This is a genomic window from Devosia sp. ZW T5_3 (assembly GCF_044987315.1).
Lineage (GTDB): Bacteria > Pseudomonadota > Alphaproteobacteria > Rhizobiales > Devosiaceae > Devosia.
Map to the genome: position 1 here is coordinate 1 of NZ_JBJDRE010000018.1, position 54,501 is coordinate 54,501.

Here is a 54,501-nt window from a genome sequence, read left to right on the forward strand (position 1 = left end):
CCCGCATACTCCCTCCATCTTCCGGGTTACGGGCGGCGCTGCAGCGACGAGCGTCCGGGAGCCAGCCGGGGGAGGGGAGGTCGCGCTCCGCTCCGGGTCGAGCGGACGAGGCAATCGGGCGGGAGCTACGGCGAGCGCTGGGGCCTGCGATCGCGCCGTCCGATAAAGTCCCGTCACCCCGAGGTGGCGTCCGCCTCATTTTTAAACCCATCACGAGGCGAAAGCCGTCTCGGGGTCCGTCCGTCCATCCGAGAACCGCGCCAGGCGGCGCTTCCGCACGCCCATCACGCCCCTTGATCCCGCGATCAAAACAATCGCTTGGACGCCCCTTCGCCCCTGCGCTATTTTGGTCCCATGAACAAACCAGTCGCCCTTCGCACCGCCCGTTCGGTTTGCCCGCATGATTGCCCCTCCGCCTGCGCGCTGGATGTGGACATCATCGACGACCACGCCATCGGCCGCGTCCGTGGCGCCAAGGACGATCCCTATACCGCCGGCGTCATCTGCGAAAAAGTCGCCCGTTACGCCGAGCGCATCCACCACCCCGATCGCCTGACCCATCCCCTGCGCCGCATCGGCCCCAAGGGCAGCGGCCAGTGGCAGCAGATCGGCTGGGACGAAGCGCTGGACGAAATCGCCGCCCGCTTCAGCCAGATCGAAGCCGAGCACGGCGCCGAGGCCATCTGGCCCTATTATTACGCCGGCACGATGGGCCATGTGCAGCGCGATGGCATTGATCGCCTCCGCGCCGCCAAGGGCTATTCCCGTCAATACGACACCATCTGCACCGGCACTGCCTGGCCCGGCTATATCGCCGGCACCGGCATGCTCGGCGGGGTCAATCCCGAGCAAATGGCCGAAAGCGATTGTGTCGTCATCTGGGGCACCAATGCGGTGCACACCCAGGTCAATGTCATGACCCATGCCATGCGGGCCAAAAAGGAGCGCGGCGCCAAGGTTGTCGTCATCGACATCTACGAAACCGCCACCATGGCCCAGGCCGATCTGGGCCTTGTCCTGCGCCCCGGCACCGATGGCGCCCTGGCCGTGGCCGTCATGCATATCCTGCTGCGCGACAATCTCGCCGACCGCGCCTATATGGCAAAATTCACCGATTTCGGCCCCGATTTCGAAGCCCATCTGGCCACCAAAGCCCCGGAATGGGCCGCCGAAATCACCGGCCTCAGCGTCGAGCAGATCACCCAATTTGCCCATCTCGTCGGCACCACGCCGCGTTCATACTTCCGCCTCGGCTATGGCTTCACCCGCCAGCGCAACGGCGCCACCGCCATGCATGCCGCTCTCTGCATCCCTGCGATGACCGGCGCCTGGCAGCATCGCGGCGGCGGTGCTTTCCATTCCAATTCGGGCACCTGGCAACTCGACAAATCCCGCATCACGGGCCCGCATCTGCAAAAGGGCGATCCGCGCTGGCTCGACATGTCCGAGATCGGCCCCATCCTCACCGGCAATGCCAAGGCGTTGAAAAACGGCGGCCCGGTCATGGCCATGATCGTGCAGAACACCAATCCCGCCTCGGTCGCCCCCGACCAAACTTTGGCGCGCCAGGGCCTGGCTCGCGAAGACCTGTTCCTTGTCGTCCACGAACAGTTCATGACCGAAACGGCCGAGCTGGCCGATATCGTCCTGCCCGCCACCATGTTCCTCGAGCACAACGATTATTACACCCGTGGCGGCCACACCCGGGTGCTCTATGGCCCCGCCGTTATCGAGCGTCCCGGCGAAACCCGTTCCAACCACGAAGTCATCAACGCCCTGGCGCTGCGTCTCGGCCTCGATGACGCGAGCTTCAAAACCGGCGACCGCGACCTCGTCGCCGAAACCTTCCACCGCTCCAATTATGGCGATCTCAACGAGATCGAAAAAACCGGCTTTGTCGATCGCGAACGCCCCGACGCCGTCGCCCGCTATGCCGATGGCTTCGCCTGGCCCGACAAGCGCTTCCGCTTTTCCGCCAATTGGCAGGGCGCCGCCGACAAGAAGGGCTATCTCTGGACCTGCGACCCCGCCGATATGCCGCGCTTTGCCGACCATTGGGACGTCATCGAACAGACCGACGCCGAACACCCGTTCCGCCTCGCCACCAGCCCGGCCCGGGCCTTCCTCAATTCGTCCTTCAACGAAACCCCGGGCAGCCAGAAGCGCGAAGGCGTCCCCTCGGTCTTCATCCACCCCGACGACGCCACGCGCCTGGGCATCGCGGAAGGCCAATTCGTCACCCTGGGCAATCGCCGCGGCAGCGTCCACCTCACCGCCCGCATCCGCACCGGTCTGCCCACCGGCGTCCTCATCGCCGAAGGCCTGCACCAAAACAAATCCCACCGGGGCGGCAAGGGCATCAACACCCTAACCAACGCCACCCCCGCGCCTCCCTTCGGCGGCGCCACCTTCCACGACGCGGCCGTCTGGATCAGAAAATCCGACTGACGCCGAACTATCAGTCGTCAACCCTCGCCCCTTGTGGGAGAGGGACAGATCATTCTGCGTTCAGCAGAATGATCAGGGTGAGGGGTTCTGCGTCATCCCATGCCAGAAGCCTAGAAGGGCACCTTCTCCCTCAAGGGGAGAGACTTCAGGCATAAGCCCCCCAAAAGAAATACCCGGTCATAAACACCCCATATACAATCACCGCTGCCCGGATCACTCCGGTCGGCACGCGATGCGCGTTGCGGGCCGCCAGATATCCACCCACGGTCACCCCCACCAGCGCGATGGAGCCATGATACCAATCGATCGATCCATTCAGCGCAAACCGCACCACAGCCACCAGCGCCACCAATGTGGAAATCCACAGCTTGAGCCCGTTCATGGCATGAATGTCGCTCATCCCCGCAGTGGCAAGAAACGCCAGCAGCAGGATTCCGAGACCCGCATTGAAGAACCCGCCATAGACGCAAACCCCGGCGAGGAACACCAGCAGCAGTACCGTCCCGGCCAGCTTCATCCCCCGCCGTCCGCCACTATGCGCCGCCACAAAGGCATTGAGCCGGTTGCCAAACGCAAACAGCAACACCGCGAACAGCATGAGCCAGGGCACGACCAGCGAGAATTGCTCGTCCGACACCACCAGCAGCAATTCGGCCCCAACCCAGCCGAAGATCACCGAAATGATGGAATAGAGCGCCAGCCGGTCCTTGTGCTTGGTTATGGCATGCCAGTAACCCACCGCGCCGCTGGCATAGCCGGGCAGGGCGGCATAGGTGTTGGATGCATTAGCGATCACCGGCGGCACCCCCACCGCCAGCAGCGCCGGAAACACGATGAACGAGCCGCCCCCCGCCAGCGAGTTCAACGCGCCACCCACCAGCCCCGCAATCAGCAACAATACTTCAAACACGCTATAGTCCTCCGCCTCCAGAAAGCCCTAGCCGCTGGAAAGGCCATTGCCCAACACATTTGTCTGATCCGCCCATCAGCCCGCTTGATGGCGCATCCCAGCCATGAAGTTGACAAACCGGGCGCAACGCCTCATCTGTCGGCAAGGTTACTGGCACCCGCCGCTCGCCGGAAAGCAATTTCCGATGGTGAAGTCCAGCTCGTTAAGCCAAGACATCCAGGAAACTGGTTCATCTTTGCGAGGCGCTTCATGGCAATGCGAGCTCCCGTGATTTGAGCAGCCTCATGCAAATGAGAGGACCTTTTCATGTCTTTTTCGCTCGATACTCCCAGCATTCAAACGCTGAAATCCGAAGCCAAGGCCTATCGCGACGAACGCGCCCGCACCGGTGAACCCATCACCCATGGCGCCGCGCTCGAATCCATCGCCAAGGCCCATGGCTATCGCGATTGGAACACCGCCCGCGCCATGTTGCCCGAACGCGTGGCCTCGCCCGTCCAGGTCGGCCACCGCGTCAAGGGCACTTACCTTGGCCAGAATTTCCGTGGTCTCGTCATTGGCGTCCAATTGCTCAGCGATATGCAGCACTACCAGGTGACCATCAAATTCGACGAGCCCGTCGATGTGGTTACCTCCGAGCTGTTCTCCGCCTTCCGCCAGCGCGTTACCGCCACGATTGGTATCAATGGCGTTTCGCCCGCCCATACCAGCAATGGCCATCCCCAGCTGCGGCTGTCGCGGGAATAGGGCTTTGACGCTTGTGGATGGCAGGGCTGCTTACCCCGGCCTTGCCATCCATCGTCTCCCGCCGATATATCTGCCCACACCTTAGTAACGGGACGTGCCATGACCACCCAGACCAAGCCGATCGAAGCCTATTCGCTGCCCACCCCGAACGGGCAGAAACTCCACATCATGCTCGAAGAGCTGGGCGTCCCCTACACCTATCACCGCATTGATATCGGCAAAGGGGAGCAATTCGCCCCCGATTTCCTCGCCATCTCGCCCAATAACAAAATCCCCGCCATCATCGATCCAGAAGGGCCGGGGGGCGAGCCGATCTCGATCTTCGAATCCGGCGCGATTCTGAAATATCTCGCCCTCAAATTCGGCAAGCTCTACCCCACCGACCAGCGTGCCCAGGTCAAGGTCGATGAATGGCTGTTCTGGCAGGTCGGCGGCTTCGGCCCCATGCTCGGCCAGAACCACCACTTCAATCTCTACGCGCCCGAAAAGCTGCCCTATGCACAAAAGCGCTATATCGACGAGACCAAGCGCCTCTATGGCGTGCTGAACAAGCAGCTCGAAGGCCGCGACTACATCGCCGGCGATTATTCCATCGCCGATATCGCCACCATCGGCTGGGCCCAGGGCTGGAAGAACCAAAGCCAGGACATCGAGGAATTTCCCAATGTGAAAGCCTGGATGGAGCGTCTGGCCGCCCGCCCCGCCGTCACCAGGGGCCTGCTCGTCGGCAAATAAACCTTCGGCGCCGCTCCCAGGGCGGCGCCATTCGCCATCTTCCACACCCATCGTCAGAAACCACTTGCCATCCAGGAACCTGCCCGCTATCCACCCCTTGTCGGAGAGGTGGCCGAGTGGCCGAAGGCACGCCCCTGCTAAGGGCGCAGATCTCAAAAGGGTCTCGTGGGTTCGAATCCCATCCTCTCCGCCACTTTCCCCTAGCTCTGTTTTGCCCCTTAGGATCTAGGCGCAGTATCGAGTCGAAGAGTCTCGGGACGGCGGCACGTCGACGAGGCTGACCCCGGGCAGACGCTCGGGGTCCAGTGCGATGACAAAACTCAGCGCGTAACGGCGCGGCCGATCGCGATGATGATGCAGGCGCCGATGAAGCCGGCAATCAGATAGCCGATCCACCCGCCAAACGAGATGCCCAATAGCCCGAGCACCAGGCTGGCGACGATGGCGCCGACAATGCCCAGAAGGATGTTCATGAGCAGCCCTGTATTGGTCTGCATGAACTGTTTGGCCAGCCACCCGGCAACACCGCCGATGATGATTGCCGCAAGCCAGCCTACACCGTCAAAACCCATTGTTTTCCTCCTCAAGAAAGGGACTCGACATCAAGGAGCCTGACATAATGGGCGCAGAAGGCAAGCTATGCGCGTATCTGGCCTAAGTGCAGCCTTTGCGGCCACAACCTTTGCTACGGCGTCACACAGCGTTGGTCCGCCTCAGATGCGCTTGACCAGTTCTTCCAACTGGTCGGTGCACATGCCCCATCCCTCATGGAACCCCATATCTTCGTGGCTTTTGCGGTCTTCCGCAGTCCAGTGGCGGGCGATCGCCGTGTACTGCGTCTTGCCGGCCTCTTCGGTGAAGGTCAGGATCACCGTCATGAACGGCTTGGCCGAGGGCTCCCAGTCCCCGATATAGGCATCGGTGAACACCAGCTTTTCGTTGGGCACGACCTCCACATATTGCCCTGGATTTGGATATTCGGTGCCGCTTTCGTCGGCCATCGTCACTACGCAGGCGCCACCGGCCCGCACATCCAGCACCGCCCTCGGCGTCGACCAGGGCTTGGGCGCAAACCATTGCGTCAGCAACTCAGGCTGCGTCCAGGCGGCATAGAGCTTCTCGCGCGGCGCATCGATCAGCCGGGTCAGCACGAGGTCGCGATTGGTGTCCTGGGTGGCGTTGGCTTGAGCAGTCATTTGGCAATCTCCGTGTGTCGCGGGTTCAAGCTATCGACGAGCCGCCTAGCGGCTTTTCGACAAAGCCATGCTCTTTTTTCTACTTTTTATCGCATCAACTGGCTTTTCGCCGGGTAATGCCAAAAAAATACCACTTCCGCACTCACTCTCGCCGGGGTGACGCTGGCAGCCTCACTTTGCCGAAACGACAAGGAATTATCCGCTTATGCCCGGCCAATCGCCCTCAGGAGTCATTTTTGGCTTGGTGAATGGTATTTTATTGGTATCTTGATGCGGGCAAGCGCTAGCGTCTTATGCGGGGGAGCCGTGGCTGACCTGACCAATAGTTTGTTTTTCGAGGGCCCGGTGGTCCTGCCCACTGGCGGCCCGCTTTATCTCCAGCTCAAGCGCTGGATCGAGGACGCCATCAACAAGGGCGCCATCAGCCCTGGCGATGCGCTGCCCTCCGAGCGCGATCTGGCGCTCAAGGTCGATGTGTCCCGCGTCACCGTCCGCAAGGCGGTGCTGCAACTGGTGCAGGATGGTGTTCTCGTGCAGCGGCACGGCTCGGGCACTTTCGTCGCCCCCCAGCCGCAGCGCGTCGAGCAATCGCTGTCCCAACTCACCTCCTTCACCGAAGACATGGCTCGCCGCGGCATGGCCGTGCGCTCCGAATGGCTTGATCGCGGCCTCTATCTTCCCTCGCCGGAGGAGACCGTTATCCTTGGCCTGTCGCCCGGCGAGCATGTCTCTCGCATCGCCCGCCTGCGGCTCACCGGCGATACCCCGCTAGCCATCGAGCGGGCGAGCCTCTCCGCCCGTGTGCTGCCGGATCCGGCTGTCGTTTCGGATTCGCTCTATAAGCTGCTCGAACGCTCCGGCAATCGGCCCATCCGTGCCATCCAGCGCATCCGGGCCGCCAATCTGGGCGCTGACGATGCCGATCTGCTGCAGGTTGCCCCCGGCTCGGCCAGCCTCAATATCGAGCGCACATCCTATCTGGCCTCTGGCCGGGTTATCGAATTCACCCGCTCCATCTACCGGGGCGATACCTATGACTTCGTCGCCGAACTGCGGATCGGAGACACGCCGTCCACTGGAGCCTCCAAACCATGACGAACCAGACCCATATGCGCCGCGAGATCGATGAGATCCCGAGCGCCGTGGCCAATTTCCTCGACAAGAGCGCGCCGGTCATCACCGCCGCTGCCGCCGCTCTGCGCGATCGGGACCCCTCTCTGGTCGCCACCGTGGCGCGCGGCTCGTCCGACCACGCCTCTACCTATCTCAAATATGCCATCGAACTGACGCTGGGCTTGCCGGTGGCCTCCATCGGTCCCTCGATTGCCTCGATCTACAACAAGCAGCTCCGGCTTGATCGCGCGGTGGCCATCGCCATTTCCCAGTCCGGCAAAAGCCCCGACATTGTCGGCATGGCTCAATCCGCCAAGCGCGGTGGCGCTACTACGATTGCCATCACCAATACCGCCACCTCGCCACTGGCCGAAAGCGCCGATTTCACCATCGACCTGCATGCCGGCGTCGAAAAATCGGTTGCCGCGACCAAAACCTTCGCGTCCTCCATCGTTGCCGGCCTGGCTTTGCTAGCCGAGTGGAGCGGTGACGCCGACTTGTCCCGCGCCGTTCATGCTCTGCCGGAATCGCTGGCCGCCGCGGTTGCCTGCGACTGGTCCGAACTGATCGGCGCCCTTGATGGCCACAATGCGCTCTATGTCCTCGGGCGCGGTCCCGGCTGGGCCATCGCCAATGAAGCAGCGCTCAAGTTCAAGGAAACCTGCGGCGTCCAGGCCGAATCCTATAGCTCCGCCGAAGTGATGCACGGCCCGGTCTCCATCGTAACCCCGGGCTATCCCGTGCTGGCTTTGGCCGCCCGCGATGCCGCTGAACCCTCCGTCGCCGAAATGGCGCATAAGCTGGCCGGGCAGGGCGCCTTGGCCTTCCTTACCAGCGATCTGGCCGGCCCGGCCACGCGTCTGCCCTTCGCGGCCACCGGCCATCCCATCACCGACCCGCTGGCCCTCATCGTCTCCTTCTATGGCTTCGTTGAAGCGCTCGCCCGCCATCGCGGCCTCAACCCCGATGAGCCGCGCCTGCTCAAAAAGGTGACCGAGACGGTATGAGCGATCTTCTCGCGGTAACAGGCGCCAGCATTTTCGATGGGCACGATTGGCAGGACGACGCAGCCCTGCTGATCGAGTTCGGCCAAGTCAGTGGCATGATCGAGGCGAGTGCTGTTCCCACCAATGCCCAAACCGTCCATTTGGCCGGCGGCATGCTGGTGCCCGGCTTTATTGATCTGCAGGTCAATGGCGGCGGCGGCGTGCTGTTCAACAATGACCCCACGCTTGAGGGCATCCGCACCATCTGCGCCGCGCACGCCCAATTCGGCACCACCGCGCTCCTGCCCACGCTGATTACCGACACTGTCGAGGTCAATATCCGCGCCATCGCCGCCGGCGCCGCCGCAACCGCGCAGCGTGTCCCTGGCTTCCTGGGCCTTCACCTCGAGGGGCCCCACCTCTCCGTCGCCCGCAAGGGCACCCACGACCCGGCTTTAATCCGCCCAATGGATGAGGCCGATCTGGCCCGTCTGCTCGCCGCGCGCACTCAGGTGCCAAACCTACTCTGCACCGTCGCTGCCGAAACCGTCACCCCGGTCCAGATCGCGGCTTTGTCCGCCGCCGGTATCATAATCAGCATCGGTCATTCCGACGCGGGTGCTGCTATAACCGCCGCGGCCTTCACCGCCGGCGCCAGCATGGCCACCCATCTCTTCAATGCCATGAGCCAGCTCGGCAACCGCGAACCCGGCGTCGTCGGCGCCGTCCTTGCGCATGACACCGTCTTCGCCGGCCTGATCGCTGACGGCATTCACGTCCATCCCGGCTCGATCGACGTCGCGCTCCGCGCCAAATCCGGCCCCGGCCGCATCTTCCTTGTCACCGACGCCATGTCCCAAACCGGCACCGACATCAAGACGCTGACGCTGAATGGCCGAACGATCACCCGTTCCGACGGCGCCCTGCGCCTTGCCGATGGCACGCTGGCCGGCGCCGACCTCGATATGATCGACGCTGTCGAGTTCATGCACACCAGCATAGGCCTGCCCCTCGATGAGGCCTTGCGCATGGCCTCGCTCTACCCAGCTCAAGCCATGGGCATCGCCACGGACTATGGTCATCTCCGTCCCGGCGCGGTGGCAAACTTCGTCCACCTCGACGCCGATCGCCATGTCCGCTCCACCTGGATATCGGGCGCGCCAGTGTACCGGGCAGCCGGCCTTTAACCCCGCCCGATATACGGCATGGTCGTCGCCATCACGGTCATGAACTGCACATTGGCACTCAGCGGCAACCCGCTCATATAGAGCAGCGCATCCACCACGTGGGCCACATCGAATGTCGGCTCCGGCATGATCGTGCCATTGGCCTGCAGCGAGCCCGAATTCATGTGGCTGGTCATGTCCGTCGCGGCGTTGCCGATATCGATCTGCCCGCAGGCAATGTTGAATGCCCGCCCATCCAGCGAAATCGCCTTGGTCAGCCCGGTGATCGCGTGCTTGGACGTCGTATAGCTCGCCGCGCCCGGCCGGGGCGCATGCGCCGAGATCGAGCCATTGTTGATGATCCGGCCGCCCTGCGGGCTCTGGTCTCGCATCGCCCGAAATGCCTCGCGCGCGATATAGAAGGCGCCATTGAGGTTGGTATCGATCATTTCGCGCCAGGTCGGCACATCGATATCCCCGAAGGGCAGGGCCGGCGCAAAGCGCCCGGCATTGTTGAACACCACGTCTATATGGGGATGGTGCGCCCGCAGCCCGGTAAAGAAATGCGCCACCTGCGCCGGGTCCGTCACGTCGCATGTCGCCCAATAGGCGCCGGTTTCCGCCGCCACTGCTTCCAGGGCCTCCGCACGCCGTCCGCAGATCGCCACCCGGTATCCCGCCTTGGCGAAGCCGATCGCCGCCGCCCGGCCAATCCCCGAGCTACCCCCGCTGATAACAGCGACTTTGTCCTGATGTGTCATGCATATTCCCCGTTGCCGGCAGCGCGCTGCCCCATTGCGTCCCGATTTCGGCACATTCCCGCCACGGCATTGCGGCGACCTTATGGGCGGCGTGAAAGCCCGCCAAGGGCATAACTTTGCCCGTTTATGACGGCAAGAGCCTGTTAACCCCTTCAAAAGATAGAAAATTTAACCCCGGATTCACCCGCCTTAACGAGTGGTTACCGCCTGTGTGCTGAATCTGCAACATTGGGGGTGCAACCATATTGTGGCGGCCCCAAAACCGGCTTTGTTCGATTGCGTCCAAAGTTTGCATGCGTAGAGTGGGTCTTGCGAATCCATGCATGGGATCGTTTGTCGGTCGCAACGCGACGGCAACACACTGCACCACGATAGTGTGGTCGCGTTACGGCAAACCGCTGGGTAACCGGCACCAAGAATGACTGACTTTGGAGGTCAAATAATGAAACTCAAGAGCCTTATCCTCGGTTCTATTGCCGCCGCTGGTCTCTCGACCGCTGGCTATGCAGCCGATCTGGGCGTGCTGACGTCGCTGGACGTCTGCGACTCGCTCGGCATTTCGGGCCTGACGATCTCGTCGGACACCAACTGCCTGCAGATCTCGGGCGGCGTGAAGTATGAATTCTACTGGGGCGACTACAAGGACGAGCCAGTTCTGGGCGTTGTTGGTCTGACCGACAATATCCTGGGCACCGGCGGTAACATCAACACGATTGGTGCCGGTTCGGACGTTGACGGTGAATTGGATTGGCGCTCGAAGACCCAGGCTTGGCTGAAGTTCGTCGGCTCGGCTGACAGCGATTTTGGTACCGCCAAGGCCGTGTTGCGGCTGGAACTGAACGATCGCTATGACGTGCAGAACGAAGGCCCGATCGATCCTCACGGCGACAACCTCGACGAAGACGCAAGCAAGCTGATCAGCGAAGCTTACGTCTCTGTTGGTGACTCGACCGTCCTGATGGCCGGTAAGAAGAGCACCATCGGTAACTTCGGTGACTCGCAGCCTTTCAACTTCCTGCGTACCTTCGGCTACAACGAAGTTGACAACGGCATCCTGCTCGAAGGCGACGAAGACGGCTTCGGCGGTCACGTGATCCAGGTCGTTTCCGATCTCGGCAACGGCGTGTCGGTCGGCGTCGGCCTCGAAAACCTCGATGGCGGCTGGGACTATGACGCCGAGGACGATGGCATCCTTGAGCGCACTGGCTCTGAACTGGCTGGTACTCTTGTCGGTGTCGTCAGCTATGCTGGTGAAGCCGTCACTGCTCACCTGACCGGTTTCACCGGCGGCATCCTCGATGGCGAAGCTGACTTCTACGGCCTGCATGCTGGTGCCACCGGCACCTTCGAGCAGTTCAAGGTCCGCGCAGCCATCGGCTACCTGCAGAACGAGATCCTCGACGATTCCAAGCTGCATGCCCTGATTTCGGCTGAAGCCGGCTTCGATATGTTCACCGTCGCTCTGTCGGGTGAATTCGTTGACGCCTATGGCGACGAAGGCTACGGCCTCGGCGGTTCGGTTGGCGCTACCATCACCGATGGTATCAAGATCAACCTCGGCAGCCGTTGGTTCCACGATGACTCGCTCGATGTGGACACCGTTCAGGTTGCGGCTCAGCTCGTTGCTGCCGTCACCGAAACCATCGAAGTTACCGGCGAAGTTGGTGGCTACTTCGGCGACGCCGTTGAGCTCAACAACCCGGGCGTCGATAGCATTGGCTACGCCGCTCTCGGCCTGAAGTGGGCTCCTGGCGGTGGTTTCACCTCCAGCCTCAAGGGCGAAGCGACCACCGAAAGCGCCTACAAGGTGTCGTTCACTGCCGAGAAGACCTTCGACTAATCGTCGATCCTTCTTATGGATTGGGAAAGGCCCGGCTCTGCCGGGCCTTTCTTTTTGTCGCGCGCTCACTCCCTCTTAGGGTTGACGTCTTCGGCGGCCATTCTCACGCACCGTCATTGCGCCTACCCACAGTGTCATTCCCCGGCAGGCGGGAGCCTCCGTTTCATTCCCGAGCGCTAGACGGGACATGATTCGCCGCTTCGCTCATCTCCTGCCATCCCACCGCGTTCAACATCTGAATCTCACATAAAATCCAATCACTTAACCCACGCATTTTCGTTCCAAAGCCAGACGAAATGCTCTAGGTTTGCCGCCAATTGCGGAACTCTCTTTTTGGAACGGGCATGATCAAGGACCTCATCAAATGGGTCGCGCCGGGGCTAGCCATGGCTCTGGCGACAACAGCCATTTGTCTCACGAGCGCAGCCGCGAATGATGGTGCCCGGCGCCTTGATCCTGCCCCGCTCATTCTGGCGCAACTCCAGTCCGGTGGCAGTATCGTCACCCTGGATGCGCCGCGCGTTGCCGATTATTGGGTAAGCGCCACGCTGCAGCCCGGTGGGACCATCGTCTTCGACGGCTACGCGCCTGACGATGCTACCCGGCAAGCCCTGCGCCAGTTCCAGGGCGCTGATATTTCGTGGCTCAAATTGGGGAGCGGGGCGCCCGGCAATTATCGACCAGCTGTCGACTTTGGCCTTTCGGTGCTGGCGCGCATGAGCGAGGGCCGCTTCGCCCTGCGCCAGAACGTCATTACGATCAGTGGCATAGCCCGTTCCAGCGCCGATTATCAGGCCCTCCGCAACGCCGTCTCCGCCGGTACGCCGCAAGGCCTCGTTCTTGCCCAAGCCGAGATCACCGCGGCCGTAGCCACCAATTTCGCCTGGACCGCCGCGAAATCTACCGATGGTGCCGTCATGCTGTCCGGGTCCGTGCCCAGCCCGGATGATGAGGCCGCACTGGTGGCCAGAGCTGGGGCCAATGCGCGCACAGGCATGACCTACGCCTCTGGAGCACCCAACGGCTTCAGCGGATCGGCACAAACCGGCCTGGCTTTGCTGCAGCGTCTGTCCGAGGGCAAGATTGAGCTGCAGGGCTCCGCCTGGACATTGACCGGCACAGCGAAATCGCCGGAGGACAAGGCCGCCATCGAAGCCGAGTTCACCAGCAAGCGGCTTGCCGCCGCCGGTTGGTCCATGGCCATAGCTGCACCCGCGGCCATTGTCGCAACCGCTGCGCCGGTCGTTACGCCAACTGCGCCCGAGTCTCCCCCCGAGCCCGCGGCTGAAGCGCCGGCACCAGATCCAGAGCAGAATCCCGTAACTATCGACCCCGCCTATACCTTCTCGGCAACGCGCGCTGAAGGACAGACTGTCCTGAGCGGCCAGATTCCCTCCGACGCCGATCTGCAGGCGCTTGCCACCCAGACCGGCGGTTCCATCGACGCTCTCTCTGTCGCCCCCGGCGCCCCGGACGATTTTGTCGCCAATGCCCAACTCGGCCTGCAGCAACTAACCCGACTGACCGATGGACGGCTGAACTACAGCGCCGATGCCTGGACCTTGTCCGGCACCGCGCCCGATAGCGTCACAGCCGAGGCCATCAAGACCGCCATCGCCGCCGCGACGAACCCCGCCGAATGGACGGCCACTATCGCCATTCCCGAACCAGTCGCCGTTCCCGCGGTCGCCGCTCCCGTAACACCGTCGACCGGCACCGCTGACGTCGCCGCCTGTGTGGCGCCGCTTGCCGATTTCTCGGCCCGCAACGCCATCCTCTACCAATCCGGCGCCGCCATTATCACTGCGGAGTCCGAACCCGCACTTGATGAACTGGCCGCCGACCTCTCTGCTTGCCCCGATGCCGTCGTACACATCGAAGGCCATACCGATGCGGATGGCGATGAAGCCTCAAACCTGGCCCTATCGGTAGCTCGTGCCGAGGCCGTCATCGCCGCCCTGATCACCCGCGGCGTTAATCCAGACCGGCTCTATGCGGTCGGCTATGGCGAATCCAGCCCGATCGCCGACAACGAAACGCCCGCCGGCAAGCGCCTGAACCGCCGCATCGTCGTTACCGTGCTGCCGGAGCATTATTAGGAGCGCTAGGACCAATCGACTTTCACTCAGGCTGAGCCGAACCGAAGGTCCGCGCCAGCGAATATGGTGGTTTTCGAGAACCGGCGCGCAGCGTACTTTTGGGTACGTGAGCACCGGAAGCGCAGAAAACCTCCATTTGCAGGCGAGCATCAGTTGAATGTCGATTGGTCCTAAGCCGCGCGGCCCAACGCCGCTCGGCTGGTGCGAATGACGAAGTCGGCAACAGCCTCGATCTCATCGCGCTGATCGAATAGGGCAGGCGAGCCTTGCCCGGCAATGGTCAGCGCGAGGGCGTCAGGCCGCCGTCGCTGCATCTCGTCGAAGGTCTCGCGGCGCAATTGATCGGTCAATTGTGTGCGCAGCAACATCAGCGGCGCGCAGCGCAGCGCGTCGAACAGCGGCCATTGCGCCACGAGAACATCGTCGAAATTGATGCTGCTGAGCGCCTCGATCAGCCGCGCATCGTAAAGCGGTCGGGCCCGCCCACGACGATCGATCACATGGCTGCGCCCCATCAGCCCATCCAGCCGCGCTTCCGGCAGACCCGGATAATCCCCGCTCAGCATGCGGCGGAACCCCGCAGTCACGAACTTGCCGCCGCGCAGACTTTCGACATGCTTGAGATTACTGCGCAGCCGCACAATGCCGCGTGAATCCGTCACCGGCCCCGCGTCTAGCAGCACCGTTCCGGCCACGAGCAGCGGATGGTCCTTCGCCAGCGCCATGGCCACCTGTCCACCATGCCCCTGGCCCAAAATCACCGCCTGTTCGATCCCCAATGCCGGCAATATGCTGGCAACGTCCCGCGCATCGGCCAGTGAGCTATAATCTTGGGGCCGCGCCCGATCGTCGGCGCGCCCGCGGCCCGGCAGGTCCAGCAACACCACCGGCCAATTGCCGCCGCCCATGCGCTGGAAATAGGCCGCGAACTCGGTGAAGTCGCTCATATTGCGCTGATAACCGGGGATGCACACCACCGGCAGCCGCTGGCTGGAAAGCCGCCCCGAAATATGGACCGCCGCCCGCAAATGCCCGGCCGACACGCTCACCCGGGTCACTGGCAGGGCTGCGAAAGCGGGATGATCGTCGGGAATTGTGCGTTTGCGGGCCATGGCCATCATTTAGGGAAGGGGCCGCATTGGCCTCAAGCGAAATCCGGCATTCATTACCGGATTGTCCGCAACGCTTCTTGCAGCGTCAGCCCGCCATCGCCCAGCCGCTCGCGATAGACCAGGTAATTGCCCAGCACGCGCTGCACATATTTCCGCGTCTCCTGGAAGGGGATCAGTTCCACCCAGATCACCGGATCGACATTCTCGGCGCGCGGATCGCCATAGGCGGCAATCCACTTGTTCGCATTGCCCGGCCCCGCATTATAGGCCGCCGCCGCCAGGACCAGCGAGCCGTCATACCGCTCCAATTGCGTGCCGAGATAGGTCGAGCCCAACAGCGCATTGTAAGCGGCGTCGCTTATCAACCGGCTGGCCGAATAGTCGACTCCCACCTTGCCGGCCACTTCCTTGGCGGTGCCGGGCATCAGCTGCATCAACCCGCGCGCTCCGGAGGAGGAGATCGCGTCGAGCTGAAACATCGATTCCTGCCGCGCAATGGCATAGACTGCGGCCCGGTCGGCCGCCAATTGGGCGTCGGCGGGCAAGCCATCTTTGGGAAAGCTAAACAGATCCAGCGGTACGCCCAGCTTGTCGGCCGCATCGGCAATCAGAATTGCAACATTGTGGGCGCCGATTTCCTGCGCCAGCCGCGCCGCTAGCAACAACTCGCCGCCGCTCTTGAGCCCCTCGCCATAATAGCGCAGCAGCGGCACGGCCATGCTCTGCCGCCCATTGGCCGCGAGCAGGCGAATGGCCCGTACGATCGGGTTGGCATTGAACAGGCTTTCGCTGTCCTGCCAGCGGGGCAGGGGGCGGATTTCCACGCCCTTGTGCCCCAGCTCCGCCCGCGCCAATTGCCCATAATAGACATTGCCATAGCGCGCCGCCGCCTCATAAGCCGCCTTGGCTCCGGCGGAGTCACCCAGCTTGGTGTTGGCCCGCGCCAGCCAGTAATTGGCCTGGCTCACCGTGTCGGGCAGGGTGGCTAGGGCCTTTTGTGCGGTAAAATGCTGCTTGGCCGCCGCCGCGTCATCAAGAAATGACAGGGCGATCCAGCCCGCATGGAATTGCGCTTCCACCACGCGACCATCCGGCCCCTTGGTATAGCCGGAAGCCGTCTGATAGGCGAGTTTGGGCTGCCCTGCATTGAGCAATTGGCGGATCAGCGCGCGCCGCTCATACCACCACTCGGCCGCATCCGGCAGCTCGGCCGGCGCCTTGTTGAGCCAGTCGACGGCGCTCTGCCATAGCTCGAATTGCCGCGCCCGCTGTGCTCGCGAAAAGATAAAGACCGGGTTGGACTGCATCGAGGGATCGACGCTATCGAGTTGCTTTTTGGCATCGGCATCATTGCGCGACACGGCCGCCCGCGCCACCACCAGCGATCTCTGCGCCGGGCTCAAAAACTCCAGCAGTCGCTCGCTGGCCTGCGCCCGATCATGCATCATCAAATGCATCGCCCGCGCCCAATGCGTGTCGCGATCGATCAGGGTGCCGAGCTTGTCCAGCACGGCCTTTTCCTGCTCCGGGGTCAAAAAATTGTCGATCCAGATGCTGTGGGCCAGCCGCGTTGCCCGCTCCTTCTGCCCCTCGGCCAGATAGGCCGAAGCCAGCATTACCTGGGCCTCGATCGTATTGGGCACCGCCCCGCCCAACGCCGCAATGACATCGGCATCGGTAGGCTCGGCCTTGAGTAACGCCTGCTCAATCCGCGTCCGATAAACACTGCTGGCCGCAAAATCAGGCGCGTCCGCAGCAAAACGCTGCACCGAATGATAATCGACTTTGCCGGGATTGAAGTAGATCGCCGCCCATTGCACCGTGCGTCGCTCAAGCGCATCGGGCAGGGCGCGGGCTGCCTGATAGGCGCCAGCCGCATCGTTGCTGCCCAGCAGGTCCAGCGCTGCGCGGAATGCCACAGAGCCCTTATTGTCCGGGGCAGGCGTCGTCGTTCCGCTCCCAATCGAGCCGGTAACCACATTATCAATGGTGTCATTGGCCACGATCACATCGGCCACTGGGGTTATGCTTAAAACGCCCAGCGCCGCTGCAATGAGGCCCGCTCGAAAGCTGTGTCCCATCTGCCGTCCTGCTGCTCACATTCAATCAGCCGGCAAGAACCCCCATCCTTGCGGTTAACTCAAAGTTACCCCATCTGGGTAAACATCAGGTTGCCGCCGCCCGTCAGATGCCGGTCATGTCGCTGCCGCCTTGTGATGGCATGCAATAAAAACTATGGTGCGCCACTCAAATCAGCCGCTATCAAACGGCTATGACACTCCGCCACGGCTGAACTGTGGCATTCACCAAACCGAGGAATAACAGGCAAATGCTCAGAGGATCGATTACGGCACTCATCACTCCCTTCGTTAATGGGGCAGTGGACGAGAAAGCCTTCTCGAGCTTTGTCGATTGGCAGATCGCGGAGGGCACACACGGCCTGGTTCCGGTTGGCACCACGGGCGAAAGCCCCACGGTCAGCCACGAGGAACATCGCCGCGTCGTCGAAATCTGCGTCGAAGTCGCCAATAAGCGCGTTCCGGTAGTCGCCGGCGCCGGCTCCAACTCGACTGCTGAAGCCGTCTCGCTGGCCCGCTTCGCCGAAGAAACCGGCGCCGATGCCGTGCTCTCCGTCGTGCCCTATTATAACAAGCCTAACCAGGAAGGGCTGTTCCAGCACTTCTCGGCCGTGGCCAGTGCCGTGGGCATTCCGGTCATTCTCTACAGCGTACCCGGCCGCACCACCGTCGACCTCACCGTCGACACCATCGCGCGCCTGGCAGAGGCGCATTCCAATATCATTGGCGTCAAGGACGCGACGGCCAATATGGAGCGCGCCAGCCTGCAGCGCGCCAAGCTCGGCAAGGATTTTATCCTGCTGTCCGGCGATGACAGCTCGGCGCTGGGCTTCAACGCCCATGGCGGCCATGGCTGTATCTCGGTCACCGCCAATATTGCCCCGCGCCTCTGCTCGCGGCTGCAGGAGCTCTCGCTCGCCGGCGATTTCAAGGGCGCATTGGCCATTCAGGACAAGCTGTCTTACCTGCACAAGGACTTGTTCATGGAGCCCAATCCCGCGCCGGCAAAGTATGCCGCCAACCGGCTCAACCTCTGTGCCAACGAGCTGCGCCTGCCGCTTTTGCCGATCAGCAAGCCAACGCAAGAGGCGATGGACTTTGCATTGAGCCATGCAGGACTTATCTAACCTTTATGGCCAGCAAGAACGACAAATCCAAGAACGGTGTAATCAGCCACGGCCTCGTGGCTGAAAACCGCCGCGCGCGCTACGATTACGAGATCATCGACACCCTCGAGGCCGGCCTTGTGCTGACCGGCACCGAGGTTAAATCGTTGCGTCTGGGCAAAGCCCAGATCACCGAATCCTACGCCTCGCCCGAAAAGGGCGAGCTGTGGCTGATCAACGCCCATATCCCCGAATATCTGCAGGCCAACCGCTTCAACCACGAAGAAAAGCGGCCCCGGAAATTGCTTGTGTCGCGCAAGCAACTGGCCCATCTCGGCCAGGAAGTCTCCCGCGCCGGCAATTCCATCGTGCCGCTCAAACTCTTCTTCAACGACCAGGGCCGCGCCAAAGTGCTGATCGGCCTGGGCAAGGGCAAGAAGAACTACGATAAGCGCGAAACCGAGCGCAACCGCGACTGGAACCGCGACAAATCCCGCATCATGAAAGAAGGCGGGCGCGGCTAGCGCCTGCTATTGCGAGGTCAGAGACTGCGCGGCGGCATGGCTCGCCCGCAGGATTTCACTCGCCTCGGCTGCGTCCTTCCCTTTCATCAGGAAGTCCACCTGGTAGAAAATGCCATTGGCCAGTGACGCACTGTGTCGGCAGGTCAGGCCCCAGCCGGCCTCTTTGGCCGGCGCGCAGCTTGCGGCGAGGCGGTCCCCGTCCACCAGCGTCTCCATATAGCTCCAGCCCGGCTGGTCATATGTCACGACCTCGCCTTCCACGTCGGCGGGTGATAGCTCGGCCGGGCGCAGCATTTGCGTACCCACGCCGGGAACGCTGCCCGAACGAAGCACCATCTGCACGATCTGCGCAGTGCCGGTGCCGTCGCGGCTTTCGCAGGCTGACAGCAGAAATCCTTCGCCGCTACAGGCCGCCCGTGCCAGATAGAACAGGTAGCGCAGCTGCACCGCCGGCAATGTGCCGGGGTTGGCTGCAAAGAAGCTCGCGCGACGCTTGCTGATCTCAGGGTCGTCGCTGAAGCCCATGGGCACGATCTGCCCGTCGAGATCAAAATCCACCACCAGATATTCAGCGATGGGGATCGTGATGGCCGTCTGGTTCATCGTCACCGCCAGCTCGGCGGCGATGGCGCCTGCGCCCCAAGCCGGCGCTATGGCACAAGCCATCAGCAGAGCGACCCCATGGCGGCGATATCGGCGCAGTCTTTTCAATGCTTGCAGCTCTGCTAAAGTCGACCGACCCGGCAAATCTATCTAGGGCAGAAGTGTTGCGTTTTCATGCCCTTTCATCGGGCCTCGCCCTGGCGGCGTTGCTGCTCACTTCTGGATGGGCTTTTGCACATCCCCATGTCTTCGTGGATGCGGAGACGACGATTGCCTTCGACGATGCCGGCAACGTCACGGCCATCGAGCATCGCTGGAGCTTCGATCGGGCAATTTCCGCCTGGCAAATCCAGGGTCTGGACACGAACGGCGACGGCAAGGTCAGCGGCGACGAGCTCTCGGATTTGACGCGCGATAGCATGGCGGATCTGGCCCGGCGCGAATTCTACACCTATGCCGGGGAGGGGGCGACCGATCTGCATTTCGAGATCGGCCCCGATGGCCGCATGTCCTATGTCGGCGGCCGGACCGTCCTCGAGTTCTCCCTCGTGCCGACCCAGGCCTATCGCATCGGCAAAGAGCTGGAGATAGCGGTCTACGATCCGGAATATTATGTGGCGCTCGGCCTGGACGACATTGCCGCGGTGACCTTGCGCAATGCTCCAGCCGGTTGCAGCGCGAGCCTGCGGCCCGCCAAGCAATTGCCCCCAGAGCTCGCCGATCAACTGAACGCTCTGCCCGCCGAAGTGACCGAACTGCCGCCCGAGCTTGGCGCAGTACTGCGCGGCATGCAGGGCGCCATCCTCATTCGTTGCGAGGAGGGCGAAGCACTGCCGCCCAGTGGTCAATCCACCGACTTTGACAATGCCCCGCCAGGCCTGCCATTCGGCCGCCCGGCGCATCAGCCGGTGCATCCAACACCCTGACGGGGGCTAGCTCACCGACGCCCGTTCAATCCGGGTCTGTTTCGTCATCCACCACCGGCACGACTGCTGGCGCAACCACCGGCCGTGTGCTCGGCGGGCGTCCCACACTCTTGGCGAGATCCGCCACATCGATGAAAAAGTCCGCCTGCCGGCGCAGATCGTCGGCAATCATCGGCGTCGAGGTGGTCAGCGTCGACACTACGGTCACGCGCTTGCCCTTGCGCTGCAGGGACGCCACCAGCGCGGTGAAGTCGCCATCACCGGAAAACAGCACCATGTGATCGTAATAGGGCGCCAGCTCCAGCGCATCGACGCAGAGCTCGATATCCATATTGCCCTTGATCTTGCGGCGGCCTGCCGCGTCGGTGAATTCCTTGGCGGGCTTCGTCACCACGGTGAAGCCGTTATAATCCAGCCAGTCGATCAATGGCCGGATCGAGGAATATTCCTGATCCTCCACAAGCGCGGTGTAGTAGTTGGCACGCAGTAAATAGGCCTTGCCGCTGAACTCGGTCAGCAATCGCCGATAGTCGATATCGACGCCGATGGCCTTGGACGTCGCGTAGAGATTGGCGCCATCGATGAACAATACAATTTTTTCGCGCGGATCAATGGGCATGATGAACTCCTGTACCCAGCAGCGAGGCTGCAAAATTACTTGCGCCCGATAGCGGGCAAAAAGCAGCTAAATTAAGTTCCGCGGCTCAATTTATCCGTCAAACTCGGTATTCGCACATTTGCTCTGGCCCCCGCAAGCGTTCTGCGCTCACCTTTTCGCCACTGGAAATCAGCCAATCCTGCACAAGTGCGTGCAAACCTTGTATCCTGATAACCTCTCGTGTATGGGAAGCGTTCATTCCATAAGTTTTGGAGACGTTCGTGGCCCGCGTCACCGTTGAAGACTGCATTGAAAAGATCGAGAACCGCTTCGATCTCGTCCTCATGGCTGCGCATCGTGCGCGCATGATTTCCTCCGGCGCTCAGATCACCGTATCCCGTGATAACGACAAAAATCCGGTCGTTGCCCTGCGTGAAATCGGCGACGGCGCCATTTCGCCGGAAGACCTGCGCGAAGACCTGATCCATTCGCTGCAGAAATATGTCGAAGTCGACGAGCCCGAGCAGCATGCTGCTCCGCTGATCGAAAGCGCCAATGGCGACGACTCGATCAATTTCGACACCATCAGCGAAGAAGAATTGCTGCGCGGTATCGAAAGCCTCGCGCCGCCGGAACGCCGCGACGATTGATCTGGCTTCAAGCTATCGTATAGGAGAGGGCGTTCGGATCACCGGACGCCCTTTTCATTTCTATCCCAACCGCTAAGCTCCCAGGCGGGTGAGGCCCCTACAGTCATGATGCGTCAGTACGAGCTTGTCGAACGCGTTCAGGCCTATAACCCGAACGCCGACGAGAATTTGTTGAACAAGGCCTATGTGTACGCCATGCAGAAGCATGGCTCGCAAAAGCGCGCCTCGGGCGACCCGTACTTCAATCATCCCCTCGAAGTCGCCGCCATCCTGACCGAGCTCAAGCTCGATGATGCCTCCATCGCCGTGGGCCTGCTGCACGATACCATCGAGGATACCGACGCCACCCGCGCCGAGATCGATCAGCTGTTCGGCTCGGAAATCGGCGCAATTGTCGATGGCCTGACCAAGATTGACCGCCTCAATCTGGTCTCGCGCGAGGAAGCTCAGGCCGAAAATCTGCGCAAGCTGCTGCTCGCCATCAGCCAGGACGTGCGCGTCCTGCTCGTCAAGCTGGCCGATCGCCTGCACAATATGCGCACCCTGCAATACATGCCGCCCGAAAAGCGCACCCGTATTGCCCAGGAAACCATGGATATCTATGCCCCGCTCGCCGGCCGCATGGGTATGCAGGACATGCGCAACGAGCTGGAAGATATCTCCTTCAAGATTCTCCAGCCCGACCACTACACCGCCATTACCGAGCGTCTCAACGAGATGCAGGCCGAATATCGCGAGACGATTTCGACCATTTCGACCGAGCTGAGCGAACGCCTCGCCGCCGAGGGCATCACCGCCCGCGTCAAGGCGCGGGTCAAATCGCCTTACTCGATCTTCTCCAAGATCGAGCGCAAGTCGATTGCGCTGGAACAACTCTCCGACATGATCGGCTTCCGCGTCATCGTGAACTCCATCGAGGAGTGCTACCACACGGTGGGCGTGGTCCACACCAAGTGGAAAGTCGTGCCCGGCCGCTTCAAGGACTATATCTCGGTCCCCAAGCACAACGACTATCAGTCCATCCACACCACCATTGTTGGCCCCGGTCGCCAGCGTGCGGAGCTGCAGATCCGCACCGAGGAAATGGACCGCATCGCCGAATTCGGCATCGCGGCCCACGCCCTCTATAAGGATGGCGCCTCCGCCGATATGGGCCGCATCGAGATCGAGTCGCAGGCCTATGGCTCGCTCCGCCAGACCATCGGCCACCTGACCCAGGGCCTCTCGACCGAAGATTTCGTCGAATATACCAAGCTCGAACTGTTCCAGGACCAGGTCTTCTGCTTCACCCCGCGCGGGCGCCTCATCGCCCTGCCGCGTGGCGCAACGCCTATCGATTTCGCCTATGCCCTGCATACGGACATCGGCGATACCTGCGTCGGCGCCAAGATCAACGGCGCCATCCTGCCGTTGGTCACCCAGCTGCGCAGCGGCGACGAAGTCGAGATCATCCGCGACCAGAACCACATGCCGCCATCCAATTGGATCGGCATCGCCGCAACCGGCAAGGCTCGTGCCGCCATTCGCCGCGCCGTGCGTCACGCCGCCGCCCAGCGCGCCTTTGCTCTGGGCGAGCACGTCCTCAAGATGATGCTCGAGCGCGAAGGCGTCATGCTCGACGATAGCGAAGCCAAGGCGCTGGCCGAGGCTTTGGGCTCCCCGTCCAAGCGCGATCTGCTGATCGCCGTCGGCGAAGGCAAGGTCGGCTCCGAACCGCTGGCTGCTGAGCTGGCCCGCATCAAGGGCCTGCGCAAACGCCGCCGCAAGCTCGATCTGCCCGTGGCCGACACCGCCGATGGCTGGTTTGCCCTGCGCGCCACCGATCTGTTCCGCTTCCGTGTGCCGGGCGGTCAGCGCTCGGGCACCCGCGCCAAGGCGGCGCTAGCCCAGCTCGACTTCCATATGCCCGTCACCATTTCGGGGGAGGGGGTCGTACCCGGCGATCGCCTTGTCGGGATTCTGCAGCCCGACGCGCCTATGCTGGTCTATCCCATCCATTCCGATGCGCTGATCGATCTGCATGATAGCGACGTCGCCTGGGTCGATGTGCGCTGGAATCTATCTGGCAAGGAAGATCTCTATCCCACCGTCATTTCGATGGAATCGGTCAATCGTCCCGGCTCGCTCGCGCAGATTTCCTCGGCTATCGCCGCCTGCGACGCCAATATCAACAATCTGGTGATGCGGATGATTTCGCCCGATTTTCACCAGATGATCTTCGAAATCGAAGTGCGCGACCTTGCGCAACTGACCGATGTTCTGGCAACGCTCAAGCGCAGTCCGGGCCTTTCTTCCGTCCAGCGCGCGGGCATGCGGGAAGCATCAATGATTTCGACGCTGGAATGGGACGGCAATATCGATCGGAGAAATGACGATGACTAAGGATGAAGTGCTGGCGATCTTCCGCGAATGTGGCGCCATGCTTGAAGGCCATTTCATCCTGTCTTCGGGGCTCCGCTCTCCCGTTTTCCTGCAAAAGGCGCGGGTGTTCCAATATCCGCACCAGACCGAAAAGCTCTGCAAGGCACTCGCCGCCAAGATCCATGCCGAAGGCTTCGGGAATGCGACCAAGATCGTCTCGCCCGCCATTGGCGGCATCATTCCCGGCTACGAAACCGCGCGCCATATGAACCTGCCCGCGCTCTATACCGAACGCGTCGAAGGCAAGTTCGAGCTGCGCCGCGGCTTTGAAATCGCCGCCGATGACAAGGTGATCGTGGTCGAAGACATCGTCTCCACCGGCCTCTCCATCCGCGAATGCGTCGAGGCCCTGCGCGGCATCGGCGCCAATGTCATCGCCGCCGCCTGCCTCATCGATCGCTCCGGCGGCGAGGCCGATGTCGGCGTGCCGCTGGTCAAGCTCATCGACTTCAAAGTCCCCGCTTACCCCGCCGACCAACTCCCCCCCGAACTCGCCGCGCTCCCCCCCGTAAAACCCGGCAGCCGCGGCATTCAGGGGGTGAAATGATCATCGGGCTGGGCTCCGACCTCTGCCAGATCGGCCGCGTCGAGCATACGCTCGAGCGGTTCGGCGAGCGCTTCACTCATCGCTGCTTCACCGAGATCGAGCGCCGCAAATCGGACCGCCGCGCCATGCGCGCTGCCTCATACGCCAAGCGTTTCGCTGCCAAGGAAGCCTGCTCTAAGGCGCTCGGCACCGGCCTCAATTTCGGCGTTTATTGGCGCGACATGGGCGTGGTGAACCTGCCATCGGGCAAACCGACCATGCATCTGACCAATGGGGCTGCCAAGGCACTGGCCCGGCTTGTCCCGCCCGGTCACGTTCCCCACATTCACCTGACCATCACCGATGACGCCGGGCTTGCTCAAGCCTTCGTCATCATCGAGGCGCTGCCAATTGACCACGCGGTCACAAACGCCTAACGCTTCGGCATCACTCCCCCGGGGATATTCATGAGCCAGCCCGCCGACAAAACCGCCAAGAAGTCCGCCGCCAGCGAGTGGTGGGAAACCATCGTGGTCGTCGTCGAGGCGCTGCTGATCGCCATCGTGCTGCGCTCCTTCCTCTACCAGCCGTTCTCCATCCCCACGGCTTCCATGCAGCAGACGCTGATGATCGGCGATTACTTCGTCGCCAACAAATTCGTCTGGGGTTACGGCAAGCATTCCTTCTCGCTGGGCCGCTATGGCGATTTCAGCCTGCTCGATTTCGAGTTGCCCATCTCCAACCGCATTTTCGGCCGTGAGCCCAATCGCGGCGATGTCGCCGTGTTCCGTCCGGTTCCGCAGAATATCGAATATATCAAGCGCGTCGTCGGCCTGCCGGGCGATCGCATCCAGATGCGCGAAGGCCGCCTCTACATCAACGGCACCATGATCGAGCGCGAAAAGCTCGGCACCGCCCAGGATACCGACAGCGAAGGCGATACCCGCGAAGTCACCGTCTATCGCGAGACTTTCCCTGAGGGCACGACCCACATCATCCAGGAAATCTCCGACAACGCCTCGCTCGACAATACCCAGGAATATGTCGTTCCCGCCGGGCATTACTTCATGATGGGCGACAATCGCGACCGCTCCGCCGATAGCCGTGTGCTGAGCCAGGTCGGCTATGTCCCCGCCGTCAATCTGATCGCCAAGGCCGAAGCCCGCTTCTTCTCCATCAAGGACAATTTGCCCCCCTGGCAGATCTGGCAATGGCCGGCCAATGTGCGCTGGGACCGGATGTTCCAGTCCGTCTCCAGCGACCAGCCCTACGACACCACGGCCACCCCGTGAGTCGAGCTGCGCGTAATCACGACAAGCTCCAGTTCCGGCTAGGCTACCGCTTTGCCGATCCGGACTTGCTCAATCGCGCACTCACCCATTCCAGCGCCGTCTCGCCCGCCAAACGTATCGAGCGCTCCTATCAGCGCCTCGAATTCCTAGGAGACCGCGTCCTCGGCCTCGTCGTCGCCGATATGCTCTATCGCCGCTACCCCAAGGCCAATGAGGGCGAACTGAGCCGCACGCTCAACACCCTGGTGCGCAAGGAAACCTGCGCCATCATCGCCCGCCAGCTCGATCTGGGCAGCGAAATGAACCTGGGCGATAGCGAAGCGCGCACCGGCGGCGCCGAAAAGGACGCCATCCTGGGCGACGTTACCGAAGCCGTCATCGGCGCCATCTATTGCGATGGCGGGCTGGACAAGGCCTATGAATTTGTCGAGCGCATGTTCGAGGAATTCCTGGCCGATGGTTCCGCCAACAAGGCCGACGCCAAGACCACGCTACAGGAATGGGCCCAGGCCCGTGGCCTCGAGCCCCCCACCTATACCCAGACCGAACGCACCGGTCCCGACCACGCCCCCCAATTCACCATCTCCGTCTCTCTGGGTGATTTCGAAACGCTGAGCGCCACCGGCCCTTCAAAGAAGATAGCCGAACACAAGGCCGCCGAGCTGTTCCTCATCCACCAGAAAGTCTGGAAGGAGCCCGCATGACCACACTCCCCGAACTCACCGACACGTCCTGCGGCTTCATTGCCCTGGTCGGCGCCCCCAATGCCGGCAAGTCGACGCTGCTCAATGCTCTCGTCGGCACCAAGGTGTCCATCGTTACCCATAAGGCTCAGACCACGCGGTCCCAGGTCCGCGGCGTCGTCACGCTCGACAAAGCCCAGCTCGTCTTCATCGACACGCCCGGCATTTTCGCGCCCAAGCGCCGGCTCGATCGCGCCATGGTCGATAGCGCCTGGGGCGGGGCAGGGGATGCCGATCTCGTCGCCTTTTTGATTGATGCCGAAAGGGGGATAACCCCCGATCTTGAATCACTGCTGGAGGGGCTGGCCAATATCAACCACCCCAAAATCCTGATCCTGAACAAGATCGATACCATCAAGAACGAGGCCCTGTTGGCCCTGTCGCAGACCCTCAACGAGAAGCTGCATTTCGAGGCTACCTTCATGATCTCGGCCCTTAAGGGCTATGGCGTGCAGGACTTCATGGATTGGTGCATCAAGCACATCCCGCCTGGTCCCTGGCACTTCCCCGAGGATCACCTGACCGATCTCACCATGGCCATCACCGCCGCCGAGATCACGCGCGAAAAGCTGTTCCTGCGCGTCCATGACGAGATTCCCTACAACTGCACGGTCGAAACCGAGAGTTTCAAGATCCAGAAGGACGGCTCCTACAAGATCGACCAGGTCGTCTACGTCACCCGCGACAGCCACAAAAAGATCGTGCTCGGCGCCGGCGGCCAGACCATCAAGACCATCGGCCAGGAAGCCCGCAAGGAACTGATGGAAATGTATGAGGTGCCAATCCACCTCTTCCTCTTCGTCAAAGTCCGCGAAAAATGGGGCGACGACCCCGAACGCTACCGCGAAATGGGCCTCGAATACCCCCACGGCAAGGGCTAGTCGCCGAGCCATCAGTCGTCACCCCTCGCCCCTTGTGGGAGAGGGACAGCTCATTCCGCGTTCAGCGGAATGAGCAGGGTGAGGGGTCCTGCGCCCTCCTATGCTTCAATGCATCGAGGGAACTCCTGCGGCGGAAGTAGACCTCATGGTGAGCTTGTCGAACCACGAGGTCGTGGCGCGATCTAACCAATCACCCCATAATTGGCCATATCCGCCTCAATCCCCAACCGCCCCAGAAACGCCCGCGGATCAAACCCGCTGGCGCGCCGCACCTCGCCCATCGCCGTCTTGGCCTTCTCGAACGCTGCCACGCTGTCCCATTCCACCACGGTCAGGAAGTTGAAGCGATCCGACCCCGATTGCACTTCCAGCACCAGATTTTGCCGGCACCCGGCCTGCGTATCGAGAAACACCTTGGTTTCCTCGATCTGTGCCAGGAATTCTTCCCGCGCCGCCACCGGCACTGCGAACTTGTCGATGCGATAAACCGAACCATGCTGTAATTGTGTATGTGCGTTCATAGCCGCCTCCATGCAGGGGCGGTATGCCCGCCCGAATTGATTCAGCAACACCCTGCTGAATTGACAATACATTGTCATATTGGTTATATGTTGTCAACATGAAGTCTGACGATCAAGCGGCATCCATGGCCCTGAGCGCGCTGTTCCTCGATATCTTCCGCGCCAATGGCCGGCTGATCGCAGCCGGGGATCAACTCATCGCGCCGCTCGGTCTCACCAGCGCCCGCTGGCAGGTACTCGGCGCCGTCGCCATGGCCACGACGCCCCAGCCGGTGGCCCATCTTGCCCGCGACATGGGCCTCGCCCGCCAGGGCGTGCAGCGCATCGTCAACGAGCTGGCCGATGAGGATTTCGTCGCCTTCGAAGACAATCCCCATCACCGCCGCGCCAAGCTGGTCCGCCTGACCCCGCGCGGGCAGCAGGTCATGTCAGCCGCCCACAAACTGCAACGCCCCTGGGTCGATATCCTCGCCGCCGGCCTCGACGCGAGCAAAATCGCCATCGCCGCCGAAGTGCTCGAAACCCTGCGCAACCGGCTCGAAGACGGCACCAATCCAGAAGGGGCGGATCAGGACTAAGATGGAATGGACCGGCGAAGCCCTGCTGATCGGTGTGCGCCGCCACGGCGAGAGCAGCGTTATTGCCGAAGCCATGGTGGCCGGTCGCGGCCGTCACATGGGTCTGGTGCGCGGCGGCCGCAGCCGGCGCCTCTCCGCCGTTCTCCAACCCGGCAACACCATCCAGCTCACCTGGCGCGCCCGCCTCGAAGACCAGCTCGGCCAGTTCACCGTCGAACTCCTCCAGGCCCGCGCTGCCCAGCTTATCGACGACCGCACCCGCCTCTACACCAGCCAACTGATCTGCGATCATTTGCGCCTCTTGCCCGAACGCGACCCACATGATCGCTTGCTCGGCATGGCGCTGGGCCTGCTCGATCATGCCCCCGACGGCGCCGCACTCGCCCGCTTCGAACTCGCCATTCTCGATGATCTCGGCTACGGCCTCGATCTCACCACCTGCGCCGTCACCGGCACATCGGGCGATCTCACCCACGTCTCGCCAAAATCCGGCCGCGCCGTCTCCCGCGCCGCCGCCCAGCCCTATCTCGATCGCCTGCTGCCGCTCCCGTCCTTCCTCGCCGGCCGCGGCAACGCCGCCCCTTCCGACATCGCCGCCGCCTTCCGCCTCACCGGTCATTTCCTGCAAGACCACGTCTGGGGCCCGCGCGAACTGACCCCTTCGCCCACCCGTGACATCCTCATCGGCATGCTGTCGCGCGACCACGACAACTAAGCCAAAGTGGTAGCACTGTCCCGCCGCAACCTGCCACCAGTCCCACCCACAATGTCATTCCCGCGAAAGCGGGAACCTCTGTTTTCTGACCTCTCACACGACGAAACAGGGGTTCCCGCTTTCGCGGGAATGACACGGTGGTTTGAACGGGTGAAATGTTCAGATCCCCCCAATCGCCGTGCAAAACCCCACAAATCTACGACTTTTGCCACGCACCGGCCCCCACTTATCCATCTTATCCCCACAGCGAATTTCACGCCCATACTCCCCCCATCATCTGGAACACGGACGGCGCTGCAGCGACCGGCGTCCGGATGCCAGCCGGGGGAGTGGGGGTCGCGCCTCGCTCCGGGATGAGCGGACGGATCAGCGGGCAGGAGGACTACGGTCACCTGTTGGGGTCGCGATGCCGCCTTCCGATCAAGGCCCGGCGCCCCGAGGCGGTTTTTGTCTCACTTTTTACTACTACGAGGCGAAAGCCGTCTCGGGGTCCGTCCGTCTATTCGGCAACCGCTGCACAGGCGGCGCACCCGCTTGCCCATAACCCGTGCAAAACCGCCTGTCTGCGCCCGTTCCCGGCCATCATCGGCTATACTCATTTCCTGATTCGTTCCCCTGGAAGCTGTGCCGATGTCCGACGCTGATACCCTCCCTCCCGCCGACGATCAGCGCATCGTCGATCTGCGGCAGGCGCTCGAAGAGCGGTATCTGTCCTATGCGCTCTCCACCATTACCCAGCGCGCTCTGCCTGATGCCCGCGACGGCCTCAAACCCGTCCATCGCCGCATCATCCATGCCATGCGCCTGCTCAAGCTCGATCCCAATCAGGGCTACAAGAAATCCGCCCGTATCGTCGGTGACGTGATCGGTAAGTTCCACCCGCATGGCGATCAGTCGATCTATGACGCCCTGGTGCGCCTGGCGCAGGATTTCGCCATGCGCTACCCGCTGGTCGATGGCCAGGGCAATTTCGGCAATATCGACGGCGATAGCGCCGCCGCCATGCGATACACCGAATCCCGCATGACCGACGTGGCCACGCGCCTGCTCGAAGGCATCGGCGAAAATGCCATCGATTTCAAACCCACCTATGACGGGGAAGACGAAGAGCCGGTCGTCCTGCCGTCCAACTTCCCAAATCTTTTGGCCAATGGCTCCATGGGCATTGCCGTGGGCATGGCGACCTCCGTGCCGCCGCACAATGTGCTAGAGCTGTGCAACGCCGCCCTCAAGATCATCTATAATCCCGCCGCGACCACCGACGAATTGATCCACCAGGATCTGAGCGCTCCCCCCTCCAGCGACGATCTCGTGCGCGGCCCCGATTTCCCCACCGGGGGCCATCTCGTCGAAAGCCGCGCGGCCATCGTCAATGCCTACGAGACCGGCCGCGGCTCCTTCCGCGTGCGCGCCGTCTGGGAAAAAGAGGAAAAGGGCAGGGGCGTCTATCAGATCGTCGTCACCCAGATTCCGTATGGCGTGCAGAAATCCCGGCTGGTCGAAAAGATCGCCGAATTGCTGCTCGCCAAGCGCCTGCCTTTGCTCAAGGACGTGCGCGACGAAAGCGCCGATGATATCCGTCTCGTCCTCGAACCGCGCGCCGGCACGGTCGATCCCGTCATCCTGATGGAGCAACTGTTCAAGCTCTCCGATCTCGAACTACGCTTCCCGCTCAATCTGAACGTGCTCGACAGGGGCACGCTGCCGCGCGTCATGAGCCTGGCCGATGCGCTCAAGGCGTGGCTCGATCACCGCAAGATCGTGCTGGTCCGCCGCAGCCAGCACCGGCTGGAACAGATCGCCAGCCGTCTCGAAGTGCTCGAAGGCTACATCATTGCCTACCTCAATCTCGATGAGGTCATCCGCATCATCCGCGAGGAAGACGACGCCAAGGCGTCCCTGATCGCCACCTTCTCGCTTACCGACAATCAGGCCGAAGCCATCCTCAATATGCGCCTGCGGTCTTTGCGCAAGCTCGAGGAAATGGAGCTGCGCGAGGAGCACACCAAACTCACCGAGGAAAAGGGGCGGCTCGAAACCCTGCTCGGCTCCGACAAGCGCCAATGGGGCGAAATCGCCAAGCAGGTCGAAGCCCTCAAAAAGGCCTATCCGCTATACGAGGCCGATGGCACCACGCTCCACCACCTCGGCGCCCGCCGCTCGCTGTTCAGTCTGGCACCCGATGCCGACCACGCCGAAATCACCACCGCCTTTATCGAGCGCGAACCCATCACCGTCATCCTGTCGGAAAAAGGCTGGATTCGTGCCCTCAAGGGTCACACGGACGAGATCGACGAAAAGGGTTTCAAGACCGGCGACCGGCTCAAGCTGGCGATCAAGGCTGAAACCACCGATAAGCTGCTCATGCTCACCACCGGCGGCAAGGTCTATACGCTGGGCGGCGACAAGCTCCCCGGCGGCCGTGGCCAGGGCGAGCCCGTGCGCATTATGGTCGATATGGAAGAGGGGCAGGACATTGTCAGCCTTTTCGTCTATCGCCCCGGCCAAAAGCGCATCATCGCGTCATCTGCCGGTTACGGGTTCATCGTGGCCGAAGACGACATGATCGCCAATACCCGCAAGGGCAAGCAGATCCTCAATGTCACCACGCCCGACGAGGCCCGCTTGCTCGTGCCCATGCTGGGTGACCGCGTCGCCGTCATCGGACAAAACCGTAAGCTCTTGGTCTTCCCCGCTTCGCAATTGGCCGAAATGGGCCGCGGCAAGGGTGTGCGCCTGCAACGCTACAAGGATGGCGGCATTTCCGACCTCAAGGCCTTCTACGCCGCCGATGGCCTCACCTGGACCGACAGCTCGGGCCGCACCTTCACCAAGCCCACCGAAGAGCTCACCGACTGGCTCGGCGATCGCGCCTCCGCCGGCCGCCAGCCCCCCAACGGTTTCCCCCGCAACAACAGGTTTGTCGGATGATCCGCCACTGCGTTTTCGTCAAATTCCGCTCGGGCGTCTCGGGCGATGAGCGCGCCGAAATCTATGCCGGTCTTGCCGCGCTGGTCGGGCAGATCGATGGATTGATCTCCGCCGATTTCGGTCCCAATATTTCCCCCGAAGGCCTCGCCCAAGGCTTCAAGGATGGCTTCATCATGGACCTTGTCGATGAGGCCGCCCGCGATCGCTATCTCGTCGATCCCGCCCACCAGGCTGCCGGCGCCCGCCTTGTCGCTGCGCTCGAAGGCGGTCGCGACGGGCTTATTGTCTTCGACCTGCAGGTCGAAGACCCCAACATCACTCCACCGAAAAACTGAACACCACCGGCAAATGGTCGCTCGCTGTCGGCCGCCCGGCATGCAGCTCGTGCACCACGATCCCGCCCCGCGTCATCACATGATCCAGCGGCAGGAACGGTATCGTGTCCCGCCACGCCCCCAGGTAAAACCAGCGCTTTGGATAGGTCAGCAGGTTCACCGTCTGCCGCACCAGCCCGTTCCGGCTGACAAAGTCGCGCAGCGCATAGGACCACGGCGTCGAGTTGAAATCCCCCGCCAGGATCATCGGTCCATCGATCCCGCCCAACACACCCGACAGCGCATTGAGCTGGTCCTGCTGCCGCTGCACCGGCAGCGGCCAGTCCATATGCGTGGTGATCACCGAAAAGGCCTTGCCACCCGATGTATGGAATTTCGCCAGGATATGCGCGGTTCGCTCGGTCACATAGGCATTGTCCGGGCAGGCCCCGTCTTCCACCTGCTCGAACGGAATACGCGAATAGAGCCCCAGATTGGCCCGCTTCCCGCCCCGGCAGCGCACATAATAGGGATAACGCTCGATCAGCAGCGGATGCAGGTCCCGCGCCTGCTCGCCAAAATATTCCTGCAGCACGATAATGTCCGGGTCCTCGGCGAAAATCGCCGCAGTCACCTTGTCCATCGCGTAATTCATGCCGAACAGATTATGCGTCATCATCCGCACCACGCCCGCTGCCGGCGCAGTTGGCCGTGCCTGGGTCGAGGCGACAAATTCGGGCACCATGACATTGGCCGAAGCCGCCACGCCCAGAAACGCATAGATCATCGCCGCCTTGCGCCAGTTTCCGCGCAGCAACACGGTCACGAGGAACAGCCCGATCAGCGTTGCCGGCAATAACAGGATTTGCGCATGGTTGAGCAGATCGAGCACCGGCACGGCAAAGCCGAAAACCGCCAATATCGACCATGTGGCGGCACCCAGGGCGCCTAGCATCAAGCCCAGCCGGACCAGCAAAAACAGCAATGACATGAACGATCCGGTAGCAAGCAAAGGCAATCCCGCCGTCTCGCCGAGCCTTATGGCCCAAACAAGGCGCCGGTCAAACTACTCGAGCGGGCACCAGCCCAGTGTGCCGCGTTGCACTTCGAGCGGCCGATACTGCGCCTTATAGGCCATTTTGGGAGAATCCTTCACCCAATAGCCCAGATAGACATAGCTCAGCCCCGCCGAACGGACCTGCGCGATATGGTCGAGAATGAGAAATGTCCCAAGGCTGCGATGCGCCAGATCGGGATCGTAGAAACTATAGACCATGGATAGCCCATCGGGCATCACGTCGGTCAGCGCCACTGCGATCAGTGGCTGGTCCGGATGGTCGCGCAGCCGATATTCGACCAGCACGGACTGCACCGGCGTATCCTCGACCATATATTCATAGTCGACGAAACTCATCTGGTTCATGCCGCCGCCGGCATGGCGTGACTCAAGATAGCGTTTGAACAGATCGTATTGTTCACTGGTCGCCGTAGTCGGTCGCACATCTATGGCAATGTCGTTATTATTGCGCAGCACCCGGCGGAAGCGCGACGACGCTTCAAATTCCCCTGCCACGATCCGCACCGATTGGCAGGCATTGCAGCCTTCGCATGCCGGCCGATAAATCAGGTTCTGGCTGCGGCGGAAGCCGTTTTCGCTCAGTAGGTGATGCAGCGCCGAAGCCCGTCGCCCGGTCAGGTGCGTGAACAGCTTGCGCTCCTGCTTGCCCGGCAAATACGGGCACGGCATCGCGGCTGTCAAAAACAACTGGGTGGTTTCAGGCGTGTGGTCGGTCATCCATGACCCTTGAGTGCAATCAGCAGAGTGTAAACCTCTGCTCTACCCCAAGCAACGCTCAATACGCCTGTTGGCTCCGCCCATTGTAAGCGCGCCAATGCCGGGTCATCGGCGAGCGGCGGACCATCAGTGTGCCCACGATCAAATCATGAATCATCTGCCGGCGCGGGGTGAACAGTGCGAACAGCAGCGAAACGGGCCAGGAAATCCAGAACGTGACCCAGAACAGGCCCGCATGGATAATCGCCATCCAACCATCAAGCGGCTGCCCACGGGTCGGAGTTAGCACCAGGTCCATCATCCGCATGCCCAGCGTCGCCCGGCTATTCGAGCCCAGCGTCACGCCATAGTAAAACAGCACCGTTGCCGGCACGAGAAAAACCAGCGCCAGCCAGGCCAGCCCGAAGGTCAGAAACCCGGCTACCAGCCCGACGAGGCCAAACATCAGCATCAACATGCCCATGATCGCCAGATCGATGACGAATGCCAGGGCACGGCGCGTCAGCACACCGTCAAACAGCTCGGGCGCAGTTTCCGGGTCGGGCAACAGGGGGCGGGCAGTCTGGGTCTGGTTCATGACCGAAACATTGTTATGACCTTGCCCCTCTGCAAGAGGCCAAGCCACTAAAATGTGCCTGGGGGGTCAGCGCCCCAATTCTCGCGCCACTTCCAGCGCGAAATACGTCAACACCCCATTCGCCCCAGCCCGCTTGAACGCATGCAGGCTCTCATGAATGGCCCGCGTCCGGTCCAGTGCACCCGCTGCCGCCGCGAACTCGATCATCGCGTATTCCCCGCTCACCTGGTACGCGTAGATCGGCACATTGAAATTGTCCTTGGCCCGCCGCACGATATCCAGATAGGGCAGGCCAGGCTTGACCATGATGCTGTCGGCGCCTTCCTCGATATCCGCAGCGATTTCCCGCAGCGCCTCGTCGGAATTGGCGAAATCCATCTGGTAGGTCCGCTTGTCGCCCCGCAACCGGCTGCCGGAGCCCACCGCTTCGCGGAATGGCCCGTAAAAGCACGAGGCATATTTGGCCGCATACGACATGATCTGGACCTGGTCGAACCCTTCGCCATCCAGCACTTCGCGGATCGCCCCCACGCGCCCATCCATCATGTCCGATGGCGCAATGATGTCCGCTCCCGCCTTGGCCTGCACGATGGCGGAGCGCGCCATCACGGTGATGGTCTCGTCGTTGAGGATTTCTCCGTCGCGCACCAAGCCGTCCTGGCCGTCGCTCGAGTACTCATCCAACGCCACATCGGTGATCAGCCCGATATCGGGCACCGCACTCTTGATGGCGCTCAGCGCCCGGCACATCAGATTGTCGGGGTTATAGGCTTCCGCCGCATTCTCGCTGCGCAAATGGTCCGGCGTATTGGGAAACAGCGCCAGCGCCGGAATCCCCGCGTCACGTGCCGCCCGCGCCGCCTCAACGCACAGGTCGACACTCAGCCGCTCCACGCCCGGCATGGACTTGATCTGTGTCTTCTCATTCTGCCCTTCGATGACAAACAATGGCCAGATCAGATCGGCCGGCGTCAACACGGTCTCGCGCACCATGGATCGGCTCCAATCGGTCCGGCGGCTGCGTCGCAACCGGCGGCCGCCCAGGAAGTCCATGTCGTGCTTGTTCCAGTGCTCGGCCATCGTCTGCTCCTTGGTTGGGCTTCATGTATCAAAGGCAGGGGGCCGCTCCAAGGTCCGGCTTGTCGCATCTGGCTTCAAGGGGTAGAAACCCGCCATGGATTTCAACGCCCCCGCCATCGGCATCTACATCCGCATCGTCGCCATTATCAGCCTGCTGCTCGGGCTCAATGATGCGGCGCGCCTGCTCGGCGTCAATACTGGCGCTACCAGCCCCCTGACCACCTTAGGCACGGCGGGCTTCATCTATCTGGCCATTTTCTGCCTGGCGCGCCTCTTCGCAGCGGTCGGGCTGTGGATCAGGGCCAGCTGGGGCGCCGTCCTGCTCGTTGGCGCTACCGGGGTCGAACTCGCCCTCTATCTGGCCGGCAATTCCGATGTGCAGATGACCGCCTTCGGCTTTGCCATCCGGCTGGTCTTGGTCGCCTCCATCCTCATCATCTTCTTCCTGCGGCTGCGCATGCGCCGCGCTCGCGCCACGGACTAGCCCTCGATCAACCGCTTGGAGATTGGACACATGGCACTCAAACGGATGGACAATGTAGGCATCGTTGTCGAAGACCTAGAAACAACCGTTGAGTTCTTCCGCGAACTCGGCCTGGAGCTTGAAGGGCGCGGCACGATCGAAGGCGAATGGGCCGGACGTGTCACCGGATTGGGCGACCAGCAGGTCGAAGTGGCCATGATGCGCACGCCAGATGGCCATAGCCGGCTAGAGCTGTCCCGCTTCATCAGGCCCGCTGTCATCGCCGATCACCGCACCGCCCCGGTCAATGCCCTTGGCTATCTCCGCGCCATGTTCACTGTGACCGACATCGACGAGACGGTGGAAAGACTTCGCAATCGCGGCGCGCAGCTCGTCGGCGACGTCGTCCAGTATGAGAACGTGTATCGCCTCTGCTACATCCGCGGGCCCGAAGGGCTCCTCATCGGCCTCGCCGAGGAACTCACCTGAGTGCAGGGGCTAAGCCTCAGGCTGGGTGGAATTGCTCGATGGTGATTTCCTCAGCCAGCGCGTCCTGCGGCGCGCCAAAGGTGGTGACGGTCGTAAACCACCGTGCCGTGATCCCACCGGCGTTGATCACCACCGGCAGCAACACCGTCCCCATCCCGCCATGCACTTGCACCAGCCCATCCACGCCCGGCTGCTGCCGCGCCCGCCGCAACACCTTGGCCATGCCCGAATGCGGCCCGCGCAAGCGCACGCCCTCTCGCATCCGGTGCAGCAGGTAACCCGCCACTTCCTGCCAATTGACGATGCTCTCGCGCAGCGGCCCGGGGGTAAACACCAGATCGACCAGATTGACCCGGCCCAAAGTGTCCCGCTCGCCACCCGTCAGCGCTAGCCCCGCCGCATTGGCATCCAGAATCGTAAAGGCGGCATCCAGCACCAGCGCCGGATTGGGCGCATGCGCCGCAAGGATCATCCCCGCCGCCTGCCGCACTTCGGCCATCTGCTCGCCCTGCCAGTCGCTCTCGCCATATTGCGGAGCAAAGCCGGCGGCAACCAATAGTGCATTGCGTTCCCGCAGCGGCATGGCCAGCGCCTCCGCCAGCCGCAACACCATCTCGGCGCTAGGCTTGGCGCGTTCCGATTCCAGAAACGAGATGTGCCGCGATGATACTTCAGCGTTCAGCGCCAGCTCCATCTGGCTCATGCCGCGCAAGCCTCGCCAATCCCGCAACATCTGCCCGATCATGCCGCGCTCTCCTGTCCTCTTCCTTATGGCCCAGGATAGCGCCGCAATTCCATTACCTGTGAGGTAATTGAGAGCATTACGTCCATTCGCCAGTCTCATGTCCATCGAACACACCGACAAGGAGACATCCAATGCCTGATCTTAACCTTCACCCCCGCTTGGTCTACCTCGCAGACACCGCCGCCTGCCTCGTCCTCGGAGCTGTCCTTATCGCTGCCGCGGCACCCCTCACGGCGCTCATCGGCTGGACCTTGCCCCCGGCTCTTCTCATCGCTCTCGGCGTCATCCTGCTCCCTTGGGCCGCGTTCAATTTAATGACAGCCCGTGTCCAGCGGCTAACGCCTGCCATCCTCGCCACCCATGTCGCAGGGGATGCCCTATGGGTCGCCGGCAGCGTCGCGCTCGCCGCGCTCTATGCCAGCCAGATGGGACAGTTGGGTCTATTTCTGGTGCTGGGGCAGGCTGTTGCCGTAGCCGGCATGCTACTGCTCAAGCTCGCTTTCGCCCGGCCGTTCTTCAATCCGGCCTAGCTGGTGCGGGCGTGGGTGGCCAAGCTCTCCCGCGCCCGTCACACCTCGGTAAGGTTACAATTTTATCACCAGGTGATACGAAGAATTAAGCCAAATTCTCATTGTATTCCAGTAAGATAGTTTTAAGCGTGTGGCTTAGGGCGATCTTAGTCGGGGCGCCGTAGTTTGGCCTCATGAGATGCGAAAAATCGCACGAACTGATGAACAGTGAGGCACAAATGGCGATCAAATCCAACGCAGCCGAGGCTATGTCCCCGGACCGTCCCCAGAGCCTGAAGCCGCTTTATCTCGAAGCTGTTTCGCGCGTCGAACGTCTGCACCGCCGCCTGCTCGATCTCATCAAGGATGAGTTCGACCGCATGGGCTGGGATGACATCAATCCCGTTCAGGCGCTGTTGATGTTCAATATCGGCGATGCCGAGTTGACAGCTGGCGAACTGCGGTCGCGGGGCTATTATCTGGGTTCCAATGTCTCGTATAATCTCAAGAAACTGGTCGAGACCGGTTATATCTTCCAGGAACGCTCCCGTTCCGACCGCCGTTCGGTCCGCATTAAGCTGACCCCCAAGGGCGAGGAAGTGGCCGAAGTCATCGACGAGCTTTATGACCGTCACCTCAAGTCGATCGACAAGGTTGGTGGCCTGGGCGATGACGAATTCGACGGCCTCAACAAGGCGCTGGCCCGTCTCGAGCGCTTCTGGGTCGATCAGATCCTCTATAAGCTCTGATATCGACCAAACTGCGGGGCAGGGTGGTTGTTGCCCTCCTGCCACATCACCAAGCAAACGCCAGCCTCAGTGCTGGCGTTTCTTATTTCAGCCGCAAATGACCATCATTTGCCGTTGTTACGTGGTTTGAAACCATTTCCCGCCTATTCTTGGTATACGAAGTCCAAAGGTTCACACTCGCTTGACTGCGTTGTGACGGGCGGGACGCGATGGTAAAAGCCGCTTTGATGCGGCGGGCTGAATATTTCGGGTGACTTGATGCGATTGAATCGTCGTTCTCTTCTTCAATCCATGGCTGTGAGCGGTGCTGCCCTGGCCATGCCTTCAGTGGTGCGGGCCCAGGATTCCTTCTGGGATATGTTCGATCGCAACCGTGTCCTGCGCAATGTTGATCAGAACGGCAATACGGCCGCCGCCCAGGCGTTGATTGCCACCAATGAGCCGATCCTGTCCTACGACACGGCTTACAATCTGCAACTGGCGATTTCCCAATACGAGCCCTTCGTCGCTGCCGGCGGCTGGGAAGAAACCCCGCAGGAAGCATATGGCCTCAAGCTGGGTGAATCGCGCAAGGCCGCCATCGCGCTCAAGCGCCGCCTGATTTCCTCAGGCGATATGGCAATGGTCGAAAGCGTCAGCGATATGATCGACGCTCCCGCCGATGCTGGCATTCGTGCTTTCCAGGCCCGCCATGGCCTGGTCGTCAATGGCGAGGTCGATGAAGCCACTTGGTATGCACTATCGGTGCCGGCCCAGACCCGCCTCAACCAGCTCTATCTGAACGCTCAGCGCGTCCAGACCATGGCGGCGAACCTCAGCGAACGCTATGTCGTGGTCAATATTCCGGCCGCCACCATCGAAGCCGTCGCCGGCGGCATGGTCGAGCAGCGCCACACTGCCGTTGTCGGCCGCGTCGATCGCGCCACCCCGATAATGGCCAGCAAGGTCAGCCAGATCAATTTCAATCCCTATTGGCATGTGCCCAAGTCACTGGTCGAGCGCGACCTGACCAAATACATGCAGGAAAATCCGAACTACCTGGCCGAACAGAACATCCATATCTACGACGGCAGCGGCAACGAAATTTCGCCCTCCACCATCGATTGGACCAATATCGGCAACGCGGTCAATTACATGTACCGCCAGGAACCGGGCGCGGCCAATTCCATGGGCCATTGCAAGATCAACTTCTACAATCCCTACGATTGCTACCTGCACGACACCCCCTCCAAGGCGCTGTTCGGCGAAAACGCCCGCTTCCATTCTTCAGGCTGTGTGCGCGTCGAGGGTGTCAACCAACTGGTCAACTGGCTGCTGCGCGACAATGGCGATTGGGATCAGAACAAGGTCGACATGACCTTCGAATCCCTGCAGCGCCTCGATGTCGAGTGCAAGGCCCGCGTGCCGCTGCACACCACCTACATCACTGCCTGGGCCAACAAGCAGGGCACCGTCAGCTTCCGCGACGACGTTTACGAATTCGACGCCCAGGGCAAAGTCACCTTCGACGCCTAAAGTCCAGGTCTCACCCAACGCAAAACGCCCTCCATCTGGAGGGCGTTTTCGTTTCTACAGGAATCGGGCAAGCTTCACCGGCAAACTAGGGGCCGTGCCCATGCCGCAAGGTGAAGTTCTGTTTGAATTCGTCCAGCTCGGCCAGCAAATGCGCGTCGCGGCCATCGATAGCACGAGTGGCACCGAAGTGGTGGTGATTACCCCCGTATCGGCAACTCGCCATCAGATGCAACAACTCGCCCTCGCCAAATTGCGCCGGAAGCTCCAAACCGAAGCCCCGGCGCCAGAAAAGCGGTTGTTCTAGCCCTTACGCAATTAAAGCTGGCACTGTCGACGAATGCCGTCATAACCCATGAACGTATTGGTCTGCTCGTCATACGAGCGATAGCGCGCATAACACGCCTGCACGTGGGCCCGGTACGATCCACCGCCATATACCGGCTGGCCGCCATAATTGTTGTTGTTGTTCTGGTTGGCGATCGCGCCGCCTAGCAGCGCCCCGAAGCCAAAGCCGAACAGGCCGGCGGCGATGCCGTCCAGTGAGTTGCGGCGACTGCGATAGAAGGTATCGTAATCGTGGTCCCTCCAGCCGCCTCCATAATACCCGCGGCAGTCGCGGTCCCTTGGGTTGCGGTCGCAATAGCTCATGATTACCCGATCGCGCTGCGACCAATTACCGCCTTTTTGAATCCAGCCTTGGGCAGAGGCCGGCATTGCGGTTGTCAGAACAACGGCGCCGGCAACGATGGTTGCTGCGATCTTTCCAAAATTGACGTTCATTTTCAAGTTCTCCATACCGCCCCGCCGCTAGATTAGCCCGGCCTCACCGCTAAATGCGGAAGCTTGCGCATAGGTTGCGTTAAGGAACGAAATACCCTTCACAATGCATGGATTGAACCGGCGGTTCGTGCTAGAGGCTGCGCCCATATCATCCTTCCGACACCACATGTTGGGATCGCCCTGGAGTTAAGCCCATGAGCGCTGCGACCTCTCTTCCGCTCTTTCCGAAGTTCTTTTCCGCCAATCTTGCCGAGATCGATCCCGAGATTGCGGGCGCCATCAATGACGAACTGGGCCGCCAGCAGCACGAAATCGAGCTGATCGCGTCCGAGAACATCGTCTCCCGCGCCGTGCTCGAAGCCCAGGGTTCGATCATGACCAACAAGTATGCGGAAGGCTATCCCGGCAAGCGCTACTACGGTGGTTGCCAGTTCGTCGACGTGGCCGAAACTCTGGCCATTGAGCGCGCCAAGCAGCTGTTCGGTGCCGCTTTCGCCAATGTGCAGCCCAATTCGGGTTCGCAGATGAACCAGGCCGTGTTCCTCGCGCTGCTGCAGCCGGGCGACACCTTTATGGGCCTCGATCTGAACTCGGGTGGTCACCTCACCCATGGCTCGCCCGTCAATATGTCCGGCAAGTGGTTCAACGTCGTCTCCTATGGCGTGCGCCGCGACGATCACTTGCTCGATATGGATGAAGTCGAACGGCTTGCTCATGAGCACAAGCCCAAGCTGATTCTGGCAGGCGGCACCGCCTATTCCCGCGTTTGGGATTGGGCCCGTTTCCGCCAGATCGCCGATTCTGTTGGCGCCTATCTCATGGTCGACATGGCCCACATTGCGGGTCTGGTTGCCGGTGGCGTGCATCCTTCGCCCGTGCCCCATGCCCATGTCACCACCACCACCACGCATAAATCCCTGCGCGGCCCACGCGGCGGCATGATCCTCTCCAATGACGAGGATATCGCCAAAAAGATCAATTCGGCGGTGTTCCCGGGCCTGCAGGGCGGCCCCCTGATGCATGTGATCGCCGCCAAGGCAGTCGCCTTCAAGGAAGCACTGCAGCCCGAATTCAAAGCTTACGCCCGTCAGGTCGTCGATAATGCCCGCGCTTTGGCCGAAACGCTCAAGTCGCATGGCCTCGATGTCGTCTCCGGCGGCACCGATAACCATTTGATGCTGGTCGACCTGCGCAAGAAGAATGCCACCGGCAAGCGTGCGGAGCAGGGCCTCGGCCGTGCTTTCATCACCTGCAACAAAAACGGCATTCCCTTCGACCCGGAAAAGCCCTTCGTTACCTCGGGTATTCGTCTGGGCACGCCAGCCGGCACCACCCGTGGCTTCGGCGTCGCCGAATTCCAGGAAATCGGCAGCCTGATCGTTGAAGTGCTCGATGGTCTGCGCGAGGCCAATTCCGATGAGGGCAATGCCCAGGTCGAGGCCGCCGTACGCGACAAGGTCAAGGCGCTCACCGCGCGCTTCCCGATCTACGCAAACTAGTTGTGTGCAGCAGTTGGGCCAGGATGAGACGAAAATGGCGGGTTTTGAGAACCGGAGCGGAGCGTGCTTTCAGCACGTGAGCACCGGAAGCGCAGAAACGCGCCATTTGCAGGCCGTCATGGCCCAAATGATCACACAACGTAAGGGCTGAGGATGCGCTGTCCTTATTGCGGCAACGACGATACGCAGGTCAAGGACAGCCGTCCCACCGAGGATTCCGGTGCCATCCGGCGCCGCCGCGTCTGCAATGGCTGCGGCGGCCGCTTCACCACCTTCGAGCGCGTGCAACTGCGCGATCTGACCGTGGTCAAGAAATCGGGCCGCAAAGTCCCCTTCGACCGCGAAAAGCTCTCGCGTTCGGTCTATACCGCCCTGCGCAAGCGCTCGGTCGATCCAGACCGCACCGAACGAATGATCTCCGGCATTGTCCGCCAGCTCGAAAGCCTGGGCGAAGTCGAAGTCACCTCCGACCAGATCGGGGAATATGTCATGGAAGGCCTCAAGGGTCTCGATGATGTAGCCTTCGTTCGCTTCGCCTCGGTTTATAAAAACTTCTCCGCCGCCGACGATTTCCGTTCCTTCCTCACCGAACTCGCCTCCGGCAAGGGCATTGTGCAGGATCAGGACGATTGAGCGGGCCCAGCCCCGAGGATATCCGCTGGCTTGATGCCGCCGTCCGCCATGCCTTGCCCTATCTCGGCACCACCGCTGACAATCCCACCGTCGCCGCACTCGTCGTCGATCCGGTCAACCAGACGCTGATTTCCCGCGCCGTCACCGCCAAGGGCGGCCGCCCTCACGCCGAGTCGCAGGCGCTGGAGGCCGCTGGCTTTGAAGCCTCGGGCCGCACCCTCTATGTCACGCTTGAGCCCTGCCACCATTGGGGCCGCACCCCGCCTTGCGTCGATGCGGTGATCCGCTCCGGCGTACTGCGCGTCGTTATCGGCACTGGCGATCCCGATCCGCGCACGGCCGGCGAGAGCATCCGCCGCCTCGAATCGGCCGGAATCGAAGTCATCCTGGCCGATCACGCACCTTCCCGCGCCTTGCATGCCGGCCATGCCATGCGCCACGGGGCTGGGCGCCCCTTCGTCACCGCCAAGCTCGCCGTCTCTGCCGATGGCATGATTGGCCGCAAAGGCCAGGGCAATGTCGCCATCACCGGCGAGGCCGCCCGCGACTGGACGCATCTGCAGCGCGCGCGCTCCGAAGCCATTCTCATCGGCGCCTCCACCGCGCGCCTCGACGATCCCCAACTCACCGTCCGCCTGCCGGGCCTCGAAAATCGCAGCCCGCTTCGCGTCATCCTGGCTGGCGCCAAAGGGATCGATCGCAAGGTGAATCTGGTTGATCGCTTCTCCGCGCATCGCCTTGCAATCATTGCAGAAACCGACTCGCCGGTGGACGCGCCACCGTCCGTCGAGGTCATCCGCGTCGAAGGCAAAAAGGGCCGCCCGGACCTCGCCCTGGCGCTTACTGCTCTCGCCGGCAAAGGCATCCAAAACCTGCTGGTCGAACCTGGCGCCCGCCTCACCGCGGCCCTGCTCGACGCCGGGCTGATCGACCGTTTCGCCCTTTTGACCAGTCCGGTGACCATCGGCAAGGGCGGTCTGCCCGCCAGTTCCGGCGGCCCGCTGGCCGATCGGCTCGAAGCGGCCGACCTCGTCGAAATCGACCGTCAACAACTGGGCGACGATCTGCTCACCATCTTCGAACGGCGTTCAACCATTTCTCAGTAGTCGCAGGCGCCTCTGCCTCGCTATATGGTGCTGCCAACTCACATATAGGATTGCCCATGTTCACCGGTATCGTTACCGACGTCGGCAAATTGCTCAAGGTCGAAGATCGCAATGACGGCCGCGTGCTACGCATCGGCACGGTCTATGACGCAGCCTCCATTGATATGGGCGCCTCCATCACGAATGACGGCATCTGCCTCACAGTCACCGATAAGGGCAATGAGAACGGCCAGAACTGGTTCGAAGTTTTCGCCGCGCTGGAGACTCTCGCTGTCACCCAGGTCGGCAAATGGCAGGCCGGCCGCCGGGTAAACCTCGAACGTTCCCTCAAGATCGGCGACGAGCTGGGCGGACACATCGTTTCCGGCCATATCGATGGCATGGCCGAAATCGTCGATAAGAAAGAAACCGGCGAGCAGATCACCTATACGTTCGCCGTTTCCGATGCCGTTGCCCCCTTCATCGCCAAAAAGGGCAGCGTGGCTCTCAATGGCACTTCGCTCACCGTCAATGATGTCGAAGGCAACCGCTTCTCGGTCCATTTGATCCCCTATACGGTTGAAGTTACCTCCTGGGGCGATTATGGGGTTGGCGACAGCGTCAATATCGAGATCGACCCCATGGCGCGCTATGCCGCGCGCCTATTTGAAACGCTTGGCGACTTCCGCAAATAAGGACTGCCCCATGGCCTCTCACGGCGCCAACTTCCCCATCGAGCCCGGCTCCGCCGATGGCCAGCACTTCCTCATCGTCGAGGCCCGCTATTATGTCGAGCTGGCTGACGAACTCCTGGCCGGTGCTTCCGCCGCTCTTGAAGCTGCCGGCGCCACCTTCGACGTGGTGACCGTCCCCGGCGCCCTCGAAATCCCCGCTGCCATTTCCATGGCCATGGAAGCGGGCGACTATGACGGCTTTATCGCCCTGGGCACCGTTATCCGCGGCGAAACCACCCATTACGAGATCGTCTCCAACGAAAGCGCCCGCGCGCTGATGGAGATTTCGGTGGTCGATGCCCTGCCGCTGGGCAATGGCATTCTCACCGTCGAAAACGAGGCTCAGGCCTGGGCCCGCGCCCGCGTTTCCGAGCAGGACAAGGGCGGCGGCGCTGCCCGCGCGGCTCTGGCCATGGCCGCCCTCAAAATCCGGCTGAACGCTTAAATGGCCGATGCTCCCAAACGCGACCCGCAATCCGAACGCCCCGCCAACCAGCGTGGCGCTGCCCGCCTTGCCGCCGTCCAGGCGCTTTACCAGATGGATGTCGGCCGGGCGACGCTCGAAGACACGCTGGCCCAGTTCGGCAGCTTCCACCTCGGCCGCGAGATCGAAGGCGAGCAATATCTGCCCGCCGATGCTGACTTCTTCCGCCAGATCGTCTCTGGCGTCACCAAGCACCAGCTGGCTATCGACCCCGCCGTCGATCGCGCCCTGGCCGATGGCTGGCCCGTCGAGCGTGTCGACGCCACTCTGCGAGCCATCCTGCGCGCTGCTGCTTTCGAACTGCTGCGCCGCAAGGACATTCCGCCCCGCGTCGTCATCACCGAATATATCGACGTGGCCAAGGCCTTCTACGAAGACGACGCCACCGGTATGGTCAACGCCGCCCTGGACGCCATCGCCCGTGAAGCCGGGGCGGACCTGAACGAAACCAAGTAAGCGGTAGTGGCGCAGACCACCACCTCGGTGAATTCCGCAGCTGTTGCCCCACCCACAATGTCATCCCCGCGAAAGCGGGGACCTCCGTTCCGGAGTGCCGGCAATAAAACTGAGGTTCCCGCTTTCGCGGGAATGACACCGCGTTTTGAACGCACTTCACAAAAAACAAAAAAGCCCCGGCAAAACCGGGGCTTTTTCAATACATCGTCGTTTGGGCTTACCCGCCGAACGACTGCAAAATCTGCTGGATAAACGTGCGGTCCTCGCCAAACGAAGGGGTGCGGCGGCTTTCCACCGTCACGGTCTTGCCATCGGCAGCCGTGTACACCGCCTTGTCGATAACCTTCTTGTTCTTGTCGAAATAGATCGCCAGCACCGTGCGCGACTTGATCGAGGTCATCCCGAACGCGGTCTGCTGCACCTTGGTCTCGACATAGTAATAGGCCGATTGGTCGCCAAACGTATTGGTCGATTGCGGCGAGCCCAGCACGATGGTCACCAGTTCCTGGCTCTGGCCGGGGCGAATCTGTGCCATCGCGGCTTCGGAGATTTCATAGCCCTGGGTACGCTGGCTGATCAGTTGGGTGCCGCTGCTGCTGCAACCCGCCAGCACGACGGCAATCGCTGCGACGGCGGCAATGGAACCTGAAACGGTACGCAGAGGCATGAATTTGACTTCCCCGATGGCTCTCGACTATAGGCACGACGACAAGGCTTTGGCCCGCTCTGGCCGCCGGAATGTGTAGCCGCCAACATGTCGGTCTGGCAAGCTGGCATTGGGCGGGCAGGGTGTCTTGTTAAAACGATCGAGCCATTGAGCGCAATCCCATGATCTTGTCACTCTTTCGCAAGAACACTGCCACCGAGCCGGTTTACGCCGTCTATAACGCCATTGTGGCGCAATCCCGGCAGCCTTTCTTCTATGCCGATTGGCAGGTGCCCGATACCGTCACCGGTCGTTTCGACATGATCAGCCTGCATATGGCGCTATTGTTCCGCCGTCTGCGGGCAGAGCAGGGTGGTCAGAAAGCGTTCAGCCAGGCTGTGTTCGACCTGTTCTTCAAGGATATGGACCGTTCCCTGCGCGAAATGGGCGTGGGCGATATCGGTGTCCCCAAGAAAATCCAGAAAATGGGCAATATCTTTTTCGGGCTGCTCGCAGCCCTTACCGAGGCCATGGATCGCCGCGATGCGGCCGCCCTTGAGGCCGTGCTGTCGCGCAATATATATGACGGGGCATCCGGCGCCCATGTTCAGGCGCTGGCCGCCTATCTGTTTGTGCAGGACGATGCTCTTGCCGCTCAGTCCGCCGAATCCATCATGGCCGGCGCCGTCCGGTTCGAGGCCGCTGCATGACCCATAAGGAAACGCCCTTGCTCGACGCCATTGTCCGCATCGACCGGCTTCCCGCCACCGGCCGCGCCATCAAGGTCGCGCCCGATGCTGCGACCCGCGAGGCATTGGCCGCCTTGCTCAAGCTCACCGCCGTCGAAGCCTTCTACGCCGAACTCACCGTCGTGCCCCTGCGCGGCGGCCTGCGCGCCCAGGGCCGGCTAAGGGCGCGAATCGTACAACCCTCCGTTATCACCTTCGAATCGGTCACTCAGGAGGTCGATGAACCCATCGATCGGGTTTTCCTGCCGGAAGCCCAGAGCCATAAGCCCACGCCCGGCTCCGAGGTTTTCGTCGATCTGGACGATGAGGATTTTCCCGATCACATCGATGGACCCGAAGTCGATCTCAGCCCCTTGCTGATCGAAACGCTGGCTTTGGGCATCGATCCCTATCCGCGCCTGCCGGGGGAAAGCCTCGATGCCTTGGGCGTTCTGCCCGACGAAACCGATACCGGCCCCTTTGCCGGGCTCAAAAAGCTCAAGCCGGGGCCTGAAAAGGCATGATCCGGCCATAGGGAAGCCCCTTTCTCACCTCATCAAGCCCGCCGGATCACTTGGCTGGGCTTGCACCCTCCCTGTGATGGGATATGTTGCGGCACTGCCCCTTGCGGGGTCGACTTACGGGCAAATATGACCGACACGATTACAATCTCAGTGGACGCCATGGGCGGGGACAACGCGCCACGGGCGGTGATCCACGGGGCCTATCTGGCGCTGCGCGAGCGCAAGAACACCAAATTCATCTTCCATGGGCGGCAGGAGCAGATTGCTCCTCTGCTCGAAGAGTTTCCGGCCCTCAAGCCTGTCTCGATCGTGCGCCATAGCGATGTCGTCATCGCCGGCGACGAAAAGCCCAGCCAGGCTCTGCGCAAGGGCCGCGGCACCTCCTCCATGTGGATGGCCATTCAGTCCGTCAAGGATGGCGAGGCCGATGTGGCCGTTTCCGGCGGCAATACCGGCGCGCTGATGGCCATGGCCACCTTCTGCCTGCGCCCCATGGAAGGCATCTCTCGCCCCGGCATCGCCGCCATCTGGCCCACTCTGCGCAGCGACATCGTCGTGCTCGATATGGGTGCCACCATTGGCGCCGATGCCCAGCAATTGGTCGATTACGCGATTCTCGGCTCCGCGCTCGCCCGCTGCCTGTTCGATAGCGAGCAACCCACTGTGGGCCTGCTCAATGTCGGCACCGAAGAGGTCAAGGGCCTCGATTCGATCAAGGATGCCGGCAAGATCCTGGCCCAGGCCAGCGGCGCCGGCTTCATCTATCAAGGCTTTGTCGAAGGCGACGATATTGGCAAGGGCACGGTGGACGTTGTCGTCACCGAGGGCTTTGTCGGCAATGTCGCCCTCAAGACCGCCGAGGGCACTGCCCGCCAGGTCAGCTCCTATCTGCGCAGCGCCCTCAAATCCAATCTGATGAGCCGCATCGGCGCTTTCTTCGCCATGTCGGCGCTCAATGCCCTGCGCCGTAAGATGGACCCGCGCACCGTCAATGGCGGTGTGTTCATGGGTTTGAATGGCATTGTCATTAAATCCCACGGCGGCACCGACGAAATCGGTTATAAGAGTGCCCTGGGCCTGTCCTATGAAATGGCGCGCAGCCACCTGATCGACAAGATCGGCGAAACCATGAAGCGCTTTCCCGTCCATGCGGCCCCAGCCGCAGATGTGACCGAATCTGAGGCAAAACCGGCGTGACCAAGACGCGTTCCATCATCCGCGGTGTCGGCGGGTATCTTCCTGAGCGAATCCTCACCAATGCCGAGTTGGCCACCATGGTCGACACGTCCGATGAGTGGATTCAACAGCGTGTCGGCATCAAGGAGCGCCATATCGCGGCCGAAGGTCAGTTCACCTCTGATCTTGCGGTCGAGGCTGCCCGCCAGGCCATGGCCAATGCCGGCGTTACCCCCGACGATATCGATCTGATCATCGTCGCCACCACCACGCCCGATTATACCTTCCCGGCCGCTGCCACTCTGGTGCAGATGAAGCTGGGCATGCATCACGGCATGGCCTTCGATATCCAGGCCGTGTGCTCGGGCTTTGTCTATGCCGTGGCCACTGCCGATAGCTACCTCAAGAATGGCCTGGCCAATCGGGCGCTGGTCATTGGCGCCGAGACCTTCTCGCGCCTTCTCGATTGGACCGACCGCACCACCTGCGTGCTGTTCGGCGACGGCGCGGGCGCGGCCATCATGGAACGTGTCGAACTGGACGACGATGCGCCTGAACGCGGCGTGCTCGCCTCGGCACTGCGCTCCGATGGCCATCATTGGGACAAGCTCTATGTCGATGGCGGCCCGTCCTCCACCGGCACCACCGGCCACGTCCACATGCAGGGCCCTGAAGTCTTCCGCCACGCCGTTGGCAAGATCACCGACGTGGTCTACGCGACCCTCGAGAAAACCGGCTACACCGTCGCCGATCTCGACTGGTTCGTGCCCCATCAGGCCAATCGCCGTATTATCGATGGGGCAGGGGCCAAGCTGGGCCTGCCGCCCGAGAAGGTCGTCGTCACGGTCGATCGCCACGCCAATACCTCGGCGGCCTCCGTGCCGCTGGCGCTCAGCGCTGCGGTGGCCGATGGCCGCATCAAGCAGGGCGATCTGGTCATGCTCGAAGCCATGGGCGGCGGTTTCACCTGGGGCGCCTCCCTTATTCGCTGGTAACCGCCAAGGGCGCATTGACCTCAACCGTTTCAAGGCGTTAGTGTCCTTGCCGTCGGAGGAAACCTCGCGCAGAAATCTGCCCCGTAATGGATTGGCAGGAAGCGCTGGGGCGTAGGGAAGGATCCCGCAGTGTGGCACGGCTCTCGATGAGCGGTGCTGGAACAAGTGTATCAGGGACGCCATTGGCCGTCCCGGCCTGGGGATTTGGCCCTGTTGGCAACACGGGGGTGCGAATGACGCAGAAGACGGTAACACGTGCGGATCTGGCCGAAGCGGTTTACGGCAGCGTTGGGCTTTCTCGAACCGAGTCGGCCGAGCTGGTGGAGCGCGTGCTCGAGCTGATCGGCGATGCCCTGATCACGGGCGCCAATGTCAAATTGTCATCTTTCGGCTCGTTTCAGGTGCGCTCCAAAAACGAGCGGATCGGCCGCAACCCCAAGACTGGCGAGGAGGTTCCGATCCTTCCGCGACAGGTTCTTGTGTTCAAACCCAGCAACGTGTTGAAGTCCAAAATCAACAAGTCTATGGTCAGCGCTGGAAAATAAGGCATTTCAGCGAGTCTATGGCCCACCGTGGATAAGTCACCAGACGCATTCCGGACCATCTCTGAAGCAGCCGAAGAGCTCGACCTGCCACAGCATGTCCTGCGCTTCTGGGAAACCCGCTTTGCGACCATCAAGCCGCTGAAGCGCGGCGGCGGCCGCCGCTATTACCGTCCCGAAGACGTGCTCCTGCTCCGCGGCATCCGTCACCTGCTCTATGATCAGGGCTTCACTATCAAGGGCGTGCAGCGCATCCTCAAGGACCAGGGCAGCCGCTACGTCATCGCCGTGGGCGAAGGCCGCCCCGTCGAAGAGCTGCTCCCCCTGATCGAAATGGCCGAAGAGGCCGGCGACGAAGCCGAAATCGAAGAAGCCGTCATGCACGCGAGCCCCGCCCTCGACCGCGAATCCCGCGACAAGCTCTCCGACGTCCTGCGCGAACTGCTGGAATGCAAACGCATCCTGGAACGCGCCAGAGAGACCTGACGGATCTATCAGACGCCCGATCACTCACGATGTCATTCCCGCTTTCGCGGAAGTGACCCGTTGGGTGGAATGGCCTATTCCGCCACAGCCGCCTGCGGCCCCGGCTCAGCCTTGTGCTGCTCCAGTTTCTTGTTCTCCACGAACAGCGCACAGATCAGCCCCACCACAAACAGCCCCGCCCCGAAATAGAACACCGAGCCGAAGGCCGTCGCGAACACTTCCACCACTTCCTGCGCCGCAGCAGCGGGCAGGGTGGCAATCGCCGCTGGCGTCATCTCGCTCATCGTCCCCGGCATCACGGCCAGCGTCTCCGCTGAGATCCCCGTCTGACTGCGCAACAGCCCTGCCGTCAATATCCCGCCATTGGCCGCCAGCCCCAGCGAGGCCCCGATCATCCGCGCCAGCGTCAGCGTCCCGGTCGCAGCGCCCACATCCCGGCGCGGCGCCGAAGACTGCACGGCCACCATCAGCGTCTGCATCTGCAGACCGATTGAGAACGAGAAGAAGAACATCAAAATCCCGATCACCCAGATCGGCGTGGCGGCATGCACCGTTGAGAACGCCAGCATCACCAAAATGCCCAGCGCCATCGCCGCCACCGGAAATGGCTTATACCGCCCCGTCCGCGCCACGATATATCCAGTCCCGATGGAGGCCACGAGCGAGCCAACCGAGGAGGGCAGGAACAGTAGCCCCGCATAGGCCGGCGGCAGCCCGGTCACCGTCTGCAGGAACAGCGCGAAATAGTTGAGCATGCCCAGCGTCGCCACGCCCGAAATTACCGAGATCACCAGCGCCAGCGCAATGGTCCTGTTGCGCAACACATGCAGCGGCACAATCGGCTCCACCGCGCGCTTTTCCACCAGTACAAAGGCGGCAAGCGCCGCAAGCGCGATCACCGGCAGCAGGTAAACCATCACTCCGCCATAGCCGCCGCCCAGCGCCTCCTCGGCCCAGAACACCGTCGCAGTCACCGCGCCTGCCAGCAGCAGGCCGCCCGGATAATCAATGCTCGGCTGCCGCCCGGTCTCAAAGCTCGGCATTACCAAAGCCAACACGGCAATCACCGCAACGCCTATCGGCAGGTTGATCAAAAAGATATATTCCCACCCGATCGCCTGGCTGATCACTCCGCCAGCCACCGGCCCGATCAGCCCGGAGAGGGTGAACACCGCCGAGCTGTAGCCTTGGTATTTCGCCCGCTCGCGCGGCTCGAACAGGTCCGCGATGATACCGAAAGCCGAGGTCATCAGCCCGCCGCCGCCCAGCCCCTGCAACACGCGCGCCGTGATCAGGCTTTCCATCGACCAGGCAAAACCGCAGGCCAGCGAGCCGATCACGAACAGCCCGATCGCCACCATGAACACCTTCTTGCGCCCGAACAGGTCACCGAGCTTGCCATAGAATGGCGTCACCGCCGCCGTCGCCAGCAGATAAGCCGCGCCCACCCAGCCAAACAGTTCCAGCTTGCCCAGATCCGCCGCAATGGTCGGCAGCGCCGTCGCCACGATCTGCATGTCGAGCGAGGCCATGAACATGCCCACCAGCACCAGGACATAGATCACCATCTTGCGGCGGTGCGTGAGGACGGGAGCTGCAGCGGTCATGGCGGTCACCTGTTGAATTTGCGCCAAACTGTGCTAGAGTCATATATATGTCAATAGCACATATATGATAAAAGCATGGAACAGCATGGCCAAAACTGAGAGCGACGCCCGCGAAAGCCACCTTGCCCATCTCATCGGGCTAGGGCTAAGCCCCGCCGCCGCGCAGGCGACCATGGATATCGACCATGTCATGACCCACATCCGCCGCTCCATGCAGCATCGCGAAATGGGCCGCATGGCCCTGCGCGACCTCAAGCTCGATATTGAGGCCGCCGATCTTGAAATTCTGGCGGCGATCGAACTCTGCGCCATCGAAGGCGGCGAGGCCACGGTTGGCCTCATTGCCGAGCGCCTCAATATCGACCCCTCCCGTGCCAGCCGCGTCGTGGCGGATGCCGTGGAAAAAGGCATTGTACGCCGCGTCGCCTCGCAGTCCGACGCTCGCCGCATCGGCCTCGAACTCACCGATCTCGGCAAGCAGCACGCCGCCGCCATCCGCGCCTACAAATGGGGTATTTTCGCCGAAGCCTTGGGCGATTGGCCCGAAGAAGACCTCGTCACCTTCGCCCGCCTCTTCCAACGCTTCAGCGGCTGGATCGCCCAAGCCAAAGAAAAAGCTGGCAAGGGGTAGGGGGTACACTACGCACCTGGCTATCAGTCGGGATCACCCTCCCCCTTGTGGGGAGGGAAGCGAGATAGGACTTAGCGTCAGCTAAGTCCGTAGAATCGAGCAGGGTGGGGGTAATGCCTCCGCATGCGCGGTCTTAGTCGGCTACCCCCTCCTAGCCTCCCCCTGATAGGGGGAGGAACCTCTCCACTCTTCGGACTGGATCGAGGCCCAACCACAGGGCGATCCCTCCCCCTATCAGGGGGAGGCTAGGAGGGGGTATCCCCCTAAACTTAAGCCGCCGCCAACAACCCCTTCAGCTTCACTCCCGCATCCCCCAGCGCCTTCACATCCGGCCGCGCCCGCTTCCCAATCAGCATCTCCGCCAATCGAATATCCCGCGCTACGGCATTCCCCACGCCCAGCCCGCTCGCCGCCACCAGCCGCCCATCCGCCGCGAGATGAAACAAAATACTCGCCTCATCCCCCAAATCCCGCCGGATGATGGTAGTCCCCTCATCACTCAGCCCCGCAATCTGCAGCGTCAGCTCATACTGATCCGACCAAAACCACGGCACGCTGGAAATTGCCTCACCGGCGCCCAGCATATTCCGCGCCGCCAGGTTCCCCTGGTCCTGCGCATTGCGCCAACTCTCCAGCCGCACCCGCCGCCCGCCGTAAATCTCCAGCGGAAACGAGCAACAATCCCCCGCCGCAAAGATATCGGGGTCGCCCGTCGCCAGATGCCGATCCACGGCGATCCCATTCTCGATTGCCAGCCCACCCCCCTCGGCCAGCGCCACATTGGGCACGGCCCCAATCCCCACCAGCACCAGATCAGCCTCGATCCGCCGCCCACTCGCCAGCGTCACCACGGCGCTGTCCGCCCCACTAGCCACCCCGGCAATACCATCGCCAAACACCAGCTTTACCCCGCCCGCCAGATGCCGCGCCTCGATCTGCCGCGCCATCGCCTCGGGCACCCCGCGCGACAGCAGCCGTGGCAGGGCCTCGATCAGCGTCACTTTCGCCCCGCGCTGCCGCGCACTCGCCGCCAGTTCCAGCCCGATAAATCCG

The 54,501-nt window shown here is 62.0% G+C and carries 59 protein-coding genes and 1 tRNA gene (1 of these 60 only partly in view); 42 read left to right on the forward strand and 18 right to left on the reverse strand.

Annotated elements, in window-relative coordinates:
• Nucleotides 1-354 precede the first annotated feature (354 nt).
• Nucleotides 355-2,448: a molybdopterin-dependent oxidoreductase gene (locus ACI3KW_RS19360; RefSeq protein ID WP_404849454.1), complete on the forward strand. Its 2,094-nt coding sequence runs from the start codon at nt 355-357 to the stop codon at nt 2,446-2,448.
• Nucleotides 2,449-2,593: 145 nt separating this feature from the next.
• Here ACI3KW_RS19360 and ACI3KW_RS19365 read toward each other — a convergent pair whose 3' ends face one another.
• Nucleotides 2,594-3,358, reverse strand: a complete 765-nt coding sequence (locus ACI3KW_RS19365) for a sulfite exporter TauE/SafE family protein (protein ID WP_404849455.1) — start codon at nt 3,356-3,358, stop codon at nt 2,594-2,596.
• Between the two features lie 306 nt (nt 3,359-3,664).
• Between ACI3KW_RS19365 and ACI3KW_RS19370 the strand changes: the two genes are divergently transcribed.
• The 3 genes from ACI3KW_RS19370 to ACI3KW_RS19380 all read left to right on the forward strand — a co-directional run bounded on the left by ACI3KW_RS19370 (nt 3,665) and on the right by ACI3KW_RS19380 (nt 5,033).
• Nucleotides 3,665-4,105: a glyoxalase superfamily protein gene (locus ACI3KW_RS19370; protein WP_404849456.1), complete on the forward strand. Its 441-nt coding sequence runs from the start codon at nt 3,665-3,667 to the stop codon at nt 4,103-4,105.
• Nucleotides 4,106-4,204: 99 nt separating this feature from the next.
• Complete coding sequence (locus ACI3KW_RS19375; RefSeq protein WP_404849457.1) at nt 4,205-4,840, forward strand: glutathione S-transferase N-terminal domain-containing protein; 636 nt, start codon at nt 4,205-4,207, stop codon at nt 4,838-4,840.
• Between the two features lie 102 nt (nt 4,841-4,942).
• Nucleotides 4,943-5,033: transfer RNA gene (locus ACI3KW_RS19380), tRNA-Ser, on the forward strand.
• Between the two features lie 127 nt (nt 5,034-5,160).
• Here the strand turns inward: ACI3KW_RS19380 and ACI3KW_RS19385 are convergent.
• Nucleotides 5,161-5,412 carry a GlsB/YeaQ/YmgE family stress response membrane protein gene (locus ACI3KW_RS19385; RefSeq protein WP_113121616.1) on the reverse strand — a complete coding sequence of 84 codons (252 nt, stop codon included), beginning with the start codon at nt 5,410-5,412 and terminating at the stop codon, nt 5,161-5,163.
• Nucleotides 5,413-5,553: 141 nt separating this feature from the next.
• The gene (locus ACI3KW_RS19390) at nt 5,554-6,036 is read right to left on the reverse strand and encodes an SRPBCC family protein (RefSeq protein ID WP_404849458.1); all 483 of its coding nucleotides are present in this window, start codon (nt 6,034-6,036) and stop codon (nt 5,554-5,556) included.
• A 306-nt stretch (nt 6,037-6,342) separates the two neighbouring features.
• On the opposite strand from ACI3KW_RS19390, the gene ACI3KW_RS19395 reads away from it, so the two are divergent.
• Genes ACI3KW_RS19395 through nagA form a run of 3 tightly spaced genes read left to right on the forward strand, consistent with a single transcriptional unit; the run spans nt 6,343 to nt 9,322 of the window.
• Entirely contained in the window at nt 6,343-7,131 is a 789-nt protein-coding gene (locus ACI3KW_RS19395) for a GntR family transcriptional regulator (RefSeq protein WP_404849459.1), read from the forward strand.
• Nucleotides 7,128-8,156, forward strand: a complete 1,029-nt coding sequence (locus ACI3KW_RS19400) for an SIS domain-containing protein (protein ID WP_404849460.1) — start codon at nt 7,128-7,130, stop codon at nt 8,154-8,156. The genes ACI3KW_RS19395 and ACI3KW_RS19400 overlap by 4 nt, the downstream gene beginning before the upstream one ends.
• Entirely contained in the window at nt 8,153-9,322 is a 1,170-nt protein-coding gene (gene nagA, locus ACI3KW_RS19405) for an N-acetylglucosamine-6-phosphate deacetylase (RefSeq protein ID WP_404849461.1), read from the forward strand. Before ACI3KW_RS19400 ends, nagA begins: the two co-directional genes overlap by 4 nt.
• On the opposite strand, the gene ACI3KW_RS19410 is transcribed toward nagA, so the two are convergent.
• The gene (locus tag ACI3KW_RS19410) at nt 9,319-10,062 is read right to left on the reverse strand and encodes an SDR family oxidoreductase (RefSeq protein ID WP_404849462.1); all 744 of its coding nucleotides are present in this window, start codon (nt 10,060-10,062) and stop codon (nt 9,319-9,321) included. The two genes, nagA and ACI3KW_RS19410, sit on opposite strands and share 4 nt — an antisense overlap.
• 442 nt (nt 10,063-10,504) lie before the next feature.
• Here ACI3KW_RS19410 and ACI3KW_RS19415 point away from each other — a divergent pair, with 442 nt between their 5' ends.
• Together ACI3KW_RS19415 and ACI3KW_RS19420 are read left to right on the forward strand one after the other, a co-directional pair.
• Nucleotides 10,505-11,902: a hypothetical protein gene (locus ACI3KW_RS19415; RefSeq protein ID WP_404849463.1), complete on the forward strand. Its 1,398-nt coding sequence runs from the start codon at nt 10,505-10,507 to the stop codon at nt 11,900-11,902.
• A 344-nt stretch (nt 11,903-12,246) separates the two neighbouring features.
• On the forward strand, nt 12,247-14,001 hold the full coding sequence (locus tag ACI3KW_RS19420) for an OmpA family protein (protein ID WP_404849464.1): 1,755 nt from the start codon (nt 12,247-12,249) through the stop codon (nt 13,999-14,001).
• 170 nt (nt 14,002-14,171) lie between these two features.
• Here the strand turns inward: ACI3KW_RS19420 and ACI3KW_RS19425 are convergent, their stop codons facing one another.
• Nucleotides 14,172-15,113 carry an alpha/beta fold hydrolase gene (locus ACI3KW_RS19425; protein ID WP_404849465.1) on the reverse strand — a complete coding sequence of 314 codons (942 nt, stop codon included), beginning with the start codon at nt 15,111-15,113 and terminating at the stop codon, nt 14,172-14,174.
• Nucleotides 15,114-15,166: 53 nt separating this feature from the next.
• The gene (locus tag ACI3KW_RS19430; RefSeq protein ID WP_404849466.1) at nt 15,167-17,194 is read right to left on the reverse strand and encodes a transglycosylase SLT domain-containing protein; all 2,028 of its coding nucleotides are present in this window, start codon (nt 17,192-17,194) and stop codon (nt 15,167-15,169) included.
• Nucleotides 17,195-17,442: 248 nt separating this feature from the next.
• Here ACI3KW_RS19430 and dapA point away from each other — a divergent pair, with 248 nt between their 5' ends.
• Both dapA and smpB read left to right on the forward strand, forming a co-directional pair.
• Nucleotides 17,443-18,318, forward strand: a complete 876-nt coding sequence (dapA, locus tag ACI3KW_RS19435; protein WP_404849467.1) for a 4-hydroxy-tetrahydrodipicolinate synthase — start codon at nt 17,443-17,445, stop codon at nt 18,316-18,318.
• A gap of 5 nt (nt 18,319-18,323) precedes the next feature.
• Nucleotides 18,324-18,821, forward strand: a complete 498-nt coding sequence (smpB, locus tag ACI3KW_RS19440) for an SsrA-binding protein SmpB (protein WP_052153155.1) — start codon at nt 18,324-18,326, stop codon at nt 18,819-18,821.
• 6 nt (nt 18,822-18,827) lie between these two features.
• Here smpB and ACI3KW_RS19445 read toward each other — a convergent pair whose 3' ends face one another.
• Entirely contained in the window at nt 18,828-19,532 is a 705-nt protein-coding gene (locus tag ACI3KW_RS19445; RefSeq protein WP_404849468.1) for a hypothetical protein, read from the reverse strand.
• A 56-nt stretch (nt 19,533-19,588) separates the two neighbouring features.
• On the opposite strand from ACI3KW_RS19445, the gene ACI3KW_RS19450 reads away from it, so the two are divergent.
• Complete coding sequence (locus ACI3KW_RS19450) at nt 19,589-20,350, forward strand: DUF1007 family protein (protein ID WP_404849469.1); 762 nt, start codon at nt 19,589-19,591, stop codon at nt 20,348-20,350.
• A 25-nt stretch (nt 20,351-20,375) separates the two neighbouring features.
• Here ACI3KW_RS19450 and ACI3KW_RS19455 read toward each other — a convergent pair whose 3' ends face one another.
• A complete protein-coding gene (locus tag ACI3KW_RS19455; protein ID WP_404849470.1) occupies nt 20,376-20,969 on the reverse strand; it encodes an NYN domain-containing protein in 594 nt (197 codons plus the stop codon).
• A gap of 260 nt (nt 20,970-21,229) precedes the next feature.
• On the opposite strand from ACI3KW_RS19455, the gene rpoZ reads away from it, so the two are divergent.
• The 7 genes from rpoZ (at nt 21,230) to era (ending at nt 27,461) form a co-directional block, all read left to right on the forward strand.
• Nucleotides 21,230-21,598, forward strand: a complete 369-nt coding sequence (gene rpoZ / locus ACI3KW_RS19460; protein ID WP_035097740.1) for a DNA-directed RNA polymerase subunit omega — start codon at nt 21,230-21,232, stop codon at nt 21,596-21,598.
• Nucleotides 21,599-21,703: 105 nt separating this feature from the next.
• Nucleotides 21,704-23,980 (forward strand): bifunctional (p)ppGpp synthetase/guanosine-3',5'-bis(diphosphate) 3'-pyrophosphohydrolase, encoded by a 2,277-nt coding sequence (locus tag ACI3KW_RS19465; protein WP_262168450.1) that lies wholly within the window; start codon nt 21,704-21,706, stop codon nt 23,978-23,980.
• On the forward strand, nt 23,973-24,566 hold the full coding sequence (gene pyrE / locus ACI3KW_RS19470) for an orotate phosphoribosyltransferase (RefSeq protein WP_404849471.1): 594 nt from the start codon (nt 23,973-23,975) through the stop codon (nt 24,564-24,566). Before ACI3KW_RS19465 ends, pyrE begins: the two co-directional genes overlap by 8 nt.
• Nucleotides 24,563-24,982 (forward strand): holo-ACP synthase, encoded by a 420-nt coding sequence (acpS, locus tag ACI3KW_RS19475; RefSeq protein ID WP_113121632.1) that lies wholly within the window; start codon nt 24,563-24,565, stop codon nt 24,980-24,982. Before pyrE ends, acpS begins: the two co-directional genes overlap by 4 nt.
• A gap of 30 nt (nt 24,983-25,012) precedes the next feature.
• Entirely contained in the window at nt 25,013-25,837 is an 825-nt protein-coding gene (gene lepB / locus ACI3KW_RS19480; RefSeq protein ID WP_404849472.1) for a signal peptidase I, read from the forward strand.
• The gene (rnc, locus tag ACI3KW_RS19485; RefSeq protein WP_404849473.1) at nt 25,834-26,541 is read left to right on the forward strand and encodes a ribonuclease III; all 708 of its coding nucleotides are present in this window, start codon (nt 25,834-25,836) and stop codon (nt 26,539-26,541) included. Before lepB ends, rnc begins: the two co-directional genes overlap by 4 nt.
• Nucleotides 26,538-27,461, forward strand: coding sequence for a GTPase Era (gene era, locus ACI3KW_RS19490; protein WP_262168445.1), 924 nt, complete (start codon nt 26,538-26,540; stop codon nt 27,459-27,461). Before rnc ends, era begins: the two co-directional genes overlap by 4 nt.
• A 182-nt stretch (nt 27,462-27,643) precedes the next feature.
• On the opposite strand, the gene ACI3KW_RS19495 is transcribed toward era, so the two are convergent.
• Nucleotides 27,644-27,982: an antibiotic biosynthesis monooxygenase family protein gene (locus ACI3KW_RS19495; protein WP_404849474.1), complete on the reverse strand. Its 339-nt coding sequence runs from the start codon at nt 27,980-27,982 to the stop codon at nt 27,644-27,646.
• 98 nt (nt 27,983-28,080) lie between these two features.
• Here ACI3KW_RS19495 and ACI3KW_RS19500 point away from each other — a divergent pair, with 98 nt between their 5' ends.
• The 4 genes from ACI3KW_RS19500 (at nt 28,081) to ACI3KW_RS19515 (ending at nt 32,541) form a co-directional block, all read left to right on the forward strand.
• Nucleotides 28,081-28,560, forward strand: a complete 480-nt coding sequence (locus tag ACI3KW_RS19500) for a MarR family winged helix-turn-helix transcriptional regulator (protein WP_404849475.1) — start codon at nt 28,081-28,083, stop codon at nt 28,558-28,560.
• Between the two features lies 1 nt (nt 28,561).
• On the forward strand, nt 28,562-29,275 hold the full coding sequence (gene recO / locus ACI3KW_RS19505; RefSeq protein WP_404849476.1) for a DNA repair protein RecO: 714 nt from the start codon (nt 28,562-28,564) through the stop codon (nt 29,273-29,275).
• Between the two features lie 630 nt (nt 29,276-29,905).
• A complete protein-coding gene (gene parC, locus ACI3KW_RS19510) occupies nt 29,906-32,206 on the forward strand; it encodes a DNA topoisomerase IV subunit A (protein ID WP_404849477.1) in 2,301 nt (766 codons plus the stop codon).
• Nucleotides 32,203-32,541: a Dabb family protein gene (locus tag ACI3KW_RS19515; protein WP_404849478.1), complete on the forward strand. Its 339-nt coding sequence runs from the start codon at nt 32,203-32,205 to the stop codon at nt 32,539-32,541. The genes parC and ACI3KW_RS19515 overlap by 4 nt, the downstream gene beginning before the upstream one ends.
• Here the strand turns inward: ACI3KW_RS19515 and ACI3KW_RS19520 are convergent.
• The 4 genes from ACI3KW_RS19520 to hemB all read right to left on the reverse strand — a co-directional run bounded on the left by ACI3KW_RS19520 (nt 32,522) and on the right by hemB (nt 35,972).
• Entirely contained in the window at nt 32,522-33,511 is a 990-nt protein-coding gene (locus ACI3KW_RS19520; protein WP_404849479.1) for an endonuclease/exonuclease/phosphatase family protein, read from the reverse strand. The genes ACI3KW_RS19515 and ACI3KW_RS19520 overlap by 20 nt on opposite strands.
• Before the next feature lie 75 nt (nt 33,512-33,586).
• A complete protein-coding gene (locus tag ACI3KW_RS19525; RefSeq protein WP_113121512.1) occupies nt 33,587-34,315 on the reverse strand; it encodes an arginyltransferase in 729 nt (242 codons plus the stop codon).
• A 58-nt stretch (nt 34,316-34,373) separates the two neighbouring features.
• Nucleotides 34,374-34,892 (reverse strand): RDD family protein, encoded by a 519-nt coding sequence (locus ACI3KW_RS19530; RefSeq protein WP_404849480.1) that lies wholly within the window; start codon nt 34,890-34,892, stop codon nt 34,374-34,376.
• A gap of 66 nt (nt 34,893-34,958) precedes the next feature.
• Nucleotides 34,959-35,972 carry a porphobilinogen synthase gene (hemB, locus tag ACI3KW_RS19535; RefSeq protein ID WP_404849481.1) on the reverse strand — a complete coding sequence of 338 codons (1,014 nt, stop codon included), beginning with the start codon at nt 35,970-35,972 and terminating at the stop codon, nt 34,959-34,961.
• A 94-nt stretch (nt 35,973-36,066) separates the two neighbouring features.
• Between hemB and ACI3KW_RS19540 the strand changes: the two genes are divergently transcribed.
• Together ACI3KW_RS19540 and ACI3KW_RS19545 are read left to right on the forward strand one after the other, a co-directional pair.
• The gene (locus ACI3KW_RS19540) at nt 36,067-36,456 is read left to right on the forward strand and encodes a hypothetical protein (RefSeq protein WP_262168431.1); all 390 of its coding nucleotides are present in this window, start codon (nt 36,067-36,069) and stop codon (nt 36,454-36,456) included.
• A 30-nt stretch (nt 36,457-36,486) separates the two neighbouring features.
• Nucleotides 36,487-36,924 (forward strand): VOC family protein, encoded by a 438-nt coding sequence (locus tag ACI3KW_RS19545; RefSeq protein ID WP_404849482.1) that lies wholly within the window; start codon nt 36,487-36,489, stop codon nt 36,922-36,924.
• Nucleotides 36,925-36,940: 16 nt separating this feature from the next.
• Here ACI3KW_RS19545 and ACI3KW_RS19550 read toward each other — a convergent pair whose 3' ends face one another.
• Nucleotides 36,941-37,669, reverse strand: coding sequence for a helix-turn-helix domain-containing protein (locus ACI3KW_RS19550; protein ID WP_404849483.1), 729 nt, complete (start codon nt 37,667-37,669; stop codon nt 36,941-36,943).
• 131 nt (nt 37,670-37,800) lie between these two features.
• On the opposite strand from ACI3KW_RS19550, the gene ACI3KW_RS19555 reads away from it, so the two are divergent.
• The 4 genes from ACI3KW_RS19555 to ACI3KW_RS19570 all read left to right on the forward strand — a co-directional run bounded on the left by ACI3KW_RS19555 (nt 37,801) and on the right by ACI3KW_RS19570 (nt 40,746).
• Nucleotides 37,801-38,199 (forward strand): hypothetical protein, encoded by a 399-nt coding sequence (locus tag ACI3KW_RS19555; protein ID WP_404849484.1) that lies wholly within the window; start codon nt 37,801-37,803, stop codon nt 38,197-38,199.
• Between the two features lie 218 nt (nt 38,200-38,417).
• Complete coding sequence (gene ldtR, locus ACI3KW_RS19560; RefSeq protein WP_035097704.1) at nt 38,418-38,927, forward strand: transcriptional regulator LdtR; 510 nt, start codon at nt 38,418-38,420, stop codon at nt 38,925-38,927.
• 357 nt (nt 38,928-39,284) lie between these two features.
• Complete coding sequence (locus tag ACI3KW_RS19565; protein WP_262168424.1) at nt 39,285-40,442, forward strand: murein L,D-transpeptidase; 1,158 nt, start codon at nt 39,285-39,287, stop codon at nt 40,440-40,442.
• A 100-nt stretch (nt 40,443-40,542) separates the two neighbouring features.
• Complete coding sequence (locus tag ACI3KW_RS19570; RefSeq protein WP_404849485.1) at nt 40,543-40,746, forward strand: DUF6898 family protein; 204 nt, start codon at nt 40,543-40,545, stop codon at nt 40,744-40,746.
• A gap of 11 nt (nt 40,747-40,757) precedes the next feature.
• Here ACI3KW_RS19570 and ACI3KW_RS19575 read toward each other — a convergent pair whose 3' ends face one another.
• On the reverse strand, nt 40,758-41,222 hold the full coding sequence (locus ACI3KW_RS19575) for a BA14K family protein (protein ID WP_404849486.1): 465 nt from the start codon (nt 41,220-41,222) through the stop codon (nt 40,758-40,760).
• Nucleotides 41,223-41,416: 194 nt separating this feature from the next.
• Here ACI3KW_RS19575 and glyA point away from each other — a divergent pair, with 194 nt between their 5' ends.
• The 6 genes from glyA (at nt 41,417) to nusB (ending at nt 46,113) form a co-directional block, all read left to right on the forward strand.
• The gene (gene glyA, locus ACI3KW_RS19580; protein ID WP_404849487.1) at nt 41,417-42,721 is read left to right on the forward strand and encodes a serine hydroxymethyltransferase; all 1,305 of its coding nucleotides are present in this window, start codon (nt 41,417-41,419) and stop codon (nt 42,719-42,721) included.
• Between the two features lie 153 nt (nt 42,722-42,874).
• The gene (gene nrdR / locus ACI3KW_RS19585) at nt 42,875-43,354 is read left to right on the forward strand and encodes a transcriptional regulator NrdR (protein WP_113121502.1); all 480 of its coding nucleotides are present in this window, start codon (nt 42,875-42,877) and stop codon (nt 43,352-43,354) included.
• Nucleotides 43,351-44,460 carry a bifunctional diaminohydroxyphosphoribosylaminopyrimidine deaminase/5-amino-6-(5-phosphoribosylamino)uracil reductase RibD gene (gene ribD / locus ACI3KW_RS19590; protein WP_404849488.1) on the forward strand — a complete coding sequence of 370 codons (1,110 nt, stop codon included), beginning with the start codon at nt 43,351-43,353 and terminating at the stop codon, nt 44,458-44,460. The genes nrdR and ribD overlap by 4 nt, the downstream gene beginning before the upstream one ends.
• A gap of 56 nt (nt 44,461-44,516) precedes the next feature.
• Nucleotides 44,517-45,134 carry a riboflavin synthase gene (locus ACI3KW_RS19595; RefSeq protein ID WP_404849489.1) on the forward strand — a complete coding sequence of 206 codons (618 nt, stop codon included), beginning with the start codon at nt 44,517-44,519 and terminating at the stop codon, nt 45,132-45,134.
• Between the two features lie 10 nt (nt 45,135-45,144).
• A complete protein-coding gene (locus ACI3KW_RS19600) occupies nt 45,145-45,618 on the forward strand; it encodes a 6,7-dimethyl-8-ribityllumazine synthase (protein ID WP_404849490.1) in 474 nt (157 codons plus the stop codon).
• On the forward strand, nt 45,619-46,113 hold the full coding sequence (nusB, locus tag ACI3KW_RS19605; protein WP_113121498.1) for a transcription antitermination factor NusB: 495 nt from the start codon (nt 45,619-45,621) through the stop codon (nt 46,111-46,113).
• Between the two features lie 217 nt (nt 46,114-46,330).
• On the opposite strand, the gene ACI3KW_RS19610 is transcribed toward nusB, so the two are convergent.
• Complete coding sequence (locus tag ACI3KW_RS19610) at nt 46,331-46,780, reverse strand: outer membrane protein assembly factor BamE (protein ID WP_113121497.1); 450 nt, start codon at nt 46,778-46,780, stop codon at nt 46,331-46,333.
• A 161-nt stretch (nt 46,781-46,941) separates the two neighbouring features.
• Here ACI3KW_RS19610 and ACI3KW_RS19615 point away from each other — a divergent pair, with 161 nt between their 5' ends.
• The 6 genes from ACI3KW_RS19615 (at nt 46,942) to ACI3KW_RS19640 (ending at nt 51,210) form a co-directional block, all read left to right on the forward strand.
• Nucleotides 46,942-47,469 (forward strand): ubiquinol-cytochrome C chaperone family protein, encoded by a 528-nt coding sequence (locus tag ACI3KW_RS19615; RefSeq protein ID WP_404849491.1) that lies wholly within the window; start codon nt 46,942-46,944, stop codon nt 47,467-47,469.
• Entirely contained in the window at nt 47,466-48,011 is a 546-nt protein-coding gene (locus ACI3KW_RS19620; RefSeq protein ID WP_404849492.1) for a YceD family protein, read from the forward strand. Before ACI3KW_RS19615 ends, ACI3KW_RS19620 begins: the two co-directional genes overlap by 4 nt.
• A gap of 126 nt (nt 48,012-48,137) precedes the next feature.
• The gene (gene plsX, locus ACI3KW_RS19625) at nt 48,138-49,208 is read left to right on the forward strand and encodes a phosphate acyltransferase PlsX (RefSeq protein ID WP_404849493.1); all 1,071 of its coding nucleotides are present in this window, start codon (nt 48,138-48,140) and stop codon (nt 49,206-49,208) included.
• Nucleotides 49,205-50,182: a beta-ketoacyl-ACP synthase III gene (locus ACI3KW_RS19630; RefSeq protein ID WP_404849494.1), complete on the forward strand. Its 978-nt coding sequence runs from the start codon at nt 49,205-49,207 to the stop codon at nt 50,180-50,182. Before plsX ends, ACI3KW_RS19630 begins: the two co-directional genes overlap by 4 nt.
• Nucleotides 50,183-50,415: 233 nt before the next feature.
• Entirely contained in the window at nt 50,416-50,727 is a 312-nt protein-coding gene (locus ACI3KW_RS19635) for an integration host factor subunit alpha (protein WP_035097678.1), read from the forward strand.
• A gap of 27 nt (nt 50,728-50,754) precedes the next feature.
• Nucleotides 50,755-51,210, forward strand: a complete 456-nt coding sequence (locus ACI3KW_RS19640) for a MerR family transcriptional regulator (protein ID WP_113121492.1) — start codon at nt 50,755-50,757, stop codon at nt 51,208-51,210.
• 74 nt (nt 51,211-51,284) lie between these two features.
• Here the strand turns inward: ACI3KW_RS19640 and ACI3KW_RS19645 are convergent, their stop codons facing one another.
• A complete protein-coding gene (locus tag ACI3KW_RS19645) occupies nt 51,285-52,817 on the reverse strand; it encodes an MDR family MFS transporter (RefSeq protein WP_404849495.1) in 1,533 nt (510 codons plus the stop codon).
• An 85-nt stretch (nt 52,818-52,902) separates the two neighbouring features.
• Between ACI3KW_RS19645 and ACI3KW_RS19650 the strand changes: the two genes are divergently transcribed.
• Nucleotides 52,903-53,448 (forward strand): MarR family winged helix-turn-helix transcriptional regulator, encoded by a 546-nt coding sequence (locus tag ACI3KW_RS19650; RefSeq protein WP_404849496.1) that lies wholly within the window; start codon nt 52,903-52,905, stop codon nt 53,446-53,448.
• 269 nt (nt 53,449-53,717) lie between these two features.
• Here ACI3KW_RS19650 and ACI3KW_RS19655 read toward each other — a convergent pair whose 3' ends face one another.
• On the reverse strand, nt 53,718-54,501 hold the 3' portion of the coding sequence (locus ACI3KW_RS19655) for an NAD(P)/FAD-dependent oxidoreductase (RefSeq protein WP_404849497.1). 446 nt of this gene lie beyond the right edge of the window; the window shows 784 of its 1,230 coding nt (coding positions 447-1,230); the start codon falls outside the window, past its right edge; it ends in the stop codon at nt 53,718-53,720.

Excerpts from the sequence above, each read along its gene's own strand:
- ACI3KW_RS19360 (WP_404849454.1), top strand. The coding sequence starts at position 355 with ATGAACAAACCAGTCGCCCTTCGCACCGCCCGTTCGGTTTGCCCGCAT.
- ACI3KW_RS19370 (WP_404849456.1), top strand. The coding sequence starts at position 3,665 with ATGTCTTTTTCGCTCGATACTCCCAGCATTCAAACGCTGAAATCCGAA.
- ACI3KW_RS19375 (WP_404849457.1), top strand. The coding sequence starts at position 4,205 with ATGACCACCCAGACCAAGCCGATCGAAGCCTATTCGCTGCCCACCCCG.
- ACI3KW_RS19385 (WP_113121616.1), bottom strand. The coding sequence starts at position 5,412 with ATGGGTTTTGACGGTGTAGGCTGGCTTGCGGCAATCATCATCGGCGGT.
- ACI3KW_RS19390 (WP_404849458.1), bottom strand. The coding sequence starts at position 6,036 with ATGACTGCTCAAGCCAACGCCACCCAGGACACCAATCGCGACCTCGTG.
- ACI3KW_RS19400 (WP_404849460.1), top strand. The coding sequence starts at position 7,128 with ATGACGAACCAGACCCATATGCGCCGCGAGATCGATGAGATCCCGAGC.
- nagA (WP_404849461.1), top strand. The coding sequence starts at position 8,153 with ATGAGCGATCTTCTCGCGGTAACAGGCGCCAGCATTTTCGATGGGCAC.
- ACI3KW_RS19410 (WP_404849462.1), bottom strand. The coding sequence starts at position 10,062 with ATGACACATCAGGACAAAGTCGCTGTTATCAGCGGGGGTAGCTCGGGG.
- ACI3KW_RS19415 (WP_404849463.1), top strand. The coding sequence starts at position 10,505 with ATGAAACTCAAGAGCCTTATCCTCGGTTCTATTGCCGCCGCTGGTCTC.
- ACI3KW_RS19420 (WP_404849464.1), top strand. The coding sequence starts at position 12,247 with ATGATCAAGGACCTCATCAAATGGGTCGCGCCGGGGCTAGCCATGGCT.
- ACI3KW_RS19425 (WP_404849465.1), bottom strand. The coding sequence starts at position 15,113 with ATGGCCCGCAAACGCACAATTCCCGACGATCATCCCGCTTTCGCAGCC.
- ACI3KW_RS19430 (WP_404849466.1), bottom strand. The coding sequence starts at position 17,194 with ATGGGACACAGCTTTCGAGCGGGCCTCATTGCAGCGGCGCTGGGCGTT.
- dapA (WP_404849467.1), top strand. The coding sequence starts at position 17,443 with ATGCTCAGAGGATCGATTACGGCACTCATCACTCCCTTCGTTAATGGG.
- smpB (WP_052153155.1), top strand. The coding sequence starts at position 18,324 with ATGGCCAGCAAGAACGACAAATCCAAGAACGGTGTAATCAGCCACGGC.
- ACI3KW_RS19455 (WP_404849470.1), bottom strand. The coding sequence starts at position 20,969 with ATGCCCATTGATCCGCGCGAAAAAATTGTATTGTTCATCGATGGCGCC.
- ACI3KW_RS19465 (WP_262168450.1), top strand. The coding sequence starts at position 21,704 with ATGATGCGTCAGTACGAGCTTGTCGAACGCGTTCAGGCCTATAACCCG.
- pyrE (WP_404849471.1), top strand. The coding sequence starts at position 23,973 with ATGACTAAGGATGAAGTGCTGGCGATCTTCCGCGAATGTGGCGCCATG.
- acpS (WP_113121632.1), top strand. The coding sequence starts at position 24,563 with ATGATCATCGGGCTGGGCTCCGACCTCTGCCAGATCGGCCGCGTCGAG.
- lepB (WP_404849472.1), top strand. The coding sequence starts at position 25,013 with ATGAGCCAGCCCGCCGACAAAACCGCCAAGAAGTCCGCCGCCAGCGAG.
- era (WP_262168445.1), top strand. The coding sequence starts at position 26,538 with ATGACCACACTCCCCGAACTCACCGACACGTCCTGCGGCTTCATTGCC.
- ACI3KW_RS19495 (WP_404849474.1), bottom strand. The coding sequence starts at position 27,982 with ATGAACGCACATACACAATTACAGCATGGTTCGGTTTATCGCATCGAC.
- ACI3KW_RS19500 (WP_404849475.1), top strand. The coding sequence starts at position 28,081 with ATGAAGTCTGACGATCAAGCGGCATCCATGGCCCTGAGCGCGCTGTTC.
- recO (WP_404849476.1), top strand. The coding sequence starts at position 28,562 with ATGGAATGGACCGGCGAAGCCCTGCTGATCGGTGTGCGCCGCCACGGC.
- parC (WP_404849477.1), top strand. The coding sequence starts at position 29,906 with ATGTCCGACGCTGATACCCTCCCTCCCGCCGACGATCAGCGCATCGTC.
- ACI3KW_RS19515 (WP_404849478.1), top strand. The coding sequence starts at position 32,203 with ATGATCCGCCACTGCGTTTTCGTCAAATTCCGCTCGGGCGTCTCGGGC.
- ACI3KW_RS19520 (WP_404849479.1), bottom strand. The coding sequence starts at position 33,511 with ATGTCATTGCTGTTTTTGCTGGTCCGGCTGGGCTTGATGCTAGGCGCC.
- ACI3KW_RS19525 (WP_113121512.1), bottom strand. The coding sequence starts at position 34,315 with ATGACCGACCACACGCCTGAAACCACCCAGTTGTTTTTGACAGCCGCG.
- ACI3KW_RS19530 (WP_404849480.1), bottom strand. The coding sequence starts at position 34,892 with ATGAACCAGACCCAGACTGCCCGCCCCCTGTTGCCCGACCCGGAAACT.
- hemB (WP_404849481.1), bottom strand. The coding sequence starts at position 35,972 with ATGGCCGAGCACTGGAACAAGCACGACATGGACTTCCTGGGCGGCCGC.
- ACI3KW_RS19540 (WP_262168431.1), top strand. The coding sequence starts at position 36,067 with ATGGATTTCAACGCCCCCGCCATCGGCATCTACATCCGCATCGTCGCC.
- ACI3KW_RS19545 (WP_404849482.1), top strand. The coding sequence starts at position 36,487 with ATGGCACTCAAACGGATGGACAATGTAGGCATCGTTGTCGAAGACCTA.
- ACI3KW_RS19550 (WP_404849483.1), bottom strand. The coding sequence starts at position 37,669 with ATGATCGGGCAGATGTTGCGGGATTGGCGAGGCTTGCGCGGCATGAGC.
- ACI3KW_RS19555 (WP_404849484.1), top strand. The coding sequence starts at position 37,801 with ATGCCTGATCTTAACCTTCACCCCCGCTTGGTCTACCTCGCAGACACC.
- ldtR (WP_035097704.1), top strand. The coding sequence starts at position 38,418 with ATGGCGATCAAATCCAACGCAGCCGAGGCTATGTCCCCGGACCGTCCC.
- ACI3KW_RS19565 (WP_262168424.1), top strand. The coding sequence starts at position 39,285 with ATGTTCGATCGCAACCGTGTCCTGCGCAATGTTGATCAGAACGGCAAT.
- ACI3KW_RS19570 (WP_404849485.1), top strand. The coding sequence starts at position 40,543 with ATGCCGCAAGGTGAAGTTCTGTTTGAATTCGTCCAGCTCGGCCAGCAA.
- ACI3KW_RS19575 (WP_404849486.1), bottom strand. The coding sequence starts at position 41,222 with ATGAACGTCAATTTTGGAAAGATCGCAGCAACCATCGTTGCCGGCGCC.
- glyA (WP_404849487.1), top strand. The coding sequence starts at position 41,417 with ATGAGCGCTGCGACCTCTCTTCCGCTCTTTCCGAAGTTCTTTTCCGCC.
- nrdR (WP_113121502.1), top strand. The coding sequence starts at position 42,875 with ATGCGCTGTCCTTATTGCGGCAACGACGATACGCAGGTCAAGGACAGC.
- ACI3KW_RS19595 (WP_404849489.1), top strand. The coding sequence starts at position 44,517 with ATGTTCACCGGTATCGTTACCGACGTCGGCAAATTGCTCAAGGTCGAA.
- ACI3KW_RS19600 (WP_404849490.1), top strand. The coding sequence starts at position 45,145 with ATGGCCTCTCACGGCGCCAACTTCCCCATCGAGCCCGGCTCCGCCGAT.
- nusB (WP_113121498.1), top strand. The coding sequence starts at position 45,619 with ATGGCCGATGCTCCCAAACGCGACCCGCAATCCGAACGCCCCGCCAAC.
- ACI3KW_RS19610 (WP_113121497.1), bottom strand. The coding sequence starts at position 46,780 with ATGCCTCTGCGTACCGTTTCAGGTTCCATTGCCGCCGTCGCAGCGATT.
- ACI3KW_RS19615 (WP_404849491.1), top strand. The coding sequence starts at position 46,942 with ATGATCTTGTCACTCTTTCGCAAGAACACTGCCACCGAGCCGGTTTAC.
- ACI3KW_RS19620 (WP_404849492.1), top strand. The coding sequence starts at position 47,466 with ATGACCCATAAGGAAACGCCCTTGCTCGACGCCATTGTCCGCATCGAC.
- plsX (WP_404849493.1), top strand. The coding sequence starts at position 48,138 with ATGACCGACACGATTACAATCTCAGTGGACGCCATGGGCGGGGACAAC.
- ACI3KW_RS19635 (WP_035097678.1), top strand. The coding sequence starts at position 50,416 with ATGACGCAGAAGACGGTAACACGTGCGGATCTGGCCGAAGCGGTTTAC.
- ACI3KW_RS19645 (WP_404849495.1), bottom strand. The coding sequence starts at position 52,817 with ATGACCGCTGCAGCTCCCGTCCTCACGCACCGCCGCAAGATGGTGATC.
- ACI3KW_RS19650 (WP_404849496.1), top strand. The coding sequence starts at position 52,903 with ATGGCCAAAACTGAGAGCGACGCCCGCGAAAGCCACCTTGCCCATCTC.